The sequence below is a fragment of the Pseudomonas sp. TMW22090 genome (assembly GCF_022496665.1).
GTDB classification, from domain to species: Bacteria; Pseudomonadota; Gammaproteobacteria; order Pseudomonadales; family Pseudomonadaceae; genus Aquipseudomonas; species Aquipseudomonas gregormendelii.
On the sequence record NZ_SCFH01000005.1, the window covers coordinates 228,859 to 286,529 of the forward strand.

The following is a 57,671-nucleotide window of genomic DNA, read 5'->3' on the forward strand; positions in this document are numbered from 1 at the left end:
GACATCCTGCAATACGACATGGAAGCCCTGCGCGAATTTCGCCGGCACAAGATCAGCATGGTGTTCCAGAGCTTCGGCCTGCTGCCGCACAAGACCGTGGTGGAGAACGTCGCCTACGGCCTCAAAGTGCGTGGCGAGAGCAAGCAGATGTGCTCCGAGCGCGCGCTGCACTGGATCAACACCGTAGGCCTCAAGGGCTACGAAAACAAATACCCGCATCAGCTCTCGGGCGGCATGCGCCAACGGGTGGGCCTGGCCCGGGCCTTGGCCGCAGACACGGACATCATCCTGATGGACGAAGCGTTCAGCGCTCTCGACCCGCTGATCCGCGCGGAAATGCAGGACCAGTTGCTGGAGCTGCAGAAGACTTTGCACAAGACCATCGTGTTCATCACGCACGACCTGGATGAGGCGGTGCGCATTGGTAACCGCATTGCGATCCTCAAGGATGGGCGGTTGATCCAGGTGGGGACGCCGCGCGAGATCCTGCATTCGCCGGCGGATGAGTATGTCGACCGGTTCGTACAGCGGCGGGCAGCGGTGGTTTGAAGATATTTGCGGTGTAAGTGCTGGCCCCATCGCGGGCAAGCCTTGCTTCTACAGGGATGGGGTTTGTTCCACGGTTTGTGTGCACACCTCGGAATCTGTGGGAGCTGGCTTGCCAGCGATGGCGTCCGCGATGCTGCATCAATATTCAGGTATGAGGTAGAGATGTCCCAGGCTGAAACAATCGTTATCGCCGACGCCCCGATGCGTTGGCAGGATGTGGTCGCGGTCGCCCGTCACGGCGCACAGCTTGAGCTGTCGGCGCAGGTCTGGGCGCGGATCGAAAACGCCCAGGCCATCGTCCAGCGTATCGTCGCCAGCGGCGAGCGCGCCTACGGCGTCAATACTGGCTTGGGGGCGCTGTGCAACGTCTCGCTGAAAGACGAGCAACTCAGCCAGCTGTCGCGCAACACGTTGCTCAGCCACGCCTGTGGCGTCGGCGCTCCATTGGCCGACGAGCAGACCCGCGCAATCATGTGTGCGGCAATCCGTAATTTCAGTCAGGGCAAATCCGGCATTCACTGTCGAGTGATCGAAGCGCTGCTGGCGCTGCTCAATCGGGGCATTACCCCGCAAGTACCCTCCCAGGGTTCGGTCGGTTACCTGACCCACATGGCGCACATCGGCATCGTGCTGTTGGGTGTCGGCACTGTGAGCTATCGCGGGAAAATAATTTCTGCGCAGCAAGCCCTGGCCGAAGAAGGCCTGCAACCGGTCCAGCTCGGTGCCAAGGATGGCCTGTGCCTGGTCAACGGCACGCCGTGCATGACCGGCCTGAGCTGCCTGGCGATTGCTGATGCCACGCGCCTGCTGCAGTGGGCTGATGTGATCGGTGCGATGAGCTTTGAAGCCCAGCGTGGCCAGATCGCGGCGTTCGATGCCGAGATCATTGCGCTTAAACCGCATCCGGGCATGCAGCAGGTTGGTCTCAACCTGCGAGCGTTGCTGGAAGGCAGTGAAGTGATCGCGTTGAGCAAGGGCGTGCGCACGCAGGATGCGCTGAGCATCCGCTCGATCCCGCAGGTTCACGGCGCCGCCCGCGATCAGCTGGAGCACGCCAGCAAGCAGATTGAAACCGAGCTCAACTCGGTCACCGATAACCCGATGCTGCTGGGCACACCGGACGATTTCCGCATCATGTCCCAGGCCAACCCGCATGGTCAGTCCGTGGCCCTGGCCGCTGATTTGCTGGCCATTGCCATGGCGGAAATCGGCTCCATCGCCGAGCGGCGCCTGGACCGCTTGATCAATCCGCATGTCAGCGGCCTTCCGGCATTCCTGGTGGCCAATCCCGGGGTGAACTCCGGGATGATGATCGTCCAGTACGTTGCCGCTTCGCTGTGCGCGGAGAACCGTCAGTTGGCGCAACCGGCGGTGCTCGACAACTACGTCACCTCGGGTCTGCAGGAAGATCACCTGAGCATGGGCACCAATGCCGCGCTGAAGCTGCATCGCGCGCTGGAAAACTGCACGCAGATCCTGGCGATCGAGTACTTGCTGGCCGCCCAGGCGTTCGAATTCCTCAAGGCGCAACGTTTTGGCGTCGGCACCGATATCGCCTGGCGCCTGCTGCGCGAACAGGTTCCGGCCTACGATCAGGATCGTTGGCTGGCCCCGGACATTGCCGCCGCCGCCAGCGTGCTGAAAGATCCGCAGCGGCTGCACGACGCGTTACCGAATCTGCAATGACCAGTACCCACACCAGCGTGCCAAGGCGCGGATCGTCCAGAAGACGAGAGGCGACGGATAACGGAATGCTCCGGAGCGACTGGTAGTTAATAACAAACTCTCATAAGGAGCATTTGAATGACTGCGCTAAACCTGATTCCCGGCCAACTGAGCCTTGCCCAACTGCGCGATGTTTATCAGCAGCCGGTCAAAATCAGCCTTGACGACAGCGCCTCTGCGCAGATCGAGGCCAGCGTTGCCTGCGTTGAGCAGATACTCGCCGAGAACCGCACCGCCTACGGCATCAACACCGGTTTCGGCCTGCTGGCCTCGACTCGCATCGCCAGCGAAGACCTGGAAAACCTGCAGCGCTCACTGGTGCTGTCCCATGCCGCCGGTGTTGGCGAGCCGATCAGCGACGCCCTGGTGCGGCTGGTCATGGTGCTCAAGGTCAACAGCCTGAGTCGTGGTTTTTCCGGCATTCGCCGGGTGGTGATCGACGCGTTGATCGCGCTGATCAACGCCGAGGTTTACCCGCACATTCCGTTGAAAGGTTCGGTCGGTGCTTCCGGTGACCTGGCGCCGCTGGCGCATATGTCCCTGGTGCTGCTCGGCGAGGGCAAGGCACGCTACAAAGGCGAATGGCTGGAGGCGACCGAAGCGCTGAAAGTCGCCGGCCTGACCCCGCTGACCTTGGCGGCGAAGGAAGGCCTGGCGCTGCTCAACGGTACCCAGGTGTCCACCGCCTACGCCCTGCGCGGCCTGTTTGAAGGTGAGGACCTGTTCGCCGGCGCCGTGGCGCTGGGGGCCCTGACGGTCGAAGCGGTACTGGGCTCGCGCTCGCCATTTGACGCACGCATCCACGCCGCTCGCGGGCAAAAAGGCCAGATCGACGCCGCTGCTGCTTACCGCGATTTGCTCGGCGAGCGCAGTGAAGTGTCTGACTCGCACCAGAACTGCGATAAGGTCCAGGACCCATACTCCCTGCGCTGCCAGCCGCAAGTCATGGGCGCCTGCCTGACCCAATTGCGCCAGGCTGCCGAAGTGCTGGCCGTCGAAGCCAACGCGGTGTCGGATAACCCGCTGGTGTTCGCCGCCGAAGGCGACGTGATTTCCGGCGGCAACTTCCACGCCGAGCCGGTGGCCATGGCTGCGGACAACATGGCCCTGGCCATCGCTGAAATCGGTTCCCTGAGTGAACGCCGCATTTCGCTGATGATGGACAAGCACATGTCGCAACTGCCGCCATTCCTTGTGGCCAATGGCGGTGTCAACTCCGGGTTCATGATCGCCCAGGTGACGGCGGCGGCGCTGGCCAGCGAGAACAAGGCGCTGTCCCATCCGCATTCGGTCGACAGCCTGCCGACTTCGGCCAACCAGGAAGACCACGTCTCGATGGCGCCGGCTGCGGGCAAGCGTCTGTGGGAAATGGCCGAGAATACCCGTGGGGTGCTGGCGGTGGAGTGGCTGGCAGCGTGCCAGGGCCTGGATTTGCGTGAAGGATTGAAGACCTCGGCGAAGCTGGAAAAAGCTCGCGCCATTTTGCGTGCTGAAGTGGCGTTTTATGAGAAGGACCGGTTCTTTGCGCCGGACATCAACGCGGCGACTGAGTTGTTGGCGACGCGTTGTTTGAATGATCTGGTCTCGGTGAAGTTGCTGCCGAGCCTGTAAGGGCCTCATCGCTGGCAAGCCAGCTCCCACAGGGATTTGTGTGGTGTGCATGTCATGTATCCACCACCGTTGCTGTGGGGGCTGGCAAGCCAGCTCCCACAGGGATTAGGGTGGTGTGCATGTCATGTATCCACCACTGTTCCTGTGGGAGCTGGCTTGCCAGCGATTCGATTTTGAATTTGATGGAGATTCGCGATGAAAACGCTCTGGCAACACTGCCACGTCGCAACCATGGCGCAAGGCGTCTACTCGGTCATCGAGGACGCGGCCATCGTGACGTCCGGTGCGCTCATAGAGTGGATTGGCCCACGTGCCGACCTGCCGGCGGGCGACTACCCGGCGGTCAACGATTTGAATGGGGCCTGGGTTACTCCAGGCCTGATCGACTGCCACACCCATACGGTGTTCGGCGGTAACCGCAGCGGCGAGTTCGAACAGCGCCTGCAAGGCGTGAGCTATGCCGAAATCGCCAACCAGGGCGGGGGCATCGCCAGCACTGTGCGCGCCACCCGTGCCGCGAGTGAAGACGAACTGTTCGCCAGCGCGGCCAAGCGACTCAAAAGCCTGATGCGCGACGGCGTTACTACGGTAGAGATGAAATCCGGCTACGGCCTGGACCTGGCCAGCGAACGCAAGATCCTGCGGGTGATCCGCCGTCTGGGCGCCGAATTGCCGATCAGCGTGCGCAGCACCTGCCTGGCCGCTCACGCCTTGCCACCCGAGTATGCCGATCGCGCCGACGCCTACATCGAGCACATCTGCACTGAAATGCTTCCGGCCCTGGCCGCCGAAGGCCTGGTGGACGCAGTCGACGCGTTCTGCGAATACCTGGCGTTCTCGCCAGAGCAGGTCGAGCGTGTGTTCGTTACAGCTCAGGAGCTCGGCCTGCCAGTCAAGCTGCATGCCGAGCAATTGTCGTCCCTGCACGGCTCCAGCCTGGCCGCGCGTTACCACGCGCTGTCCGCCGACCACCTGGAGTTCATGGACGAAGAAGACGCCATCGCCATGGCGGCTTCCGGCACCGTCGCGGTGCTGCTGCCGGGCGCGTTCTACTTCCTGCGCGAAACCCAATTGCCGCCCATGGAAGCCCTGCGCAAGCACGGCGTGAAAATCGCCATCGCCAGCGACCTCAACCCGGGCACTTCGCCGGCGCTGTCGTTGCGCCTGATGCTGAACATGGCCTGCACCTGCTTGCGTATGACCCCCGAAGAAGCCCTGGCCGGCGCGACCATCCATGCCGCTACGGCATTGGGCATGGCCGACACCCATGGTTCGCTGGAAGCCGGCAAGGTCGCAGACTTTGTGGCCTGGCAAATCGATCGTCCTGCCGACCTGTCGTACTGGCTGGGCGGCGATCTGGAAAAACGCGTCGTGCGCCACGGCGTCGAAACGAGCGTATAGGAGAGCAGCTGTGGACAAGGTTCTGAATTTCCAACAAGGTCGTGTGCCGCTGCTGATCAGCATGCCTCATGCGGGCCTGCGCCTGACTCCCGCGGTCGAGGCCGGGTTGATTCCTGACGCGCGCAGCCTGCCGGATACCGACTGGCACATTCCCAGGCTCTATGAGTTTGCCGCTGAATTGGGCGCCAGCACGCTGGCGGCCGAGTACTCGCGCTTTGTCATCGACCTGAATCGACCGTCTGACGACAAGCCGTTGTACGCCGGGGCGACCACCGGACTGTTCCCGGCCACGCTGTTCGACGGCATCCCGTTGTTCAGCGAAGGCATGGAACCGTCAGCGGCAGAGCGGGCGACCTATCTGGAACAGATCTGGACGCCGTATCACCGCACCTTGCAGAACGAACTGGCGCGCCTGAAGGCCGAGTTCGGCTACGCGCTGCTGTTCGATGCGCACTCGATTCGCTCGATCATCCCGCACCTGTTCGACGGCAAGTTGCCGGACTTCAACCTGGGCACCTTCAACGGTGCCAGTTGTGACCCACAGCTGGCCACCGAACTGGAAGCGATCTGCGCTCGCCACACCGATTACAGCCATGTGCTCAATGGTCGCTTCAAGGGCGGCCACATCACCCGGCATTACGGCAACCCGGCGCAAAACATACATGCCGTGCAGCTGGAGCTGGGCCAGTGCACGTACATGGAAGAGTTTGAGCCGTTCCGCTATCGGCCGGACCTGGCAGCGCCGACGCAGGTGGTGCTCAAGGAACTGTTGCAAGGGTTGCTGGCGTGGGGCGCAAAGCACTACAACGCATAACCCGGTGCAAGGGCCTAACCCTGCAACGCCCATCGCGATCCCGCAGGCTCGGGCCCCGTTCGGACGATCTTTTGATCTGGTTTTTGAGATCAACAGATTGCAGCCTCGTTTCACTCGACAGCTCCTACAGAGTGATCAGGACCGCTGAAATGCCTCTTCTGGAAACAACCACTGTCGCCGGGACATGCTCAATCACGTAATTCGGGTTTATGATGCCAGACGGCAGAATAATAGAAGTCCCCACAGGGATGACCTCGACCCCTTACGGAGCGCGCAATGCAGACTTTGTACCCGCAGATCAAACCCTACGCCCGGCACGATCTGGCCGTCGATGGAACCCACACGCTGTATGTCGACGAAAGCGGTTCGCCGCAAGGGTTGCCTGTGGTGTTTATCCACGGTGGCCCGGGCGCCGGGTGTGATGCCCAGAGCCGTCGGTACTTCGACCCGAACCTGTATCGCATTGTCACCTTCGACCAGCGTGGCTGTGGTCGCTCCACGCCCCACGCCAGCCTGGAAAACAACACCACCTGGGATCTGGTCGCCGACCTGGAGCGAATTCGCAAGCACCTGGGCATCGACAAATGGGTGCTGTTCGGTGGCTCATGGGGCTCGACCCTGGCGCTGGCCTATGCGCAGACCCATCCGGAACGTGTTCACGGCCTGATCCTGCGCGGGATTTTTCTCTGCCGGCCGCAGGAAATCGAATGGTTCTATCAGGCGGGCGCCAGCCGGTTATTCCCTGACTATTGGCAGGATTACATTGCACCGATCCCGCTGGACGAACGCGAGGATCTGCTCGGCGCGTTCCACCGGCGCCTGACCGGCAATGACCAGATTGCCCAGATGCACGCGGCGAAGGCCTGGTCCACCTGGGAAGGCCGGACTGCGACCCTGCGCCCGAACCCACTGGTCGTCGACCGCTTCTCGGAGCCCCAGCGAGCCTTGTCGATCGCCCGGATCGAGTGCCATTATTTCACCAACAACGCTTTTCTCGAGCCTAACCAACTGATCCGCGACATGGGCAAGATCGCCCATCTGCCCGGCGTGATTGTTCATGGCCGCTACGACGTGATCTGCCCACTGGATAACGCCTGGGAACTGCACCAGAACTGGCCGAACAGTGAACTGCAGGTGATTCGTGACGCCGGCCATGCCGCCTCCGAGCCGGGCATTACCGATGCGCTGGTGCGCGCCGCCGATCTGATGGCGCGCCGCATGCTCGACTTGTCGCCTGAAGAAGCATGAAGGCTCTGCTGCAACGCGTGAGCAGCGCGCGAGTCGAGGTGGAGGGTGAAGTGGTCGGTGCAATCGACCAGGGTTTGCTGGTGCTGGTGGCGGTCGAACCCGACGATACGCGGGCCAGCGCCGACAAACTTCTGCATAAGCTGCTTAACTATCGGGTGTTCAGTGACGCCGAGGGCAAGATGAACTTGTCCTTGGTGGATGTGTGCGGTGGGTTGCTGCTGGTCTCTCAGTTCACCCTGGCCGCTGATACCAAGAGCGGGTTGCGCCCCAGCTTCTCGACTGCTGCCCCTCCGGCACTGGGCGAAGAGCTTTTTGACTATCTATTAGGCAAAGCGAAACAAATGCATGGCACAGTGACATCAGGTAGATTCGGCGCGGATATGCAGGTGTATCTGGTCAATGATGGCCCGGTCACCTTCCTGTTACAGGCCTGAAAGCGCTTGAAACATCTTTTTAGGCGCATTTCGAGCGGAAACAGGGGGTTTTCGCGATAAATACTTTGTTACCCCTGATGCGTTGTAACGCGGCCTACTAGATAATCGCGCGCTACGGGGATCAGCGTTCGTTGGTCCATTTTGACTTAGGTAGAGACTTGTCCTGGACCTGTTGGGGAATCATTTTGCCCCATGGGAGTCGGAACAATGCTCGCCAACCTGGCATATAGATAGCTGGCCGTTGGTTTTTTGATCTGTTTTCGGCGAGGGTTGCTCGTGATTGTTAGTCCCTGTATTGCACCAAAATTGTCTGCCAAACGGCTACGAAGCGCTCTGGTAGCGGGCTCTGCACTGCTTTGCCTGCTCAGCGCCGGCCAGCTTTGGGCATTCAGTCTGGATGATGTGTCGGTCAAGGCAAAAGAGCTGGCCGGGCAGAAATACGAAGCCCCGCGCAGTAATCTGCCGAACGAATTCCGCGAAATGAAGTTCGCGGACTATCAAAAAATTCGTTTCCTCACCGAAAAAGCCGAATGGGCCGATCAGAAAACCCCGTTCAAGCTGTCGTTCTATCACCAGGGCATGCACTTCGATACCCCGGTGAAAATCAACGAAATCACGGCCAATACGGTCGAGGAGATCAAATACGACCCAAGTCGTTTTGATTTTGGCGACGTCAAGTTTGATCCCAAGGCCACTGAGCAGCTGGGTTATGCCGGCTTCCGTGTGCTGTACCCGATCAACAAGGCCGACAAGCAGGACGAAATCATGACCATGCTGGGCGCGAGCTACTTCCGCGTCGTCGGCAAGGGTCACACCTATGGTTTGTCCGCGCGTGGCATGGCCATCGATACCGCTTTGCCTTCCGGCGAAGAATTCCCGCGTTTCACCGAGTTCTGGATTCAACAGCCAAAACCGGGTGACAAGCACCTGGTGATCTTTGCGCTGCTCGACTCCCCGCGTGCGACCGGTGCCTACCGCCTGACCCTGCGTCCGGGCAGCGATACCATCGTCGACGTCAAGGCGCAGATGTTCCTGCGCGACAAGGTCACCAAGCTGGGCATCGCCCCGCTGACCAGCATGTTCCTGTTCGGCGCCAACCAGCCATCCAAGGTGCTCAACTACCGTCGTGAACTGCACGACTCCAGCGGCCTGGCGATCCACGCCGGCAACGGCGAGTGGATCTGGCGCCCGCTGAACAACCCTAAGCACCTGTCCGTCAGCAACTTCGCCGTCGAGAACCCGCGCGGTTTTGGTCTGCTGCAACGTGGTCGCGACTTCAGCCACTATGAAGACCTGGACGACCGCTACGACAAGCGCCCAAGTGCCTGGATCGAGCCAAAAGGCGATTGGGGCAAGGGTTCTGTCGACCTGGTGGAAATCCCGACTGCCGATGAAACCAACGACAACATCGTGGCGTTCTGGAGTCCGGAAAAACTGCCTGAGCCAGGCCAGCCCCTGGATGTCGCCTATCGCCTGCACTGGACGATCGACGAAGCGGCGCTGCACGCACCCGATAGCGCCTGGGTCAGCCAGACCCTGCGTTCCACCGGTGACGTCAAGCAGTCCAACCTGATCCGTCAGCCGGACGGCAGCGTTGCCTACCTGGTGGACTTCGAAGGCCCGTCGCTGGCAGCCCTGCCGCCTGAGACTGACGTTCGCAGCCAGGTCAGCGTCGGTGACAACGCCGAACTGGTCGAGAACAGCGTGCGTTACAACCCTGTCACCAAGGGCTGGCGCCTGACCCTGCGGATGAAGATCAAGGATCCGGGTAAAGCCACCGAGATGCGTGCTGCACTGGTGCAGAACATCGTACCCGAGGACCTGGCAAAGACTTCGTTGCCTGTTTCCAGCTCCTCCGTGGCCAAGGCCGACAAGGTTGCCGCCAAGCAGCAGGAGAAGGCGGACAAGGAAACCAAGCTGGCAGAGGCCAAGCAGGCTGATGCCAAGCCAGTAGCGGATACCGCCAACAAGGACAACAAAGACGCCAAGCAGCCCGCAGCTGCCGACGCGGCCCCAGCCACACCGGAATCGGCGCCGACTGAAGAAGTCCTGACCGAGACCTGGAGCTACCAGTTGCCTGCCGATGAGTAATTCTCAAGTACAGCCAGAGACGCTTGCCGAGTATCTGGCGCATCTGCCGATGACCGACCAGCAGCGCGCGGAACTCGCGGGCTGCCAGTCTTTCAGCGAGCTGCACCAGCGGCTGTCGTCTTCGACGTTCGACGCGCCGAGCGAGGCCGCCCAGGCCTCGGTCGGCAAGCGCCTGACCCTGAGCACGGCCGAAGAACTGGAAGACGCAGAAATGCTGGCGCTCGACGCCAGCGGTCGGGTTTGCCTCAAGGCGACCCCGCCGATCCGTCGGACCAAGGTCGTGCCGGAGCCATGGCGTACCAATATCCTGGTGCGTGGCTGGCGCCGGCTGACCGGTCGCACCAATCCACCGGCCCCGCCGAAGGATGAACGCGTGTTGCCGGCGGCTCGCTGGCGCACCGTCGGTTCGATCCGTCGCTACATCCTGCTGGTGCTGATGCTCGGCCAGACCATCGTTGCCGGCTGGTACATGAAAGGCATCATGCCGTATCAGGGCTGGTCGTTCGTCGACCTCAACGAAGTCCTGCACCAGCCGCTGCTGCAGACGGCTACGCAAGTACTGCCGTATGCGCTGCAAACCAGCATCCTGATTCTGTTCGGGATTCTGTTCTGCTGGGTGTCTGCCGGGTTCTGGACGGCGCTGATGGGCTTCCTCGAGCTGCTCACCGGCCACGACAAGTACCGTATTTCCGGTAAAAGCGCGGGTAATGAGCCGATCGCCAAGGACGCGCGCACTGCGCTGGTGATGCCGATCTGCAACGAAGACGTGCCGCGGGTATTTGCCGGGTTGCGGGCGACCTTCGAATCGGTAGCGGCCACAGGTGACCTCGATCGCTTCGACTTCTTCGTGCTCAGCGACAGTAACGATGCCGACATCTGCGTCGCCGAACAACAGGCCTGGCTCGACGTCTGTCGCGAAGCCAAGGGCTTCGGCAAGATTTTCTATCGCCGCCGCCGTCGTCGCGTCAAGCGCAAGAGCGGTAACCTCGACGACTTCTGCCGTCGCTGGGGGGGTGACTACAAGTACATGGTGGTGCTCGACGCGGACTCCGTGATGAGCGGCGAATGCCTGACCAGCCTTGTACGCCTGATGGAAGCCACCCCGGACGCCGGGATCATCCAGACTGCGCCGCGCGCATCGGGCATGGACACGCTGTATGCACGCATGCAGCAGTTCGCCACGCGAGTCTATGGGCCGCTGTTCACCGCCGGCCTGCACTTCTGGCAGTTGGGCGAATCCCATTATTGGGGCCACAACGCGATCATTCGCATGAAGCCGTTCATCGAGCACTGCGCCCTGGCGCCGTTGCCGGGTAAAGGCGCGTTTGCAGGTGCGATTCTGTCCCACGACTTCGTCGAAGCTGCGCTGATGCGCCGTGCCGGCTGGGGCGTATGGATTGCCTACGACTTGCCAGGCAGCTACGAAGAACTGCCGCCGAACCTGCTGGACGAACTCAAGCGTGACCGTCGCTGGTGCCACGGTAACCTGATGAATTTCCGGCTGTTCCTGGTCAAGGGCATGCACCCGGTTCACCGCGCGGTATTCCTCACTGGCGTGATGTCTTACCTGTCGGCCCCGTTGTGGTTCTTCTTCCTCGTGCTGTCGACGGCGCTGCTGGCGGTCAACACGCTAATGGAACCGCAGTACTTCATGGAGCCGCGACAGCTGTATCCGTTGTGGCCACAGTGGCACCCGGACAAGGCCGTCGCGCTGTTCTCGACCACCATCGTGCTGCTGTTCCTGCCGAAGCTGCTGAGCATCATCCTGATCTGGGCCAAGGGCGCGAAAGAGTTCGGTGGCAAGTTCAAGGTGACCCTGTCGATGCTGCTGGAGATGCTGTTCTCCGTGCTGCTGGCGCCGGTGCGGATGATTTTCCACACACGTTTCGTGCTCGCCGCGTTCCTCGGCTGGGCCGCGACCTGGAACTCGCCCCAGCGTGACGATGACTCGACGCCATGGAGTGAAGCGGTCAAGCGCCACGGTCCGCAAACGCTGCTGGGCTTCCTGTGGGCGCTGCTGGTGATCTGGCTGAACCCGAGCTTCCTGTGGTGGCTGGTGCCGATCGTCGGTTCGTTGATGCTGTCGATTCCGGTGTCGGTGATTTCCAGCCGGGTTGGCCTGGGCCTCAAATCCCGTGACGAGAGCCTGTTCCTGATCCCTGAGGAATACAATCCGCCACAGGCGTTGCTGGCGACTGACCAGTACACCCACGAAAACCGCTACCACGCGCTGAACGACGGCTTTGTCCGGTCGGTGGTGGACCCGCAGCAGAACGCCCTGGCGTGTTCGCTGGCGACCTCCCGTCACGGTCATGCGGAGCCGATCGAATGGCTGCGTATCGAGCGAGTGCGGCACGCATTGAAAGTCGGGCCGGATGGCCTGAGCAACAATGAGCGCGTGCAACTGCTCAGTGATCCGGTGGCCTTGGCTCGCCTGCACGAGCAAATCTGGAACGAAGGTCATCCTGAGTGGCTGGGAGCGTGGCGCAAGTCGGTGAAAGCCGATCCACATGCTCCGTTGCTGCCGCTTAAACCGCTGAGTGCGCAGCCTCAGTTGGCCTGATGTAGTGCAAAGCGCCGCTTACTGAAGTAAGCGCCTGCTTTTACAAGATCGTCCGACCGCGGCCCGAGCCTGCGGCAACTCCTACTGGATAACCTTTAGGAACTGCCGCAGGCTCGGTCCGCGGTCGGACGATCTTTTGCTTTTGCGTCTAACAAATCCCTCAAGGCTGAGATAGCATCCGTCCCCGAATTGGTGCGCCCGGACAACTTTCTGTTCGTATCTGTCGGTTTCCCCAGGGAAATCTGCTGTTTGCGCGCCTCACACCGCAATGGTTTTGGGGACTTGATGATGAAGAAGTATCTTTCGATGCTGCTGGTCGGCGTCACGGCATTGGTTGCAGTCAGCACGGCGCAGGCCGGTGCCATCGATGACGCGGTCAAGCGCGGCACGCTGAAAGTCGGGATGGACCCGACCTACATGCCCTTCGAAATGACCAACAAGCGCGGCGAGATCATCGGTTTCGAAGTCGACATCCTCAAAGCCATGACCAAGGCCATGGGCGTCAAGCTGGAGCTGGTGTCCACCGGCTACGACGGCATCATCCCTGCGCTGATGACCGACAAATTCGACATGATCGGCAGCGGCATGACCCTGACCCAGGAGCGTAACCTGCGCCTGAACTTCAGCGACCCCTTCATCGTCGTCGGCCAGACGCTGCTGATCCGCAAGGAGCTGGAAGGCACCATCAAGTCCTACAAGGACCTGAACACCGCCGACTACCGCATCACCTCCAAGCTCGGCACCACGGGCGAGATGGTCGCGAAGAAGCTGATCTCCAAGGCCAAGTACCACGGCTACGACAACGAGCAGGAAGCTGTGCTGGACGTGGTCAACGGCAAGGCGGATGCCTTCATCTACGACGCGCCATACAACGTTGTTGCCGTGAACAAGGTCGGCGCCGGCAAGCTGGTATTCCTCGACAAGCCGTTCACCTACGAGCCGCTGGCCTTTGGCCTGAAGAAGGGTGATTACGACAGCCTCAACTTCATCAACAACTTCCTGCACCAGATCCACGAAGACGGCACCTACGATCGCATCCATGACAAGTGGTTCAAGGACACCGCCTGGCTCAAGGATATGGAATAAGGCTCGGTCAGTAAGACCGCGCCGCTCCCATCGCCAGCAGGCTGGCTCCCACAGGGGATTTGTGTGCGCCACAGATCCAGTGTGGGAGCCAGCCTGCTGGCGATGACGGCCTTCCTGGCCGGCCCCACAGGGGATTTGTGTGCGCCACAGATCCAGTGTGGGAGCCAGCCTGCTGGCGATGACGGCCTTCCTGGCGGGCCCCACAGGGGATTTGTGTACGCCACAGATCCAGTGTGGGAGCCAGCCTACTGGCGATGACGGCCTTCCTGGCGGGCTCCCACAGGGGATTTGTGTGCGCCACAGATCCAGTGTGGGAGCCAGCCTGCTGGCGATGACGGCCTTCCTGGCGGGCCCCACAGGGGATTTGTGTACGCCACAGATCCAGTGTGGGAGCCAGCCTGCTGGCGATGACGGCCTTCCTGGCGACACAACTTTCGGATTTTGCTAAACCCATGAAACAGAGAAAAGCCCAATGGCCCTGGCACGTTTTAACCGTGCTGGTGCTGATCGGCCTGGCCGGCGCCTTGTACTACGCCACCTCGCTGATGTCCTACGAATGGCGCTGGAACCGTGTGCCGCAGTACTTCGCCTACCACGCCGAAGAGTCCCAGCGTGCTGCCGACATTTCCACCGTCAGCGAACTGGTGCGCAAGGGTGACAAGGCTGAAGTCACCCTGCGCAACGACGCTGGCGATGAGCAGCACCTGATCGTCGATGACGATAGCCTGCAAGTCGCCCAGGGCGATGACGTGGCAGAAGGCGATGTCGTGGGCGTGACTCGCCATTGGGCGGCAGGGCCGCTGTTGTGGGGCTTGTGGACGACGTTGTGGCTGTCGGTGGTCTCGGGTGTGCTCGGCCTGCTGATTGGCCTGGCAACCGGCCTGTGCCGGCTCTCCAGCAACCCGACCCTGCGCGATCTCTCGACCATTTATGTCGAGTTGGTGCGCGGCACGCCGCTGCTGGTGCAGATCTTCATCTTCTACTTCTTCATCGGCACCGTGATGAACCTGTCCCGGGAATTCGCCGGGATCGCCGCGCTGTCGCTGTTCACCGGCGCCTATGTCGCGGAAATCATTCGCTCTGGCGTGCAGTCGATCGCCCGCGGCCAGAACGAAGCCGCGCGATCTCTGGGGCTGAGCGCTGGCCAGTCGATGCGTCATGTAGTCCTGCCGCAGGCATTCAAGCGCGTGCTGCCGCCACTGGCCGGGCAGTTCATCAGCCTGGTCAAGGACACTTCGCTGGTCTCGGTCATCGCAATTACCGAATTGCTAAAAAGCGGCCGGGAAGTCATCACTACCTCGTTCTCGCCGTTCGAAATCCTGTTCTGCGTCGCCGGCCTGTACCTGTTGATCAACCTGCCGCTGTCGAAAATCGCCAGCCGGCTAGAGCGGAGGCTCGCGCAAAGTGATTGAAGTCCGCGATCTGGTAAAAGTCTTCGATACCCGTGGCCAGGTGGTGCGCGCGGTGGATAACGTCACCACGCAAGTGGCCAGGGGTGAAGTGCTGGTGGTGATCGGCCCGTCCGGCTCCGGCAAGTCGACGTTCCTGCGCTGCCTCAACGGCCTGGAAGAATTCGATTCGGGCTCGGTGAGCATCGACGGCCTGGAGCTGGCCGACCCGAAAACCGACGTGAATGCCTACCGCCGTGAAGTCGGCATGGTGTTCCAGCATTTCAACCTGTTCCCGCACATGACCGTACTGGAGAACCTCTGCCTGGCGCAAAAAGTCGTGCGCAAGCGCGGCAAAAAGGAGCGCGAGGCCAAGGCCCTGGCGTTGCTGGAGAAGGTCGGTATCGCGCAGAAGGCTAACGAGTTTCCATCACGCCTGTCCGGCGGTCAGCAACAGCGCGTGGCGATTGCCCGGGCGCTGGCGATGGAACCGAAGGTGATGCTGTTCGATGAACCGACTTCGGCGCTTGATCCGGAAATGGTCGGTGAAGTGCTGGATGTGATGAAGACCCTGGCCATGGAAGGCATGACGATGGTCTGCGTTACCCATGAAATGGGCTTTGCCCGGGAAGTGGCGGACCGGGTGCTGTTCTTTGATCACGGCAAGCTGTTGGAAGATGCTTCGCCGGCCGAGTTTTTCGCTGCGCCGAAGGATCCTCGGGCACAGGCGTTCCTGCGCCAGGTTCTCTGATCGCGGCGGCCATCCGGCCGCCATCGCGGGCAAGCCCGCTCTCACAGTATGTTCAGTGTTCATGCAATCTGCGTAACACCGTTGAACCCTGTGGGAGCGGGCTTGCCCGCGATAGCATCACCTTGGTCCTGTGTGAACCGAGGCATTCGCATCAACTCAGACCCTGAACCGCCCCACCAGCGTCTGCAGATGAGTACCGAGCCGTGCCAGTTCGACACTCGACGCCGCCGTCTCTTCACTGGCGGCCGAGGTCTGCTCGGACACATCGCGCACATTCAGCACGCTGCGATTGATTTCTTCGGCCACCGCGCTTTGTTGCTCGGCTGCCGCGGCGATCTGCTGGTTCATCGACTGGATCGCTGACACTGTGCGAGTAATGCTTTCCAGCGAACCACCGGCGCGGCGGGTCAGTTCGACGCTGCTTTCGGTCAGGCTGCGGCTGTTGTCCATTATTGTCGCTACCTGCTGGGTGCCGGCTTGCAGGCCAACGATCAGCTCTTCGATTTCTTCGGTCGACTTCTGGGTGCGCTGGGCGAGGCTGCGGACTTCGTCGGCAACCACGGCAAAACCGCGGCCTGCTTCACCGGCACGGGCGGCTTCGATGGCGGCGTTGAGGGCCAGCAGGTTGGTTTGCTGGGCTACCGACTTGATCACGTCGAGCACGCTGCCGATCTTGTCGCTCTCGCGCTTGAGATGGCCCATGGCCTCGGTCGAGTGGCCCACTTCGAGCGCCAGGCGCTCGATCTGGGCGATGGCTTCACCCACCACCTTGTCCCCTTCACGGGCCTGCTGGTCGGCAGCCACAGCGGCCTCCGAGGCTTCTTCCGCATTGCGTGCGACTTCTTGCACGGTAGCGGTCATCTCGTTCATGGCGGTTGCCACCTGATCGGTCTCGACCTTCTGGCTGTTGACACCGGCGCTGGTCTGCTCAGTGACTGCCGATAACTCCTCGGCGGCGCTGGCGATTTGCGTGACGCCATCACTGATGCCGCCAATCAACTCGCGCAAGCCCTGGGTCATGCTCTGGATAGCACGCTGCAACTGGCCCAGCTCATCCTGGCGGCGAGACACCAGATTGTGGGTCAGGTCGCCGGCTGCAATGCGTTCGGCGACTTTGAGGGTCTGGCTCAGGGGTATGACTATCTGGCGGGTAATGGCCCAGGCCGCCAGCAGACCGAAGGCCAGGGCGAGCAGGGTGGCCAGCAGCAACAAGTTCTTGGCGTGCGCGGCATCGGTGTCGCGAACAATGGTCTGCGAGGCCGTCAGCTTCTTGCTGAGGTCGATCAGGATGTCGCCCTGAGCGGTCATGCGCGTGAGCGCCGTAGCGTTTGCCACCTGGGAGTCGCGGAACTGGCTGACTGCGGCGCGGTAGGCCTTCAGCGATTCGGTAGCCTGTTGCAGGTTGGCGAGGTGCTGCTCAGGCAGTTTCGCCGCGAGGCTGCCGAGGTTTTTCAGGGCGGTGTCGATGGCGTCCAGTGCCGGTTGCTGGGCTTCGGCCTTGCCGCTGTAGGTGTAGCCGCGAACCTGGTAGCGCGCTTGCTGGAGCAGCTTGCTCAGTTCGATCACCTGGCTGTAGTCGGCAACGCTTTCGCCCTGCAGCATGGATTTTTCGACCGTGCTGACTTGCGCCACGGCGTTGTCAGCGTTTACCCCCAGTTTGCTCCGGGCGTCTTCACGAGCAGCGGTTGCCTGGGTCATGTCGGCAAAGGCGCGCTTGTACTCAGCGACGGCGACCAGTTGCTGGTCGACCATGGCTGCATCGGCAGGCTGTTCGATCAGGGAGCGGGCGGTTTTCAGGCCGGTTTCCAGTTGCCCGAGCAAATCGTTGACTGTCCCGGGACCCTGTTCGCCGCGATGCATGTCGTAGTCTTGGCGGGCGATGCGCAGGTCTTTGCTCAGCTCGATCAGGCCGGAGATGAAACCGAGCTTGTCGCCCCGGCTCATGACGCCGCTGAGGCCCGTCCAGCCAGTGAAGGTGATCAGGCAGGTCAGCAGCAACACCAATCCGAAACCGACTCCCAGTTTGCGATTGACGCTGACGTTCCCCAGTTTATCGGCTAGCGATTGGTACATGCTGCAACTCCCTCGAACCACACGTAGGTTTTATGAGAGTTGTATCGGCAGCTTCTGCGGAACCTGTAGGAGCTGCCGAAGGCTGCGATCTTTTGATCTTGATCTTTTGGCGGCCTTACAAACGCCAGGATCAAAAGATCGCAGCCTGCGGCAGCTCCTACGGGGGATTCACGTTGTCTAGAAGAGTCGGGCCAGCAGGGCGGTGACGGCCGTTTCGACCCGCAGGATGCGCTCGCCCAGTTGTACCGGTTGCAGCCCGGCTTTGGCCAGCAGGTCGATCTCGTAGGGGATCCAGCCGCCTTCCGGACCGATGGCCAGGGTCACCGGCTCGTTCAGGCCGCGAGGGCAGGGTGGGTAGTTGCCCGGATGGCCGACCAGGCCCAGAGTCCCTTCGGTGATCGCGGGAAGCCGGTCTTCGACGAACGGCTTGAAGCGCTTCTCGATAATAATTTCCGGCAACACGCTGTCCCTGGCCTGTTCAAGGCCGAGGATCAATTGTTCGCGAATGGCGTCTGGTTCCAGGAACGGCGTTTGCCAGAAGCTCTTCTCGACGCGATAGCTGTTCACCAGGATGATTCGCGGCACGCCCATGGCCGCAACGGTCTGAAACACCCGGCGCAGCATTTTCGGGCGTGGCAGGGCCAACACCATGGTCAGCGGCAGCTTGCTCGGAGGGGGCTGATCAAGGGTGACGCGCAATTCGGCTTCTGTGGTGTCCAGGCGCAGCAGCTCGGCAGACCCCATCAGACCGCCAATCCTGCCGACCCGCAGGCTGTCACCGACTTGCGAACGGTGGACTTCCTGCATGTGGGTCAGGCGGCGATCACGCAGGATCACCCGATCGGCCGCAATGAAATCGGCCTCTTCGAGAAGCAGCAGGTTCACGGCTGGGTCGCTGGCGGCTGGTCGTTGGAGTCGTCAGCCGGCTGGTCGTCCGGGTGCTCGCCACGCTTGCTGATCAGGCTGCCGAACAGGATGCCGATTTCAAACAGCAGCCACATCGGTACGGCCAGCAGGGTCTGCGAGAAAATGTCCGGCGGGGTCAGGATCATGCCGACCACGAAGCAGCCAATGATCACGTACGGGCGGATTTTCTTCAGGTACTTGACGTCAACCACGCCGATCCACACCAGCAATACCACGGCCACCGGGATTTCGAACGCCACGCCGAAGGCGAAGAACAGCGTCATGACGAAATCGAGGTAGCTGGTGATGTCGGTCATCATTTCCACACCGGCCGGCGTAGCGGCAGCGAAGAATTTGAAGATCAACGGGAACACCAGGTAGTAGGCGAACGCCATGCCGGTATAGAACAGCAGGATGCTGGACATCAGCAGTGGCACGGCGATGCGCTTCTCGTGCTTGTACAGGCCTGGTGCGATGAAGCCCCAGATCTGATGCAGGATCACCGGAATCGCCAGGAACAGCGAAACCATCATCGTCAGCTTCAGTGGTGTCAGGAAGGGCGACGACACATCGGTGGCGATCATTGTCGCGCCTTCCGGCAAATACTGGCGCAGCGGTGTGGAGACGAAGGTATAGATTTGCTGGGTGAAGGCGAACAACCCGGCGAAGACGATGAAGATCGCCGCTACGCAGCGCAGCAGGCGGGTGCGCAACTCGGTGAGGTGCGAAACCAGCGGCATGTGCTGGTCATTTTCAGGAAGATCGCTCATGGGGCTCGCGGCGGCAGTGTTGGGTCATGAGGGGCAGGCGCAACAGGCGCAGCCGCAGGTGTTGCAGATTCGGCCAGAGGCTGCGCTGCAGGAGCAGCGACTGGCTCAGGTTCAGGACCGGCAGTCGGCTCGACGTTAGGCGCCGGGGCATGAAGGGTCGGCTCCGCGACAGGCTGCACCGGAGTCGGCTCCTGCTGGGTCGGCGTGAAGATCTTCCGCGCCTCCTGCTCCAGGGACAGGATATGCTCGTTGTGCAGCTGCCGGCGAATTTCGTCGGCACCGATTTCACGTTCAACTTCCTGTTTGATCGCGTTGAAGCTGCGCTTCAGACGACCGACCCACAGGCCGGCAGTGCGCGCAGCACCCGGCAGGCGTTCGGGGCCCAGCACCAGCAGGGCGACGAGGCCGACGAGCAGCAGTTCAGAGAAGCTGATACCAAACATTAGTCAGTGCTCACACGTCTTTGCGAATCGGCTCTTCGACTTTTTGTGCCTGCACGTCGATGGTGTGCGGCGGGTTGACCGGGGTGGCCTGTGGCTGCACAGGTGGTACCGGTTGCGCCGGGGTCACGCTTGGATCAGCGGGCTTTTCGTCATCGTTCATGGCTTTGCGGAAGCCCTTGATCGATTCGCCGACGTCGGTGCCGAGGTTTTTCAGTTTCTTGGTGCCGAATACCAGCACGACAACGACCAGGATGACGACCCAGTGTTTCCAGTCAAAAATGCCCATGTTGCTGCTCCTCTCTAATAGTTGTTCAGGCGGACGGGCGCGAGGCTTTCTCGGCGTGTCCGGACAGACCGAAGCGACGGTCGAGTTCATCGAGTACAGCCTGTGGATGCTGCCCCAGTTGGGCGAGCATGACCATGCTGTGGAACCACAAGTCAGCAGTTTCGTAGATCACATCGCTGCAGTCGCCGCTGATGGCAGCGTCCTTGGCGGCAATGATGGTTTCGACGGATTCTTCGCCAACTTTTTCCAGAATCTTGTTCAGGCCCTTGTGGTACAGGCTGGCAACATACGAGCTGTCGGCAGCGGCGCCTTTGCGCTCTTCCAGCACTTCGGCCAGGCGGGTCAGGGTGTCACTCATGGGTGTGTCCTGCGGAGTAAATGGCGTGCGGGTCTTTAAGTACCGGGTCGACGGTTTTCCAGTCGCCGTTCTCGAAGACTCGATAGAAGCAGCTCTGGCGGCCGGTATGGCAGGCGATGTCGCCGATCTGCTCGACCATCAGAATGATCACGTCGGCGTCACAGTCCAGGCGCATCTCATGCAGGGTCTGCACATGCCCGGACTCCTCACCCTTGCGCCACAGCTTGCCTCGGGAACGTGACCAGTAGATGGCACGATTCTCTGCGGCAGTCAGTTGCAGCGCTTCACGGTTCATCCAGGCCATCATCAGGACGCGCCCGGTCTTGTGATCCTGGGCAATCGCGGGCACCAGGCCGTCGGCGTCCCACTTGATTTCGTCCAGCCAGTTTTTCATCTTCGACTCCGACAGCGGGCTCCGCACTTCATTAGCGGAGTCCAACGTTGAAACAGTGTGCCAGCGGATCACACAACTGGCTATCGGCGAACGACCAGATACAAACCGACCGCCATCATGATTCCGGCTGGCCAATAGGCCAGGTCGTTCAGCGGGCCGCCGATCGCGAGTACCGCGCCGCCCGCCAGGTGAGCGGTGCCGAGCAGGCGCAGGAACCATTCGTCACGTCGCCGGTGCCAGGGTGGCGGCGGGTCGTAGGCGTGGGGCTGGGACATGCGTTCGAGCAGGTCGCGGGCCATGTTGGCCAGGTGAGGTAGCTGCTCGAACTGGCTCTGCACGTTGCCCAGCAAGGCTTTGGGGCTGACGCGCTCGCGCATCCAGCGTTCGAGGAACGGTTGCGCGGTGTTCCACAGATCGAGGTCCGGGTACAGCTGGCGGCCCAGGCCTTCGATGTTCAGCAGGGTTTTCTGCAACAGGACAAGCTGCGGCTGTACTTCCATGTTGAAGCGTCGAGCGGTCTGGAACAGGCGCATCAGCACCTGGCCGAATGAAATATCTTTTAACGGTTTTTCGAAGATCGGTTCGCATACAGTGCGGATCGCCGCTTCGAATTCGTTGAGTTTGGTTTCCGCCGGCACCCAGCCCGAATCGATATGCAGTTGGGCCACTCGCCGATAGTCGCGTTTGAAGAAAGCGAACAGGTTGCGGGCCAGATAGTCCTGGTCTTCCGGGGTCAGGCTGCCAACGATGCCGCAGTCGATCGCAATGTACTGCGGGCTCCACGGGTTGACGGTGCTGACGAAGATGTTGCCCGGGTGCATGTCGGCATGGAAAAAGCTGTCACGGAACACCTGGGTAAAGAAGATTTCGACGCCGCGTTCGGCGAGCATCTTCATGTCGGTGCGCTGGTCGGCCAGGGTCGCGAGGTCGGTCACCTGAACCCCGTAGATGCGCTCCATCACCAGCACTTTGGGCCGGCACCAATCCCAATAGACTTGCGGCACGTAGAGCAGTGGCGAGCCTTCGAAGTTGCGCTTGAGCTGGCTGGCGTTGGCGGCTTCGCGCAGCAGGTCGAGTTCGTCGTAGATGGTTTTCTCGTAGTCCAGGACTACGTCCACCGGGTGCAGCAGACGCGCATCGGCCGAGAGCTTTTCTGCCGCGCGAGCCAGGATGAACAGCCATGCCAGGTCCTGGGCGATGATCGGCTTGAGGCCCGGGCGGATCACCTTGACCACGACTTCTTCACCGGTCTTGAGCTGCGCGGCATGCACCTGCGCCACCGAAGCCGAAGCGAGCGGTTCGACGTCGAATCGGCTGAACACTTCGCTGATCTTCTTGCCCAGCTGCTCTTCGATGAGCTTGATCGACACCTGTGAATCGAACGGCGGGACACGGTCCTGCAGCAGCATCAATTCATCGGCGATGTCTTCCGGCAGCAGGTCGCGGCGGGTGGACAGGATCTGCCCGAACTTGATGAAGATTGGTCCCAGGTCCTGCAGCGCCAGGCGCAGTCGGGCGCCGCGGCTCAGCTCCAGCGTTTTGCGCGGGAACCAGCGCCACGGCAATGCATACCGCAGCGCCAGCAGGAACCATGGCAGTGGCAGGGCGAACAGCAGGTCATCGAGACGGTAGCGAATCACAACGCGCTGGATGCGCAACAAACGGCGGACGGCAAGCAGCTTCATGCGTTATCGCTTGGGTCGAGGGATCGGGAAAGGCGCTCGAAACGCGCCTCGAGACGTTCCAGATCAAGTTTGATCTGGTCCAGTTCACTGAAACGGGCTTCAGCTTCGCGCTGACCGACGAGGGTGCGCGATTCTTCGGCCAGGTATTCGCCCAGGTTTTGGCCGAGGCTGACAAATCCTTGCTGGTACCAGCGCGCGCGACTGCGCAAATGACCGCCGACCAGTTGTGTTGCCACAGGTCCCAGCCAGCGCGAGAGTTCGTACTCCCAGTCCAGCTCGAGGTCCTGGAGGATCGCCGCCAGTTCCAGCAGCACGCCGCTGTCGCCGTCGAGCTCGACTTCCGGGCCGTGCAGCACGGCCGTCTTGTCCTTGCTCATGGCCAGTTTCAGCAGGCTTGAGGCCGGGGCACGCAAGGTGCAGTCGGCGCCGGTCTCCCACTGGGAGGCGAGCATCAGGCCTTCGTCGCTGGGCAGGATGAACAGCTGGAATGCCGGGCTGCGGCAATCGACGGCGATCACTCTGCCACTCAAATGCGCCAGGCGCGGCAAGGCCGTGCTGTCGAGACGCAGCACCCGGTTAAGACCGAGCTCAACGCTGGCGAGCAGGCCGGCCAGCAACATCAGGGTTTGATGCCGCGGTGCAGGGCAACGATACCTGCGGTCATGTTGTGATAGGTCACGCGGTCGAAACCGGCCTCGACCATCATCGACTTCAGGGTTTCCTGGTTCGGGTGCATGCGGATCGATTCGGCCAGGTAGCGATAGCTTTCCGAGTCGTTGGTGATCAGCTTGCCCATCAACGGCATGAAGGCGAACGAGTAGGCGTCGTAGGCTTTGGACATCAGCGCGTTGGTCGGTTTGGAGAATTCCAGCACCAGCAGGCGGCCACCCGGCTTGAGTACGCGCAGCATCGAACGCAGGGCGTCTTCCTTGTGCGTCACGTTGCGCAGGCCGAAGGCGATGGTCACGCAATCAAAATGGTTGTCCGGGAAGGGCAGCTTTTCCGCATCGGCCTGGACGAATTCGACGTTGCCGGCAACACCGAGGTCCAGCAGGCGGTCACGACCGACCTTGAGCATGGATTCGTTGATGTCGGCCAGCACGACCTGGCCGGTAGGGCCTACCAGGTGCGAGAATTTTTTGGTCAGGTCGCCGGTGCCGCCAGCGATGTCCAGCACCCGGTTACCGGTGCGAACACCCGACAGTTCGATCGCAAAACGCTTCCACAAACGGTGCATGCCGCCCGACAGGAGGTCGTTCATCAGGTCGTACTTGGCGGCTACCGAGTGGAAAACCTCAGCGACTTTTTCCGCTTTTTGGCTTTCCGGAACGTTTTTGAAACCGAAGTGAGTGGTGGGTTCGGCATCGCTGCCTTTGCGCTGATCAGTCATATCGCTGTCACCAGAAGAGAATGCGGGACATTCTAATCCCGGTGGCCTGCTTTGTCTTGGAGTGGCTAAAGGTAAGATAGGCAATCACCGGGACGTTTTGCCGCAGCGGCGGTCAAGATGCTTCAGGAAGCATTCATAAAGCAGGAGTCATTTGATGGCCCGTATTAGTGTTGAACGTGCCCACGCGCTGGGCAAGGAAGCGGCTCGCGAGAAGGCCGACCAGCTGGCGCAGAAACTGTCCGATCAGTATGGCCTGGAGCCGCAGTGGGCGGGCGATACCCTGAATCTCAAGCGCTCGGGGGTGAAGGGCGCGGTGCATGTGGCCGAGGATTCGATCAAGGTCGACGTGGAGTTGGGCCTGATGATGTCGGCCATGAGCGGTATGATCAAAGCCGAGATTGAAAAGGCGCTGGACAAGGCCCTGGCCTGAAGCTCAAGAGATCGCAGCCTTCGGCAGCCCTACAGAGTCCACATTCCCCTGTAGGCGCTGCCGAGGGCTGCGATCTTTTCATTCAGGCACCACCGTTTCATGTCAGTTGTTAGGGTGCCGTTTCTAATTATTCTCACTACTTTGTGCCTGAGCCCGACTCTTTCGCGGGCAGTTCCTCAAACCTTCTGCGCGTGAGGTGCACCATGGCCAAAGTTATTTTGAAGAAAAAAATCGACGCTTCGACATCTGCTCTGGGCGACGTCAAATCTTATGCCCGCAAGATCTGGCTGGCAGGCCTGGGGGCCTACACCAAGGTCGGCCAAGAAGGCAGCGAATACTTTCAGGAGTTGATCAAGGAAGGTCAAACTGTTGAAAAGAAAGGTAAAAAGGTAGTTGCGGAAAAACTTGAAGCCGCCAACTCCGAGATCGATGAAGCAAAGAGTGAAGTCAGTAGTTTCAAAGGCAAAGTCGAACTGCAACTCGACAAGGTCGAGAAGGCTTTTGACTCGCGCGTTGCAAGTGCCTTGAATCGTATCGGCATTCCGTCTAAACATGACGTTGAGACACTCTCTGCTAAGCTCGATGAGCTGACGGCATTGCTCGAACGCGTCGCGCGTAAATCTTAAGGAGAACGGGATGGCTGGTAAAAAGAACACCGAAAAAGAAGGCAGCTCGTGGATCGGGAAAGTTGAAGACTACTCCCGCAAAATCTGGCTGGCCGGTTTAGGCGTGTACTCGAAGATCGACACTGACGGCAGCAAGCTCTTCGATACCTTGGTAAAAGACGGCGAGAAAGCCGAGAAGCTCGCCAAGAATGCAGTCGGCGATAAAGTCGATGCGGCAAAAGACTCCGCCACGTCGGCCAAGTCGCGCATCAGCGGCGTGAAAGATCGTGCACTGGGCAAGTGGGATGAGCTCGAAGGGGCTTTTGACAAGCGCCTGAACAGCGCCATTTCGCGTCTGGGCGTGCCGAGCCGTAATGAAGTCAAGGCACTGCATAGCAAGGTCGATACCCTGACCAAGCAGATCGAAAAACTCACCGGCGCCAAGGTCGCGCCAGTGGCGACTAAAACCGCAGCGGCCAAACCGGCTGCCAAGCCACTGGCCAAAGCTGTCGCCAAGCCGGTAGCCAAGACAGCAGCGAAAGCCGCGTCTGCCGCCAAGTCGGTGGCCAAGACTGCCGCAGCGAAACCCGCTGCAGCGAAGTCAGCCGTCAAATCTGCTGCTGCAAAAGCCACCGCCAAGCCGGCAGCCAAACCTGCGGCCAAGACGGCTGCAGCCAAACCTGCTGCAAAAAGCACAGCGGCCAAACCCGCTGCCAAGCCAGCGGCAAAACCTGCCGCAGCGAAGAAGCCTGCAGTGAAGAAGCCGGCGGCGCCGAAAGCCGCTGCAGCAAAACCAGCCGCAACGGCTGCCGCCAAGCCGACCCCGGCCCCGGCCAGCACGTCGAACTCGGCCGCCGCGCCGACCCCGGCTGCAACCCCGACTGCCGCGCCAGCACCATCGACGCCAACCAGTCAGTCCTGATTCCAGGACTCAATAAAAACGCCCGGCCTGCAAAGGTCGGGCGTTTTTTTATGCACAGCATCATCCCTGTAGGAGCTGCCGAAGGCTGCGATCTTTTGATCTTTAAAAATCAAAAGATCGCAGCCTCGTTGCACTCGGCAGCTCCTATGGTGGTGGACGGTGATCTTTTACCCGTGTTCTTCCAGGTATTGCATCGCCAGGTGCTCGGTCGCCACCTTGATCGGCGGCAACAAGTGCGGCGCCACCAGCATCATGATCTGGTAAACCACCAACCGGACCTCACCCTCGCGATCGAGGATCCGCTGGTAGTCCAGTGAAAACAGCAAGGTCATAGTGATCTGCTCTACCAATTGCCCAAGTGCCTGGGTATCGCTGACCAGCTGCCCCTGAGCCTTCAAGCGCGCCAACAGCGAGGCCAGCGTGCGCTTCAACGCGTTGAGCAGGTTGCGGATCCCCTTGGCCAGCTTGGGCAGGCGGCCTGCCAGATTGGACAGGTCCTGAAACAGGAAACGGTAATGCGCCAGCCGCTCGACAATCAGGTGCAGGAACAGCCAGTAATCTTCCGGTGCCAAATGCGCGTCCGGCGGCGGGTCGAGCAGCGGCGACAGTTCGTTTTGAAAGCGCTCGAACAAACCCAGTATCAGCGGCTCCTTGCCGTGAAAGTGGTAGTAGAGGTTGCCCGGGCTGATGCCCATTTCGTTGGCCACTTCCATGGTCGAAACGTTCGGTTCGCCCTTCTGGTTGAACAACTGCAAGGCACATTCGAGAATCCGATCGCGGGTCTTCATCCAGTCTTCTTAATGGTTCGTTGAACGTCAGCGCACTCGCACATAGGTGCCGGGTGCAGCCTCCATCGGTGGATAGTTCTGATTGCCGAGGGCCATGTGCGTTTCTTTCTGCGCCCCTGAGCGTGCCTGGACCCAACTCAGCCATTGGGTCCACCAGCTGCCATCGACCTGCTTGGCGTCATAAAACCAGGCCCGTGGGTCGAGGCTCAGTTTGGCGCCTTCGACAAAATTGGCTTTCGGGTTGCTCGGCGGGTTGAGGATGCTCTGCACGTGGCCGCTGTTGGACAGCACGAAACGCCTGTCGCCGCCAAGCAGCAAGGTGGAGCGGTACACCGCATCCCACGGCGTGATGTGATCGTTGATGCCGGCCACGCTGAAGCTGTCGACCGTGACCTTCTGCAGGTCGATTGGCGTGCCGCACACCTCCAGCCCGCCGGGGTGACTCAGCGGATTGTGTTTGAAGAAGTCCAGCAGATCGCCATGCAGCGCCGCTGGCAGACGGGTGTTGTCGTTGTTCCAATAGAGAATGTCGAAGGCCGGCGGTTCTTTGCCCAGCAGGTAATTGTTGACGAAGTAACTCCAGATCAGGTCGTTGGGACGCATCCAGGCGAACACCTTGGCCATGTCGCGGCCGTCCAGCACACCTTTCTGGTAAGAGCGACGCTTGGCCGCTTCCAGTGTCTGCTCATCGGCGAACAGGGTGGCGGGGGAGTCCATCTGACTGTCCAGCAGGCTGACCAGGTAGGTAGCGCTGGAGACCCGGCGCAACTGGCGCTTGGCCTGCAGGTGACCTTGCAGCGCGGCAATGGTCAGGCCCCCGGCGCAGGCGCCCATGAGGTTGACCTCCCGCGCGCCGGTGATCGCCCGGCAAACGTTCATCGCTTCCTCGACAGCTTCAACGTAGGTCGAAAGACCCCATTCACGGTGACGTACATCGGGGTTGCGCCAGCTGATCATGAAGGTCTGCAGGCCGTTTTTCAGGGCGAACTGGACGAAGCTGTTGGCGGGGCTCAGGTCAAAAATGTAGTACTTGTTAATCTGCGGCGGCACCACCAGCAAGGGTTTCGAATACTGTTTCTCGCTCATCGGCCGGTACTGGATCAACTCCAGTAATTCATTGCGAAACACCACGGAGCCTGTGGTTGTCGCGACGGTTTTACCGACTTCGAAGGCCTGTTTGGTGACTTGCCGGGGCAGGCCGTCGTTGTGCAGCAAGTCATCGACCAGATGGCTGATTCCGCGCACCAGGCTGTTGCCACCCGAGTTGAAGATTTCCTTGATTGCCAGCGGGTTGAACAACGAGTTGGAAGGTGCCACGGCGTCGTTGAGCAAGGCGAACGCGAAGTGCGCGCGGGCTCGATCGTCGGGGCTCATATTGCTCTCGTCGATCCAGCTTTTGACCTGCTTCTGCCAGCTGAGATAGGCCTGCAGGCTGCGGCGGTAAAATGGATTGAGACTCCACGCGGGGTCGGCAAACCGATTGTCCTGCGGGTTGGTCGGGTGCAGGGTTTCGCCCAACAGCACGCGACCCAACTGGCCGCCGAACTTCAACGCGTGCCGGGCACTGTGCAGCGGATTGCGCAAGCCGTGAGCGGCCACACTGCGCAAGGTCGACAGCATATCGCGGCCACGCAAGCCGGTAATCGCACTTTGTGCGTTGATGAACGCGGCGGGAGTGGGCAGGGAATCCCGCACTGGTTTTTCGCGCATGACTCAACACTCCTTCGTCTTCAGGCCAAAAACAAACTCACTGGACCAGAACACCATAGCCGCACTAACGGGTTGTTGCGCGGTACGGCGTCCTGCCGATTCCTTTTTGTGACCAAACGCCGCTGCCGGTTAACCGCCCAATGGCGCCGGATGCGGGTGCATCACTGCGCGCTGGCGTTCCTCTTCGAGGAATTTCATGATGATCGGCGCCACCGCTTCGGCCCTGGTGATCAGGAACAAATGACCGTCATCGATGATGTGCAACTGAGCGTTGGGAATCCGCCAGGCCAGCAGGCGCATGTTGACCAGGGGGATCAATGGGTCGTCATCACCGGCCAGAACCAGGGTCGGCTGGTGAATTTTGTGCAGCCAGTGAATGCTGGTCCAGCCAAGGCCGGCGAACAGCTGCCAGTAATAGCCAAGCTTGCCCGCTGAACGGACTTTCGCCGCATGGCTGGCCGCCAGGGTCGAGTCGCGGCGGAACGAGCCGCCGTAAATCATCGGTGCGATACGGATCACATGGGACGGCTGGATGTAGCGCCTGGGGCTGGCCATCATCCACAGTACTTTGGGTTTACCCGGGACCATCACCGCACCGGCCGCAGTCGCAGCCAGGACGAGTTTCTTGCAGCGTTCGGGGTAGTCGTAGGCAAACTGTTGGGCCAGGGCGCCGCCCCAGGACACGCCGATCACGTTGACCCGGCCGTAGTCGAGGTAGTCGAGCATGCGTGCCGTGAGTTTCGCCAGGCCCGGAAAGCGGTAGGGCCGACTTGGCGTCGACGAGCCACCCACTCCCGGAACATCGAAGGCGATGACTTCCAGGTCCGGGTCCAGCGCCGCGACAAACGGAAATACCAGCTCCAGGTTGGCGCCGATGCCGTTGAAAATCAGCAAGGGCGTCAAATGAGGCTTGCCGGGGCGTACGGCGGTCCGGAGGGTCTGGCCATCCAGGTCGACGGTACGAAAAATGAACGGTTGCGGCATGCTTCAGGCCCTGTGGGTGAATTCATCCCCGAACGCCGTAGGAGCTGCCCAGGATTGCGATCTTTGATCTTGATGTTGAAAAACCAGAATCAAAAGATCGCAGCCTGCGGCAGCTCCTGCAGACCGGGGTGTATCGGTTACCGCTCGTGTACGTATGTGCCCGGTGCAGCTTCGCCGGCGGCGAAGGTCTTGTTGCCCAGGCTGGTCGGCGATTTCTTCAGCTTGCCTGAACGCTCCGCCTGCCAGGCCTGCCAGTGCAGCCACCAGGAGTCCGTGTGCTTGGTGGAATTCTCCTGCCACTGCTCGGCGTTCACCGCCATTTCGCTGCCGGTCATATAACGTGACTTTGGATTGCCAGGCGGGTTCAGGATGCTTTGGATGTGGCCGCTGCTCGACAGCACGAACTCGACGTTACCGCCAAACAGTTGCGCCGACTTGTAGCAGGATTTCCACGGCGTGATGTGGTCGTTGGTGCCGGCAAGGGAAAAAATGTCGGCCGTGACCTGCTTCAGGTCGATGGCGGTGCCGCACACTTCCAGTGCATTCGGGCGGATCAGTGGGTTGTTTTTGAACATCTCGATCAGGTCGCCGTGGAAGGCGGCGGGCAATCTCGTGGTGTCGTTGTTCCAGAACAGGATGTCGAACACCGGCGGCTCGTTGCCCAGCAGGTAGTTATTGACCCAGTAGTTCCAGATCAGGTCGTTGGGGCGCATCCAGGCGAAGACTTTCGCCATGTCGCGGCCTTCCAGTACACCGGCCTGATAGGAGTGGCGCTTGGCGGCTTCGAGGGTTTGCTCGTCGACGAACAACGCTACGTCGCTGTCCAGCGTCGTGTCCAGGACGCTGACCAGGAGCGTCAGGGCATTGACCTTCTTCTCGCCGATCGCGGCATAGTGCCCCAGCAGCGCAGTGCAGGTGATCCCGCCGGAGCAGGCGCCGAGCATGTTCACGTCCTTGCTGCCGGTGATAGCGGTGACGACGTCGACTGCTTCCTTGAGTGCTTCGATATAAGTCGACAGGCCCCACTCGCGCTGCTCCTTGGTCGGGTTGCGCCAGCTGACGATGAAGGTCTGCACGTTGTTGCGCAGGCAGAACCGCGCCAGGCTCTTATCCGGACTGAGGTCGAATACATAGAACTTGTTGATTTGCGGTGGCACTACCAGCAGCGGGCGCTCGTGCACCTGCTCGGTGATCGGCCGGTACTGGATCAGCTCCAGTACGTCGTTGCGAAACACTACCGCGCCTTCGGTCACACCCAGGCTCTTGCCCACTTCGAACGCACCCATGTTGACCTGGCTGGGCATGCCGCCGTTGTGTACCAGGTCCTTGGCCAGATGCGAGAGGCCGTCGAGCAGGCTCTTGCCCCCGGTTTCGAAAAAGCGTTTGACCGCCGCCGGGTTGGCTGCACTGTTGGTCGGGGCCATTGCCTCGGTCATGAGGTTGATGACGAAGTGCCCGCGGGCGACATCCTTGGGCGAAAGACTGCTGTCGTCGATCCAGTCGTGGAGTTCCTTGCGCCACGCCAGGTAGGTTTGCAGATAACGTTTGTAGAGCGGGTTCTGGCTCCAGGCCGGGTCGGCGAAGCGGCGATCATCACCGGCAGGCTGGAGTTCGGATTTACCGAACAGGACATTCTTGAGTTCGAGGCCGAAATGGGCAACGTGCTTGACGCTGTGAATCGGTTGTTTGATGGCTTGGGTCAGCACCATTCGAGCTGAGCCCAGAAGATCCTTTCTACGCAGTCCAACGACAGGATTCAGCCCCAAGGTATTTTCCGAGGCCTGAGATTTCAGGTCATCGTTATTCTTGTTACTCATCTACGACGCTCCATTGTCCTGAGACGAGTACCTGAGTCCAGCTGTGTAGTCACACAGCAAATGCCAGGTACTACTACTCGGGTGACCGATAGTTCTGCACCACTGCTTTTATGCAGAGAGCACTGCAGGGAACTTGCCAGCTCCATTGGTTACCCGAGTTTAATTTTTTTCGCAAGCGGGCTAATCGTCGGCCCTGGAGCGGAGCATTCAAACAGATGAAATTAGAAAATGCCTTCTAATGAGCAAGAGGTGCGGACTAGAGCATCAGCCTGACGACGGATTGGTTCGGGTCGCGGGTTTTTCCGGCAGCCTTGAGCTCTGCAAGATAATCGTTCCAGAGGTCTTCCTGGCGCACGCCCAGCTGATACAGATATTCCCAGGTGAACAGGCCGCTGTCGTGGCCGTCATCGAAGGTCAATTTCAGTGCGTACTGACCGGCCGGTTCGACCTTGCTCAGGCCGACGGCGATCTTGCCAAATTGCAGGATGGGTTTGCCGTGGCCCTGGACCTCGGCGGAAGGGGAGTGCACGCGCAGGAATTCTGCGGGCAGGTGGTGTTCCTCGCCGGACGCGTATTTCAGCGACAGGGTTTTCGAGGCTTTGTGCAGCTTGATGTCGGTGGGGATCATGGCCGGATGTCCGTGTGGTGACGCACCCTGTAGGGGAGCTGCCGCAGGCTGCGATCTTTTGATTTTTGACCCTGAGAAAATCAAGATCAAAAGATCGCAGCCTTTGGCAGCGCCTACGGGGCCGCAGGTGACCTACAGGATATAACGGGACAGGTCTTCGTTCTGCGCCAATTCGCCCAGGTGGCTGTTAACGTATTCGGCGTCGATCATGATCACCTTGTCGTCGTGGGCGCTGGCGAGGTCGCCGGCACTGAACGACACTTCTTCCAGCAAGCGCTCCAGCAGCGTGTGCAAGCGACGGGCACCGATGTTCTCGGTCTTTTCGTTCACCTGCCAGGCGATCTCGGCGATGCGCTTGATCCCGTCCGGCTGGAACTCGATGCCCAGGCCTTCGGTTTTCAACAATGCGCAATATTGCTCGGTCAGGGACGCATGTGGCTCGCTGAGGATGCGCTCGAAGTCTTCTGGCGTCAGTGCCTTGAGCTCAACGCGGATCGGCAGGCGACCTTGCAGTTCCGGCACCAGATCGCTCGGCTTGCTCAGGTGGAACGCACCCGAGGCGATGAACAGGATGTGATCGGTCTTGACCATGCCCAGCTTGGTATTGACGGTGCAGCCTTCGATCAGCGGCAGCAAGTCGCGCTGCACGCCTTCGCGAGAGACATCGACGCCGCCGGAGTTGCCGCGCTTGGCGACCTTGTCGATTTCGTCGATGAACACGATACCGTGCTGCTCAACCGCTTCCAGGGCCTTGGCCTTGAGCTCTTCGTCGTTGACCAGGCGCCCGGCCTCTTCGTCGCGCACCAGTTTCAGCGCTTCCTTGACCTTGAGCTTGCGCGCTTTTTTCTTGCCCTTGCCCATGTTGGCAAACAGGCTCTGCAGCTGGTTGGTCATTTCTTCCATGCCCGGCGGCGCGGAGATATCGACGCCGGCCGTTTCGGCGACTTCGATTTCAATCTCCTTGTCATCCAGCTGGCCTTCACGCAGGCGCTTGCGGAACAGCTGGCGGGTATTGGAATCGGCAGACGGAGCCGCTTCGTCACTGTTGAAGCCCGCGCGTGCCGGTGGCAGCAGGGCGTCAAGAATGCGCTCTTCGGCGGCATCTTCGGCGCGGTGGCGAACCTTGGTCATTTCCTGTTCGCGCAGCAGTTTCATTGCGGCGTCAGCCAGGTCACGAATTATCGACTCGACATCGCGACCGACATAACCGACTTCGGTGAACTTGGTCGCTTCAACCTTGATGAACGGCGCGTTGGCGAGCTTGGCCAGGCGACGGGCGATTTCGGTCTTGCCGACACCGGTCGGGCCGATCATCAAAATGTTCTTGGGGGTTACTTCAACCCGCAGCTCTTCGGGCAGCTGCATCCGGCGCCAGCGATTACGCAGGGCGATGGCGACGGCGCGTTTGGCATCGTCCTGGCCGATGATATGGCGATTGAGTTCGTGGACGATTTCACGGGGAGTCATAGACATAATAATTGGCGGACCTCAAGCAAGAATGAGCCGTGGCACAAAGGCCGAAACAGGCTTATTCGGCGCAGTCCTGCTCCTCAATGGTCTGGGTGTGGTTGGTGAATACGCAGATGTCGCCAGCGATGCCGAGTGCGGTTTCGACGATTTCCCGGGCGGACAGGTCGGTCTTCTTCAGCAGCGCGCTTGCGGCGGCCTGGGCGTAACCGCCACCGGAACCCATGGCGATCAGGCCTTCTTCAGGCTCGACCACGTCGCCGTTGCCGGTAATGATCAGCGAAGCATCCTTGTTGGCCACTGCCAACATGGCTTCGAGACGACTCAGAGTACGGTCGGTACGCCATTCTTTGGCGAGTTCGACAGCAGCGCGAACCAGGTGACCCTGATGTTTCTCAAGCTGACCTTCAAACCGCTCGAAAAGGGTGAAGGCGTCAGCCGTGGCCCCGGCAAAACCGGCGATAACCTGGCCGTGGTACAGGCGTCGAACTTTCTTCGCGTTGCCTTTCATCACGGTATTGCCGAGAGAAACCTGGCCGTCGCCGCCCATGACGACTTTGCCGTGGCGGCGAACTGAAACGATGGTGGTCAAGGGAGAGTCTCCACGCAGCGGGGCGAAAATGCCTTATGGAAACTCATATGGGGGTGGTGACGGGTTTTTCAACTGCGGGGAGGGAGAGAGGACGAGCGGTGTGGCAGCTCCTACAGGGATTGTTGTCTCCTGAGGGAGCTGCGATGGCAAGAACTCAGCGGCTTTGGCGTTGTTGTAACAACAGGTTGCTGAAGCCGCTGCCCGCCAGTTGTTTCTGCGCGGTGGTCAGTTGTTCGCGATTGCTGAACGGCCCGACCAGCACCCGGTACCAGGTCTCGTCCTTCACGGTGCCGGACTCAACCGCCACGGCCTGGCCCAGCAGGATGATCTGCGCCCGAACCTTGTCTGCGTCAGCCTCCTTGCGGAACGAGCCGGCCTGCAGGAAGAACTTGGTCACCGGTGCGGCCTTGCTCACCGGCGGCGCTGGCGGTGGGGTAATCCCGGCCAGTGCTGCCTGCGCCCGCGCAGTGTCGATCTTGGCGGCCTGCTCCGGCGTCACCGGAGTGGTCGGAATCGCGGGCACCTGGGGTGTCGGCAAGGTTTTTTCCGGCACGGCATCGGCAGGCACGATGACTTCCGATTCCGGCAGCAACGTGTAGAAGTCGTACTTTGGCTTCACCGGTTGCGTCGGGCTCGGCGGGGTCTTGTTGGCCTCGGCGATCCGGGTGGCTTTCTGTTGCTCGATCTTCTCGCGCTTGACGCTCTCGCTGCCTTTTCCAGGCTCCAGCTTCATCAAAAATACAATGAACGCACCGACCGTCAGGCCGATGGCCATCCACAGCCATCCCGGGATCGGTTGCTTGGCAGGTGCCTGGTAACGGCTGGCGCCACGCTTGGGTGCAGGTTTTTTCTTGGCAGCCAACTTACATACGCTCCAGAGTTTCCAGACCCAAGAGTTCCAGGCCTTGCTTGAGAGTGCGACCGGTCAGCGCGGCGAGGCGCAGGCGGCTCTGCATTTGCGCCGGGGTTTCGGCGCTGAGAATCGGGCAGTTCTCGTAGAAGCTGGAGAACAGGCCCGCGACATCGTACAGGTAGGTGCACAGAATGTGCGGCGTGCCTTTGTCGCAAACGTTATTGAGCACTTCACCGAACTGCGCCAGCTTGGCCGCCAGTTCGTGCTCATGGACGGCTTCCAGGGTGATCTGGCCTTCGACTTCGCTGAAATCCTTGCCCAGCTTGCGGAACACGCCAGCCACGCGGGTGTAGGCGTACAGCAGGTACGGCGCGGTGTTGCCTTCGAAATTCAGCATCAGGTCGAAGTTGAAGCTGTAGTCGCTGGTTCGGTGCTTGGACAGGTCGGCGTATTTTACCGCGCCGATGCCCACCACCTTGGCGATGTTGCGCAGCTCGGTTTCGGCCAGCTCCGGGTTCTTGTCCTTGACCAGGGTGTAGGCGCGTTCCTGGGCCTCGGTCAACAGGTCGATCAGTTTCACGGTGCCGCCATCGCGCGTCTTGAATGGACGGCCGTCAGCGCCGTTCATGGTGCCGAAGCCCATGTGTTCCATTTCCATCGGATGGGTCACGAAGCCGGCCTTGCGGGCCACGGCGAACACTTGCTGGAAGTGCAGGGCCTGGCGCTGGTCGACGAAGTACAGGGCGCGATCAGCCTTGAGCTTGCCACTGCGATAGCGCACGGCCGCCAGGTCGGTGGTGGCGTACAGGTAGCCGCCATCGGCCTTGACGATGATCACCGGCAGCGGGTCGCCGTCGGCGTTTTTGAATTCGTCGAGGAACACGCACTGGGCGCCGTTGCTCTCCACCAGCATGCCGGCGGCCTTGAGGTCGTTGACCACATTGATCAGGTCGTCGTTGTAGGCGCTTTCGCCCATCACGTCGGCCATGGTCAGCTTGACGTTCAGCAGCTCGTAGATTTTCTGGCAGTGGGACAAGGAGATGTCTTTGAACTTGGTCCACAACGCCAGGCATTCCGGGTCGCCGGCTTGCAGCTTGACCACCAGGCCGCGGGCACGGTCGGCGAACTCTTCGGATTCGTCGAAACGGCCCTTGGCGGCGCGGTAGAAGTTTTCCAGGTCCGACAGTTCATCACTGGTGATCGGGTTTTCCTGCAGATAAGCCATCAGCATGCCGAACTGGGTGCCCCAGTCGCCAACATGGTTCTGCCGGATCACGTCGTCGCCGAGGAACTCCAGGACGCGAGCCACGCCATCGCCAATGATGGTCGAGCGCAAATGGCCGACGTGCATTTCCTTGGCGAGGTTGGGTGCGGACAGGTCGACCACGGTCCGTTGGGTCGGGCCTGCCTTGCGCACACCGATGTTTGCGTCTGCCAAGGCCGCGTCAAGTCGGGACGCCAGGGCCTGGGTGTTCTGGAAGAAGTTCAGGAAGCCCGGGCCGGCGATTTCGGTCTTGGTGATGTTTTCATCGGATGGCAGCGCGGCGATGATTTTTTCCGCCAGGTCGCGGGGCTTCATGCCTGCCGGTTTGGCCAGCATCATGGCGATGTTGCTGGCGAAGTCGCCGTTCTTCTTGTCGCGGGAGTTTTCCACCTGGATCGCCGGCGACAGGCCTTCAGGCAACACACCTTCGTTGACGAGTTGGGTGATGGCTTGTTGGATCAGCTGGCGAATGGTGTCTTTCATGATGCTCTCTTTCGACCGCAAGCGCGGCAGCGCCTGGATGCGCGGGTGGAAAAACTGGGCATTATCCGTGGCGGAGACGGGCTTGCCAACTATAGCGGGCAGGTTATGGATATGCGGTGACAAAAGCGGCAAAGATCGCAGCCTTCGGCAGCTCCTGCAGAGAAGCGCAATCGGGGTAGGAGCTGCCGAAGGCTCGGGCCGCGTTCGGACGATCTTTTGACCCTCAATACAAATCGACGGGATCGACATCCAGCGACCAACGCACCGCCCGCCCACTCGGCATCTGCTCCAGCACCAACAACCAACTGCTCAGCAGCCGATGCAGCGGCGCGCGGGCTGTCGCCTGCAACAATAGCTGCGCGCGATACCGTCCCGCGCGACGCTCCATGGGGGCGGGCACCGGCCCGAGCAGCTCAATGCCGGTCAAATTCTGCTCGGCCAGCAAACGCTCGGCCTCGCTGCATGCTTCGTCAAGAAAGCCTTCGGCCTGCCCCGGTTTGTGTGCCTCTGCGCGCAAAAGCGCCAGGTGGGCAAAGGGTGGCAGGCCCGCCGAGCGCCGCTCGCTCAATGCTTGCTCGGCAAAGGCGAAATAACCCTGCTCGGTCAGTTGCACCAGCAGCGGATGATCGGCCAGGTGAGTCTGGATGATCACCCTGCCTGGTTCCTCGGCACGCCCGGCACGCCCGGCGACCTGCACTATCAGCTGGGCCATGCGCTCGCTGGCGCGGAAGTCGCCGGAAAACAGGCCGCCGTCGGCATCCAGGATCGACACCAGGGTCACCCTGGGGAAGTGATGACCTTTGGCAAGCATCTGCGTGCCCACCAGAATGCACGGCTGGCCTTTCTGGATGGTCGCGAACAACTGGTTCATGGCGTCCTTGCGCGAAGTGCTGTCGCGGTCTACGCGCAGTACCGGCACCTCTGGAAACAGGATCGCCAGCCGCTCTTCGGCGCGCTCGGTGCCAGCCCCTACCGGGCGCAAATCCACTTTCGCGCATTTCGGGCAATGCCGAGGCACGCGTTCGACATAGCCGCAATGGTGGCAGCGCAGTTCGCCGGAGCGTTGGTGCACGGTCATTCGCGCATCACAGCGTTGGCATTCAGACATCCAGCCGCAGTCGTGGCACAGCAGAGTCGGGGCAAAACCCCGGCGGTTGAGAAATACCAATACCTGTTGCCCGGCAGCCAGGGTCTGGCCGATCGCCTGCTGCATGGGGCCGGAAATACCGCTATCCAGCGGACGGCTCTTTACGTCCAGGCGCAGGAAACGCGGTTGCTTGGCGCCACCGGCGCGCTCGTTCAAGCGCAGCAACCCGTAACGGCCGGTGTAGGCATTGTGCAGGCTCTCCAGCGAAGGCGTGGCCGAACCGAGGACGATCGGGATGTTTTCCTGGCGAGCGCGCACCAGCGCCAGGTCCCGAGCGTGATAACGCAGACCTTCTTGCTGTTTATAGGAGCCGTCGTGCTCTTCGTCGATGATGATCAGCCCGGGGTTTTTCATCGGAGTGAACAGTGCCGAGCGGGTGCCGATAATAATGTCGGCATCGCCATCCCGGGCGGCGAGCCAGGCTTCGAGGCGTTCGCGGTCGTTGATCCCCGAGTGAATCAGCGCGATGCGTGCATTGAAACGTTGCTCGAAGCGCGCGAGGGTTTGCGGTCCAAGGTTGATTTCCGGGATCAGCACCAATGCCTGCTTTCCGGCTTCAAGGGTTTCGCGGATGAGTTGTAGATAGACTTCGGTTTTGCCGCTGCCTGTAACGCCCGCCAGCAGGAACGCGTGATAACTGTCGAAGCCGGCGCGAATGGCTTCATAGGCCGCACGTTGCTCGGGGTTGAGCGGCAGCTCCGGCTGGGCCAGCCAGTGTTCGTGACGGGCACCCGGGGCATGCTTGCGGATTTCCACCTGCACCAGGTCCTTGGCCAGCAGCAGATCCAGGCTGTCCTTGCTCAGCATCAGCTTGCTCAGCAGCTGGTGGGCCACGCCGTGGGGATGCTGCGCCAGGGTAGCCAGGGCCTCGCGCTGTCGCGGGGCGCGAGCGATACGCGGGTCATCGAGGCTGGCCCCGGGTGCGGCCGACCAGAAGCGCTCATGCCGCGCTTCGGCCAGCTCACCCTGGCGCAGCAGCACGGGCAGCGCCCAGCTCAAGGTGTCGCCGAGGCTATGCTGGTAGTACTGGGAGGTCCACAGGCACAGCTTGAACAGTGCCGGCGGCAGAGGCGCGGTGACGTCGAGCAGGGCCAGGGCCGGCTTGAGCTTGTCGACAGGCACTTCGCTGGTATCGGTGACTTCTACCAGGATCCCGATCATCTCCCGCCTGCCGAACGGCACCCTCAGGCGCATGCCCGGTTGCAACTGGGCACGCAAGACCCCGGCGGGAGCACGGTAATCGAACAGGCGGCGCAGGGGCGAAGGCAGGGCTAGGCGCAAAATGGCGTCGGGCACGCGGGGGAGTCTCTGTGGGCGAGCAATAAATGCAGGCTGGGCATGAAACCTGTGTGGGCAGGCTTGCTCGCGAAAGCGTTGACTCAGACGCCATGGTGCTAACGGATACAGCGCTTTCGCGAGCAAGCCCGCTCCTGCAGGGAGGGTGCTTTAAGTCGCGAGCCTAGCAGACGGTCGGTAGAAGGGACAGCTTGCGTGATCGGGATTGTCTGGTAGAATCCGCGGCCTAATTACGTGCGGTATTCAACAATAGTGTTGAGTGGCGGCACGCTAGCCTGAGGAATACACCATGAAAGCCGATATCCATCCAGCATACGAAACCATCCAGGTAACTTGCAGCTGCGGTAACAAGTTCGAAACCCGTTCGAACCTGTGCAAGCCACTGGGCACTGACGTATGCAACGAGTGCCACCCGTTCTACACCGGTAAGCAGAAGACTCTGGATACTGGCGGCCGTGTACAGCGCTTCGCAGACCGTTTCGGCGCTTTCGGCAAGAAAGCTCCTGCTGCTGCAGAGTAAGGTTGAAACGCCCTTTGGGCCTTTCCTTGCTGTTGAAAAAGGCGTCCCTCGCGGGCGCCTTTTTTGTGTCCGCGATTTGGCTTTCCGGCGCCCAGGCCTTCTGCCCTGCACCCAGCAGCCTGGCACAGGCTCAGGTACAGCGAGTCGTCGACGGTGACACGTTGCGGCTGACCGATGGCCGCAATGTGCGGATGATCGGCCTGAACACTCCAGAGCTTGGCAAGAAAGGCCGCACTGACGAGCCCTTTGCTGTCGCGGCGCGCAAGCGTCTGGAGGCCCTGGTAGCGGCGAGCGCCGGGCGGGTCGGTCTGCTTCCCGGAAAAGAGCGTAAAGACCGCCATGGCCGAACCCTGGCCCATGTCTACGGTGCCGATGGTGCCAATCTTGAAGCGCAAATGCTTGCCGAGGGCCTGGGTTTCCAGGTGGCGGTGGCGCCTAATGTCGATCTGGCGGCCTGCCAGCAAGCCGCCGAGCAAAGTGCTCGTCAGGCCAGACTCGGGTTGTGGCGCCAGTCCCCTGTGATTGAAGCAGGGCAAATCAGAGGTTCCGGGTTTGCCGTTGTGGGTGGCGTTGTGAGCAAGGTACAGCGCAATGGCGGCGGAATCTGGATCGAGTTGCAGGATTCAGTTGTGCTGCGGGTTGCGCCCAATCTACTGAAGCGCTTCGACCTGTCGGCGCTGGAGCAACTGCAGGGCAGGCAGGTCGAGGCTCGAGGTTGGGTCGTTGACAGGTCAAGACGTGGCGAATTGAAAAACGGACAGGCGCGCTGGTTATTGCCATTGAGCGATCCGGTGATGCTTCAAATGGCGCCCTGAAAAAAATTGTAGACATTTTTTCAGTCGATTGTGAACAGTCTATCCCTTGTGTTCCGTGGCTCTTGGCCCAAAGTCGTAAGCCGCAGCGCTTGACAGGGGTGACTGGTCAGTCTTGTGGGGACTTTACGAGGCGCGTATCCTCGCTGACCAGTCTGTCCAACAGTAAAAGCGGAATGCCCCCATGTCTGATCTGAAAACTGCCGCTCTCGAATATCACGCCCATCCTCGTCCAGGTAAGCTGAGTGTCGAGCTCACCAAGGCCACCGCTACCGCCCGCGACCTGTCGCTGGCCTACAGCCCCGGCGTAGCCGAACCAGTGCGCGAAATCGCCCGCGATCCTGAACTGGCCTACAAATACACCGGCAAGGGCAACCTGGTTGCAGTGATTTCCGACGGCACCGCGATTCTGGGCCTGGGTAACCTCGGTCCATTGGCTTCCAAGCCAGTGATGGAAGGCAAGGGTGTACTGTTCAAGCGCTTCGCCGGCATCGACGTTTTCGACATCGAAGTCGACTCCGAAAGCCCGCAAGCCTTCATCGACACCGTCAAGCGCATCTCCATCACTTTCGGTGGCATCAACCTGGAAGACATCAAGGCACCTGAATGCTTTGAGATCGAGCGCGCGCTGATCGAACAGTGCGACATTCCAGTATTCCACGATGACCAGCACGGCACCGCGATCGTTACCGCGGCCGGCATGATCAACGCACTGGAAATCGCCGGCAAGACCCTGGCAGAAGCCAAGATCGTCTGCCTGGGCGCCGGTGCGGCCGCCATCTCCTGCATGAAATTGCTTGTGAGCATGGGCGCCAACATCGAAAACATTTATATGGTTGACCGTACCGGTGTAATCCACTCCGGCCGTGACGACCTGAACCAGTACAAGGCCGTGTTTGCCCACGCTACCGAAAAGCGCACCTTGGCTGACGCCCTGGCCGGTGCTGATGTGTTCGTGGGTCTGTCTGGTCCGAACCTGTTGAGCGCTGAAGGCCTGAAATCCATGGCGGCCAACCCGATCGTGTTCGCGTGCTCGAACCCTGATCCGGAAATCTCCCCGGAACTGGCGCACGCTACCCGTGACGACGTGATCATGGCCACCGGCCGTTCGGACTACCCGAACCAGGTCAACAACGTACTGGGCTTCCCGTTCATCTTCCGCGGTGCCCTGGACGTTCGCGCCAAGCGCATCAACGAAGAAATGAAAGTGGCGGCGGCCAATGCCCTGCGTGAACTGGCCAAATTGCCGGTGCCTCAGGAAGTGTGTGACGCCTATGGCGGCATCAAGCTGGAATTCGGTCGTGAGTACATTATCCCGAAACCAATGGATGCTCGCCTGATCACCGTCATCTCCGATGCCGTGGCCAAGGCCGCGATCGAGACCGGCGTAGCGACCCTGCCGTATCCGAAGAACTACCCGCTGAAAAGCGTGGATGATGTGTTCAACGGCTAAGCCGTAGCACTCAGGAAAACCCGGTCAGTGGCCGGGTTTTTTATTGCCCGGACAATCAAAGGATCACAGCCTTCGGCAGGTCCTGCGGGAGATCACGTTCCCCTCTAGGCGCTGCCGAAGGCTGCGATCTTTTGATCCTGGCTGTAAAAAAGCCCCGCGCTTCTCTCGAAGGCGGGGCTTTTGGTTTGCGCTAATAGATCAGAACAAATCGATCGGCGCACCTTCATCCGCAGGCAACGGGCTGCCTGGCGCAGAACCGCTTCCCAGCTCGCTGCCGGTCGGTGGCGTATCTTCGGCCTTGAACAGCTCGAAGTAGGCGCCAGGCGTGCCTGGGGAGGCTGCCCGGCCGCTGACCGGGTCAACCCGCAGGCTCAGGATGCCTTCCGGTTCAGGTTGGGTGTGCGGCGGCTTGTCCTTTAGCGCGGCGGCCATGTAGTTCATCCAGATCGGCAGTGCTACGGTGCCGCCGAATTCCTTGCGACCCAGGCTCTCAGGTTGGTCGAAGCCGGTCCAGACGGTGGTCACGTAGTCGGCGTTGTAGCCGGAGAACCAGGCGTCCTTGGATTCGTTGGTGGTACCGGTTTTGCCTGCAATGTCACTGCGGCCCAAAGCCAGTGCGCGGCGACCGGTGCCGCGTTTGATCACGTCTTCGAGCATGCTGTTGAGGATATAGGTGGTGCGGCCATCGACGATGCGTTCAGCCACTGCAGGTGACTGCGCAGGCTGGGTACTTGAGGCGTCCGCAGGCGTTGCATTGACCGCGAAAGCGCTGGCCGCTGGTGCCGCGATGCCATCGCTGACGACTTCGCCCTTGGGCACGCTTGGCGGGTTGGCAGCGAACAGCAGGTCACCGTTACGGCTCTCGACCTTTTCGATCAGGTAAGGGCTCACTTTATAGCCGCCGTTGGCAAAGGTGCTCCAGCCGGTGGCAATTTCCATTGGCGTCAGGGTCGCGGTGCCCAGGGCCAGGGACAGGTTGCGCGGCAAGTCTTCTTTCTTGAAGCCGAACCTGCTGATGTAGTCGATGGTACGGTCGATACCCAATGCCTGCACCAGGCGGATCGACACCAGGTTGCGCGACTTGTACAGGCCTTCACGCAGGCGAATCGGGCCGAGGAACGTGTTGGTGTCGTTCTTCGGGCGCCAGACCTTGTCCAGGTATTCGTCAACGAACACGATCGGTGCATCGTTCACCAGGCTGGCGGCGGTGTAGCCATTATCCAGCGCGGCGCTGTAGACGAACGGCTTGAAACTCGAGCCTGGCTGACGCTTGGCTTGCATGGCGCGGTTGTAATTGCTCTGTTCGAAAGCAAAACCACCTACCAGCGAGCGAATGGCGCCGTTTTGCGGGTCGAGGGACACCAGTGCGCCCTGGGCCTGGGGAATCTGGCTGAACTTCAGCGAGTTGTCAGGCTGGCGCTGCACGCGCACCAGGTCGCCGACCTGGGCTACATCAGCTGGCTGCTTGGGATTGGCGCCCATGCTGTTGGTATTGAGGAACGGTCGCGCCCATTTCATCGTGTCCCAGCTGACGTGCTCCTCGCCGGTGCGGGTCAGCACCTGCAGGCCGTTCTTGTCGACCTGGATGACGATGGCCGGTTCAAGGCTGCTGATGGTGCGTTGCTTGGTCAGTTCGGTTGCCCAGGCTTCGCGGGTTTTGCCTGGCAGGCGCGATTCAGGGCCGCGATAACCGTGGCGCTGATCGTAAGTGATCAGGCCTTCGTGAAGCGCCGTGTTGGCCATTTCCTGCAGGTTGCTTGGCACCGTGGTGGTCACGCGGAACCCTTCGGTATACGCGTCGCTGCCATAGCGGCCGACCATTTCGGCGCGGGCCATCTCGGCAATGTAGGGGGCGTTCACTTCCGGTGTCGGGACGTGATAACTGGCGTTGAGCGGCTCGTTGATCGCGGCGGTGTAGTCGGCTTCGGTGATCTTGCCCAGCTTGTACATGCGGCCCAGGATCCAGTCACGCCGCTCTTTGCTGCGCGCCGGGTTGGCCAGCGGATTGAAGCGCGAAGGGGCCTTGGGCAGGCCCGCAATCATCGCCATCTGCGCCAGGCTGACGTCACGGATCGACTTGCCGTAGTACACCTGCGCAGCGGCTTCGATGCCATAGGCGCGGTTACCCAGGTAGATTTTGTTAACGTACAGTTCGAGGATCTCGTCCTTGGTCAGCTGGCGTTCAATTTGCAGGGCCAGGAGAATTTCGGTGGTCTTGCGTGAGAAGCTGCGCTCGCTGGTCAGGAAGAAATTCTTTGCCACCTGCATGGTGATGGTGCTGCCGCCGGACTGGATATGGCCGCTTTTCACCAGCTGGGTGGCGGCACGCATCAGGCTGCTCGGATCGACGCCATAGTGGTTGGCGAAGTTATCGTCTTCAGCGCTTAGCAACGCATTAATGAAATTCGGCGGAATGTCGGCGAAACGGATCGGAGTCCGGCGCATTTCGCCGAATTCTGCAATCAACTTGTCGTCACTGCTGTATACCCGTAGCGGAATCTGCAACTGAATGCTTCTCAGTGCCTCCACAGACGGCAATCCGGGGCTAAGGTAAAGATAGGCGCCACTCAGACTCAGGAGCAGTCCGCAGAAAACGGCGACGACGGACCAACCGAAAAATTTCAGCAGACGAATCAAGGCGTTTGGATATCCAGGCAAAGAATGAATTTGACGCCAGGGACTGGTGAAAAGAGTAATGTCCCGAGCTTGGAGTAAAAACTGGTAAAAAATCGCTGGGCATTATAAGCATTTTTCCGTCGCGGGGCGTCATTTGCGCTGTTGTCAAGACGGGCGGGTTGAACGCAATGGACATTACAGAGTCCGTAACTCACGGATAGTCATAGGGAATGGGTAGTGCTAGGACTCTTCAATAAAAAGGCCAACACGCTTCTGGGGATCGACATCAGCTCCACGTCGGTGAAGCTTCTGGAGTTAAGTCGTCAAGGCGAGCGCTACCGGGTTGAGGCCTATGCAGTCGAGCCGCTGCCCGCCAATGCAGTCATCGAAAAGAATATCGCTGAACTCGAAGGTGTCGGGCAGGCATTGTCGCGCGTGCTGATCAAGGCCAGGACCAATCTCAGGAATGTGGCGGTGGCGGTGGCCGGTTCGGCGGTGATCACCAAGACAATCGAGATGGATGCCGGCCTCTCCGACGACGAGCTGGAAAACCAGCTGAAGATCGAGGCCGATCAATACATTCCCTATCCCCTGGACGAAGTCGCCATCGACTTCGAAGTCCAGGGGCCTTCGGTGCGAAACCCGGCACGAGTCAATGTGCTGCTGGCCGCCTGCCGCAAGGAAAATGTCGAAGTCCGTGAGGCTGCCCTGGCACTGGCCGGCCTTACCGCGCGGGTGGTCGATGTCGAGGCCTATGCGCTGGAGCGCTCGTTCGGCCTGCTGACTGGCCATCTGGCCAGCCCCCAGGGGCAGTTGACCGTGGCCGTGGTCGACATCGGTGCAACCATGACCACCCTCAGTGTTTTGCACAAGGGGCGAATTATCTACACCCGCGAGCAGTTGTTCGGGGGGCGTCAGTTGACCGAAGAAATCCAGCGTCGCTACGGCCTGACCCTTGAGCAGGCAGGGCTGGCGAAAAAACAGGGTGGCCTGCCGGACGATTACGTCAGTGAGGTGTTGCAACCGTTTCGCGAGGCGCTGGTGCAACAGGTCTCCCGTTCGTTGCAGTTTTTCTTCGCGTCTGGCCAATACAATGCGGTCGACCACATTCTGCTGGCCGGCGGCACGGCGTCAGTTCCGGGGCTGGACCGCTTGATCGAGCAGCGCCTGAATACGCCGACCCAGGTGGCCAATCCATTTTCCGACATGACCCTGAGCAGCAAGGTCAACGCCGGTGCCCTGGCCAGTGATGCGCCGGCACTGATGATCGCTTGCGGGCTGGCACTCAGGAGTTTTGACTGATGGCGCGGATCAATCTTCTACCCTGGCGCGAGGAACTGCGCGAGGAACGCCGCAAACGCTTCCTGGTGACCCTCGTTGGGGTCCTGGTAGGCTCCGTGGGGGCGGTGCTGATTGCGGACCAGGTCATCACAGCGGCCGTTGACCGTCAGCTCGCGCGCAACGATTACATCGGCAAGCAGATTGCCGTTGTCGATGAGCGGATCAAGCAGATCAGCGACTTGAAGGCACGCCGCCAGCAGCTCATCGAGCGCATGCGCATCATCCAGGACCTGCAGGGCAATCGGCCAATCAGCGGGCGGATATTCGACCAGCTGGCGCGCACGTTGCCGGACGGGGTGTATTTCACCGAAGTCAAAATGGTCGGCACTACCTTGTCCATTACCGGTGCTGCCGAGTCCAATAATCGCGTGTCTGACCTGATGCGCAATCTTGACGGCTCCGACTGGTTCGATGCCCCCAGCCTGACCGAGGTCAAGGCCACTACGGCGGGTCAGCTCGACCAGGCGAACATCTTCCAGTTGACGGTTCGACAGACCCAGCCCGCCGCTGTGGAGGACGGTCAATGAGTCCATCGGAATGGTTTGCCGGACTGCGCAACGTTGATATCAACGACCTGGACACCAACAACATCGGCTCATGGCCGCCGGCGATCAAGGCGATCGCGGGTGGGCTGCTGATGGTGCTGGTACTGGCCCTGGGGTATCACTTTTACCTCAGCGACCTGGAAACCCAGCTGGACAGCAAGCGTGAGGAGGAGCTGACACTCAAGGAGCAATTCACCTCCAAGGCCCGCATGGCCGCCAATCTCGAGCTGTACACCCAGCAGATGAAAGAGATGGAAAACTCCTTTGGCGTGTTGCTGCGCCAACTGCCCAGCGACACCGAGGTGCCGGGCCTGCTGGAGGACATCACTCGCACCGGGCTCGGGAGTGGGCTGGAGTTCGAAGAGATCAAGTTGCTGCCGGAAGTTACCCAGCAGTTCTACATCGAACTACCGATCCAGATCACCGTGACCGGGGCCTATCACGACCTGGCGACCTTCGTCAGCGGTGTGGCCGGCCTGCCCCGGATCGTCACGCTGCATGACTTCGACATTGCTGCGGCCGACCCGGATGGCGGGACGAAGTTACGCATGAGTATCCTCGCCAAGACCTACCGCTATAACGACAAGGGGGCGCCGAAATGAGCCCGATCCGTTGTTTGGCCATGGTGCTCGTCGTGCTCGGGTTGGCCGGCTGTGGCAAGGGCGACGACGTCAGCGACCTCGATGCCTACATGAACGAAGTTCGCCTGCGCCCACCGGGGAAGATAGAGCCAACGCCGATTTTCCGCTCCTACCCGACGTTCACCTACAGCGCCGCCAACCTGCGAAGCCCGTTTTCCCGGCAGGTCAGGGTGGACCTGGCTGGCCAGAAGCACGGTTCGCGCAACGTCAAGCCTGATCCTGCCCGGGCCAAGCAGTACCTGGAAGGTTTCAACATCGAGCAGTTTGAAATGGTCGGCACGATTTCCAATGCAACCGGCTCCTTTGCGCTGCTGCGCGGGGCTGGCGGCGTGCATCGATTGAAAGTCGGTGACTACCTTGGGCGCAACGATGGGCGCATTGTCGCCATCAGCGGCTCGCAGGTCGACGTGATCGAAATCGTCCCCGACGGCCAGGGAGCCTGGCTGGAACGGCCGCGAACCATACCTTTGAAAGAGCATTCATAGTGGGACTCGAATCATGAACAGGATTTTCTCAGCCCTCGGTATTTCGCTATGGATAGCGCTGCTTTCGCCGATGGCACAAGCGGCCAATCTGAAGACGCTGGACGTTGCCGCACTGCCTGGGGACCGCATCGAGTTGAAGCTGTCGTTCGATGGCACGCCTCCCACGCCCAAGGGCTACACCACCGAGTCACCGGCGCGGATCGCACTCGACCTGCCCGGGGTGGTCAGCCAGCTGTCCAGCAAGACCCGCGACCTGGGTGGCGGCAATGCCCGCAGTGCCACGGTGGTGGAAGCCAAGGACCGGACGCGGCTGATCATCAACCTGACGCAGTTGTCCCCCTACACCTCGCGGGTCGAAGGCAACACCCTGTTTGTGGTTGTCGGCCAGGGCGCGAGCAAGGCTGCATCCCGACCGGTCGCCAGCGCGCCGCGTGCCGTCACGTCGCCGGCCCCGGCGAAAGCCTACGCGCCGGTAGCCAAGGCTATTCGCAGCGTTGACTTCCAGCGTGGCACCCAGGGCGAGGGCAATGTGGTCATCGACCTGTCCGATCCATCCATCGCCCCGGACATTCAAGAGCGCGAGGGCAAGATCATCCTTGGCTTCGCCCGAACCCAGCTGCCAGAGTCCCTGCGAGTCCGCCTGGACGTGAAGGATTTCGCCACGCCGGTGCAATTCGTCAATGCCAGTGCCACCGGGGACCGTGCGACCATCAGCATCGAACCCAGTGGCGCGTTCGACTACTCGACCTATCAGACCGACAACAAGCTCACCGTCAGCATTCGGGCGATGACCGTCGACGACCTGCAAAAACGCAATGCCGAGCGCTTCGCCTACAGTGGCGAGAAACTTTCGCTGAATTTCCAGGACATCGATGTGCGCTCGGTGCTGCAGTTGATTGCCGACTTCACCAACCTCAATCTGGTGGCCAGTGACACGGTCCAGGGCGGCATTACCCTGCGCCTGCAAAATGTGCCGTGGGACCAGGCGCTGGACCTGGTGCTGAAGACCAAGGGCCTGGACAAGCGCATGGTCGGCAACGTCTTGCTGGTTGCGCCGGCGGAGGAAATTGCCGCTCGCGAGCGCCAGGAGCTGGAGTCGCAAAAGCAGATCGCCGAACTGGCCCCCCTGCGTCGCGAGCTGCTGCAGGTCAACTACGCCAAGGCTGCCGATATCGCCAAGCTGTTCCAGTCGGTCACCAGTGCCGAAGCGAAAGTCGACGAGCGTGGTTCGATCACCGTCGATGAGCGCACCAACAACATCATTGCCTACCAGACCCAGAATCGTCTCGACGAACTTCGTCGCATCGTGGCGCAGCTGGATATTCCGGTGCGTCAGGTGATGATCGAGGCGCGAATTGTCGAGGCCAACGTCGATTACGACAAGAGTCTCGGCGTGCGCTGGGGTGGTTCGGTGCAGAAGGGCAACTGGAACTCCTCGGGGGTCAACGGCTCGTCCACCACTATTGGTACACCGGGCAGCACGGGCACCAATTCGCCTTTCGTCGACCTGGGCACCTCGGCTAATACCTCGGGAATCGGCATCGCGTTCATTACCGATAACGTGTTGCTCGACCTGGAACTGACGGCGATGGAAAAAACCGGCAACGGCGAAATCGTCTCGCAACCCAAGGTCGTCACCTCCGACAAGGAAACCGCGAAGATCCTCAAGGGCACCGAGATTCCGTATCAGGAAGCCAGTTCCAGCGGTGCCACATCCGTGTCCTTCAAGGAGGCATCGCTGTCGCTGGAAGTGACCCCGCAGATCACCCCGGACAACCGCATCATCATGGAGGTCAAGGTCACCAAGGATGAGCCGGATTACCTGAACAAGGTGCAGGACGTACCGCCGATCAAGAAAAACGAGGTCAATGCCAAGGTGTTGGTCAACGATGGCGAGACCATCGTCATCGGTGGCGTTTTCTCAAATACTCAAAGCAAGGTTGTAGATAAGGTGCCATTTCTCGGCGATGTGCCGTATCTTGGCCGCCTTTTCCGGCGTGACGTGGTTTCGGAGAAAAAATCCGAGCTGTTGGTGTTTCTCACACCGCGTATCATGAATAACCAGGCGATTGCTGTGAGTCGTTGATTCTGTGCGAAATTTGATTCTTGTAGGACCGATGGGGGCTGGAAAAAGCACCATCGGCCGGTTACTGGCCAAAGAGCTGCGCCTGCCGTTCAAAGATTCCGACAAGGAAATTGAATTGCGCACGGGCGCCAATATCCCATGGATTTTCGATAAGGAAGGCGAGCCAGGCTTCCGTGATCGCGAGCAGGCGATGATTGCCGAGCTGTGCGCGTGCGATGGCGTGGTGTTGGCGACCGGCGGCGGTGCAGTCATGCGCGAAGCCAATCGTCGGGCGCTGCATGCCGGTGGTCGGGTCGTGTACCTGCATGCTTCCGTCGAGCAGCAGGTGGGGCGAACGTCCCGCGACCGCAATCGGCCGCTATTGCGCACGGCAGATCCGGCCAAGACACTTCGGGATCTGCTGGCGATTCGCGATCCGCTCTATCGGGAAATCGCCGATCTGGTGGTGGAAACCGATGAGCGGCCGCCGCGAATGGTGGTGCTGGATATTCTCGAACGCTTGCAGCAACTGCCTCCCCGTTAAAGCGCGGCGCGAAATGCGCTATCCTCGGCCTCCAGTCGCCGCCGCTCTGGAGTGTGGCGGATGGCTACCGAACGGCGTCACACCAACAGAGGCCGCGGACATCGATAATTCAAGGCACGATGCCTGATTCCATCTTCACTGTGGGGACACATGCAGACACTCAAGGTCGATCTAGGCGAGCGCAGCTACCCGATTCATATTGGCGAAGGTTTGTTGGATCAGCCTGAGCTGCTGGCCCCGCATATTCGCGGACGGCAAGTGGCGATCATTTCCAACGAGACCGTCGCGCCGCTCTATCTCGAACGTCTGACCCGCAGCCTGGGGCAATTCTCGGTCATTTCCGTGGTGCTGCCCGACGGCGAAGCCTTCAAGACCTGGGAAACCCTGCAACTGATCTTCGACGGGCTGCTGACGGCACGTCACGATCGCCGCACCACCGTGATCGCCTTGGGCGGCGGGGTGATTGGTGACATGGCCGGTTTTGCCGCCGCCTGTTATCAGCGTGGTGTCGATTTCATTCAGGTCCCGACCACGCTGCTGTCGCAAGTCGACTCCTCGGTGGGCGGCAAGACCGGTATCAACCATCCGTTGGGCAAGAACATGGTCGGCGCCTTCTATCAGCCGAACGTGGTGCTGATCGACACGACCTCCCTGAACACTTTGCCGGCCCGCGAACTCTCTGCCGGGCTGGCTGAAGTGATCAAATACGGGCTGATCTGCGACGAGCCATTCCTCACCTGGCTCGAAGAGAACGTCGATCGCCTGCGCGCCCTGGACCAGACTGCCCTGACTTACGCGATTCAGCGCTCCTGCGCAGCCAAGGCTGCCGTGGTAGGCGCCGACGAGAAGGAAACGGGCGTACGCGCCACGTTGAACCTGGGGCATACCTTCGGCCACGCCATCGAAACGCATATGGGCTATGGTGTGTGGCTGCATGGTGAGGCGGTGGCTGCTGGCACTGTAATGGCGCTGGAAATGTCCGCACGCCTGGGCTGGATCAGCGAGCAGGAGCGTGATCGTGGCATCCGTCTGTTCCAGCGCGCCGGCCTGCCGGTTATCCCGCCTGAAGAGATGACTGAAGCCGATTTTCTCGAACACATGGCAATTGACAAGAAAGTGATCGACGGTCGTTTGCGCCTGGTGCTGCTGCGCCACATGGGCGAAGCGGTGGTGACCGACGATTATCCGAAAGAGGTTCTACAGGCCACGCTGGGAGCGGATTACCGCGCCCTGGCTCAGCTTAAAGGTTAATAAGATCCCGATGACTAGTTTGCACGCCGACGAGGCTTTCCTCGGCCATTACCAGTTGAGTCACGACCCTTTCGCTCCGCGGGTACCTGGCTTCAAATTTTTCCCTGCCCAGCGCAAGCCGGTGCTGGGACAACTGCATCATCTGGCGCGCTATAGCCAGTTGCTGCTGGTGGTCACCGGCCCGCAAGGCAGCGGCAAGACCCTGTTGCGCCAGGCCCTGGTGGCCAGTACCAACAAGCAATCGGTGCAGAGTGTGGTGGTTTCCGCCCGCGGTGCCGGTGATGCCGCCGGCGTGCTGCGCCAGGTGGCCCAGGCGCTGAATGTCGCCCAGCCGGAAATCGGCTCGATCCTGTCGCAGGTCGTACAGCTGGCCTTGACCGGGCAGGAAGTCTATCTGCTGGTGGATGACGCCGAGCAGCTTGACGAGTCAGCGCTGGAAGCCTTGCTGGCACTGGCCGCGGGTGCTCCCGAAGGCCGTCCGCATGTGTTCCTGTTCGGCGAGTCGTCGTTGATTGCCCAACTCGATGCGTTGAGCCTTGAAGAAGAGCGCTTTCACGTCATCGAATTGCAGCCTTACACCGAAGAGGAAACCCGCGAGTATCTGGATCAGCGGCTCGAAGGCGCTGGCCGGGGTATCGAACTTTTCACCGCTAATCAGATCTCTGATATTCATGAAAGCTCCGACGGTTGGCCTGGCAATATCAACCAGGTCGCCCGCGATGCGATGATCGAAGCCATGATTGCCAGCCGCTCAGCGGTCAAGCGTCCAAGTATGGGGTTCAACATGCCGAAGAAACACGTATTGGCGATTTCCGCCGTAGTCGTGGTCGCGGTAGCCGCCGCCTGGTTGATGCCAGGTCGCAGCAAAGCACCGACCACTGGCGCTCCTGCCAACGAGCAGGCGCAATTGCCGCTCGGCGAGGGTGCACCGCAACCTAACAGCAACGGTGCTCCAGCCGTGGAGTTCGCCGGTAATTCGCAGCCGATGCCGTTGCCGCTTGTCGGCAACTCGCAACCGGTCATGCGTGGCCCGCTGGCCGAAGCGGCGGGTGGCATCACTGAAGGTGACGATGGCGTGCCGGTTGAAGGCTCCAGCGCCACACCGCCGACCGTGACCACTTCTGCGCCGCCGGCCGGAATCCAGCCTGGCCCAGCGCCGACGCCGGCCGCCAAGCCTGCGCCAGCACCGACCCAGGTGGCCACTGCCAAGCCGGCTCCCGCACCTGTCGCCAAACCCGCGCCTGTGCCGGCCAAACCTGCCGCCGTGGCGACCGCCAAGCCTGCCGAGAAACCGGCAGCTGCCGCTGCCAAAGGCGCCGGTGGTACCTGGTACGCCGGGCAACCGACCAGCAACTACGTGGTGCAGATCCTTGGCACCAGCTCCGAAGCGTCTGCGCAAAACTTCGTGAAAGAGCAGGGCGGCGAGTACCGTTATTTCAAGAAAGTGCTCAACGGCAAGCCGCTGTACGTCATCACCTACGGTAACTTCGCCAACCGTGATGCAGCCCTTAGCGCCATCAAGGCCTTGCCAGCGAAGGTTCAGGCTGGTAAACCTTGGCCTCGCACTGTCGCCAGCGTCCAACAGGAACTGGCAACAACTCGCTGAAGATTCGGCGGCCTTACCCAGGCCGCCTCTCCCGGCACCTCAATATTTCCGCCTGTGCGCGCCTTCTCTACAGATCGCGTGCCTTGTGGTGTCTGCGTCACAGTAGTCTTTGAGTGGTTGCGGTCAAAAATCAAAAAAGTTTTGACTAGCACAGCATATCGCTTTAAACCTTTCACAAATGCGACATAGATTTGCGACAGTTCGTCGTCAAATTTGTGAGCCTCTGTGTCGGTGTGTACAATGACCTCCCTTTTGCTCCCGCAAAGCTGGCGTACGTTCGGCGCGGGTCGCAAGTGGTTGAATTGAAAAGAAATTTGCCTCGATAAGAGGCAGCCTGGTGAGAAAGTGTCTATGAAAGCAGGTCTGTACCAACCAGATGAATTCAAGGATAACTGCGGTTTCGGCCTGATAGCCCATATGCAGGGCGAGCCCAGTCATACCCTTTTGCAAACGGCCATCGAGGCCCTGACCTGCATGACCCACCGCGGTGGGATCAACGCCGACGGCAAGACCGGTGACGGTTGCGGTCTGCTGATTCAAAAGCCGGACGTGTTCCTGCGAGCGATCGCCCAGGAAACATTCGGCGTCGAACTGCCCAAGCAATATGCGGTGGGCATGGTCTTCTTCAATCAGGACCCGGTCAAAGCCGAAGCCGCACGCGAGAACATGAACCGCGAGATCCTGGCGGCGGGCCTGCAACTCGTCGGCTGGCGCAAAGTGCCGATCGACACCAGCGTCCTCGGCCGCCTGGCCCTTGAGCGCCTGCCGCAGATCGAGCAAGTGTTCATCGGCGGTGAAGGCCTGAGCGATCAGGACATGGCGATCAAGCTGTTCAGTTCCCGTCGTCGTTCGTCCGTGGCCAACGCTGCCGACACCGATCACTACATCTGCAGCTTTTCCCACAAGACCATTATCTACAAAGGCCTGATGATGCCGGCGGACCTCACCGCCTTCTATCCAGACCTGAGCGACCAGCGCCTGCAAACCGCGATTTGCGTGTTTCACCAGCGCTTCTCCACCAACACCCTGCCGAAATGGCCGCTGGCGCAACCGTTCCGCTTCCTGGCGCACAACGGTGAAATCAACACCATCACCGGCAACCGCAACTGGGCCGTGGCACGTCGTACAAAGTTTGCCAACGACCTGATGCCCGATCTGGAAGAACTCGGCCCGCTGGTCAACCGCGTCGGTTCCGATTCTTCCAGCATGGATAACATGCTCGAACTGATGGTGACCGGTGGCATCGACCTGTTCCGTGGTGTGCGGATGATCATTCCGCCTGCGTGGCAGAACGTCGAGACCATGGACCCGGATCTGCGTGCGTTCTACGAATACAACTCGATGCACATGGAACCGTGGGACGGCCCGGCCGGCGTGGTAATGACCGACGGTCGTTACGCGGTGTGCCTGCTCGACCGTAACGGTCTGCGTCCGGCGCGTTGGGTGACCACCAAGAACGGTTTCATCACCCTGGCCTCGGAAATCGGCGTCTGGAACTACCAGCCTGAAGATGTCATCGCCAAGGGCCGCGTTGGTCCGGGCCAGATCTTTGCCGTGGACACCGAAACCGGGCAGATCCTCGACACCGACGCCATCGACAACCGCTTGAAGTCGCGTCATCCGTACAAGCAATGGCTGCGCAAGAATGCCCTGCGCATCCAGGCAACCATGGAAGATAACGACCACGGCTCGGCGTTCTACGACGTTGACCAGCTCAAGCAATACATGAAGATGTATCAGGTCACGTTCGAAGAGCGCGACCAGGTGCTGCGACCGCTTGGCGAGCAAGGTTATGAAGCCGTCGGCTCGATGGGCGACGACACGCCGATGGCTGTGCTGTCCCAGCGCGTGCGCACGCCGTACGACTATTTCCGCCAGCAATTCGCACAGGTCACCAACCCGCCGATCGATCCGCTGCGTGAAGCCATCGTCATGTCGCTGGAAATCTGCCTCGGTGCCGAGCGCAACATTTTCCAGGAGTCGCCGGAACACGCTTCGCGCGTGATCCTCAGCTCGCCGGTCATTTCCCCGGCCAAGTGGCGTTCGCTGATGAACCTCGATCGTCCGGGCTTCGAACGCCAGATCATCGACCTTAACTACGACGAAAGCGTCGGCCTCGAAGCGGCGATCCGCAACGTTGCCGACCAGGCTGAAGAAGCTGTGCGCGCCGGTCGTACCCAGGTTGTGCTGAGTGACCGGCACATTGCCCCTGGCAAGTTGCCGATCCACGCTTCGCTCGCCACCGGCGCGGTACACCACCGCCTGACCGAGAAAGGCCTGCGTTGCGACTCCAACATCCTGGTGGAGACCGCGACTGCGCGCGATCCGCACCACTTCGCAGTGTTGATCGGTTTCGGCGCCTCGGCGGTCTATCCGTTCCTGGCCTACGAAGTGCTGGGCGACCTGATCCGTACCGGTGAAGTGCTGGGCGACCTCTATGAGGTGTTCAAGAACTACCGCAAAGGCATCACCAAAGGTCTGTTGAAGATCCTGTCGAAGATGGGTATCTCCACCATTACCTCGTACCGCGGTGCGCAGCTGTTCGAAGCCATCGGCCTGTCCGAAGAAGTGTGCGAGCTGAGCTTCCGTGGCGTGCCAAGCCGCATCAAGGGTGCGCGTTTCGTCGACATCGAAGCCGAGCAGAAAGCCCTGGCTGCCGAAGCCTGGAGCCCGCGCAAGCCAATCCAGCAGGGCGGTTTGCTGAAGTTCGTCCACGGTGGCGAATATCACGCGTACAACCCGGACGTGGTCAACACCCTGCAAGCCGCTGTGCAGCAGGGCGACTACAGCAAGTTCAAGGAATACACGGCGCTGGTGGACAACCGTCCGGTGTCGATGATTCGCGACATGTTCAAGGTCAAGACCCTGGACACGCCGCTGGACATCAGCGAGATCGAACCGCTGGAATCGGTGCTCAAGCGCTTCGATTCCGCGGGCATCTCCCTCGGTGCATTGTCGCCGGAAGCTCACGAAGCCCTGGCTGAAGCGATGAACCGCCTTGGTGCGCGTTCCAACTCCGGCGAAGGCGGCGAAGACCCGGCGCGCTACGGCACCATCAAGAGCTCGAAAATCAAGCAGGTGGCGACTGGCCGTTTTGGTGTGACCCCGGAATACCTGGTCAACGCTGAAGTGCTGCAGATCAAGGTCGCCCAAGGCGCCAAGCCCGGCGAAGGCGGTCAACTGCCCGGTGGCAAGGTCAACGGCCTGATCGCCAAGCTGCGTTACGCAGTGCCGGGCGTGACCCTGATCTCGCCGCCGCCGCACCACGACATCTATTCGATCGAAGATTTGTCGCAGCTGATTTTCGACCTCAAGCAAGTCAATCCGAAGGCGCTGGTCTCGGTGAAGCTGGTAGCAGAAGCCGGCGTCGGCACCATTGCTGCCGGTGTGGCCAAGGCCTATGCGGACTTGATCACTATCTCCGGCTACGACGGCGGCACCGGCGCATCGCCGCTGACCTCGATCAAATACGCGGGCGCACCGTGGGAACTCGGCCTGGCCGAAACCCACCAGACCCTGCGTGGCAACGACCTGCGCGGAAAAGTGCGGGTACAAACCGACGGCGGCCTGAAAACCGGGCTCGACGTGATCAAGGCCGCAATCCTCGGCGCTGAAAGCTTTGGCTTCGGTACCGCGCCAATGATCGCCCTGGGCTGCAAATACCTGCGCATCTGCCACTTGAACAACTGCGCCACCGGCGTCGCGACCCAAAACGAGAAGCTGCGCAAGGATCACTACATCGGCACCGTCGACATGGTGGTGAACTTCTTCACCTACGTCGCCGAAGAAACCCGTGAGTGGCTGGCCAAGCTGGGCGTGCGCTCCCTCGAAGAGCTGATCGGTCGTACCGATCTGCTGGACATCCTCGAAGGCCAGACCGCCAAGCAGCAACACCTGGACCTGACCCCGTTGCTCGGCAGCGATCACATCCCGGCGGACAAGCCTCAGTTCTGCCAGGTTGAGCGCAACCCGCCGTTCGACAAAGGTTTGCTGGCCGAGAAAATGGTCGACATGGCCACCTCTGCCATCAACGACAAGAGCGGCGCCGATTTTGCCCTGGACATCTGCAACTGCGACCGTTCGATCGGCGCACGGATCTCCGGCGAAATCGCGCGCAAGCATGGCAACCAGGGCATGGCGAACGCGCCGATCACCTTCCGCTTCAAAGGAACGGCCGGTCAGAGCTTCGGTGTGTGGAACGCTGGCGGCTTGAACATGTACCTGGAAGGCGATGCCAACGACTACGTCGGCAAGGGCATGACCGGTGGCAAACTGGTCATCGTGCCGCCCAAGGGCAGCATCTACAAGACTCAGGACAGTGCCATCATCGGCAACACCTGCCTGTATGGCGCTACCGGTGGCAAACTGTTCGCCGCCGGTACTGCGGGCGAGCGTTTTGCCGTGCGTAACTCCGGTGCTCATACCGTAGTCGAAGGCACGGGCGATCACTGCTGCGAGTACATGACCGGCGGTTTCGTCTGCGTCCTGGGCAAGACCGGCTACAACTTCGGTTCAGGCATGACCGGCGGTTTCGCCTACGTGCTCGACCAGGACAACAGCTTCGTTGACCGGGTCAACCACGAACTGGTGGAAATCCAGCGCATCAGCGGCGAAGCGATGGAAGCCTATCGCAGCCACCTGCAGCGCGTGCTCGACGAATACGTCGCGGAAACCGACAGCGAATGGGGTCGTAACCTCGCTGAAAACCTCGATGACTATCTGCGTCGTTTCTGGCTGGTCAAGCCCAAGGCTGCCAACTTGAAATCGTTGCTTTCCAGCACCCGTGCCAACCCGCAGTGATATGCGCCTGAAGAGTTTGATGAGGTTTTAACAATGGCTG

The 57,671-nt window shown here is 60.7% G+C and carries 49 protein-coding genes (2 of these 49 only partly in view); 28 read left to right on the forward strand and 21 right to left on the reverse strand.

Translation table 11 applies throughout. From position 1 onward, the window contains the following. The 12 genes from EQV97_RS16165 to EQV97_RS16220 all read left to right on the forward strand — a co-directional run. Positions 1-549, forward strand: the 3' portion of a protein-coding gene (locus EQV97_RS16165; RefSeq protein ID WP_122841460.1) for a glycine betaine/L-proline ABC transporter ATP-binding protein. It extends 282 nt beyond the left edge of the window; 549 of the gene's 831 nt are visible here — the last part of the coding sequence; its start codon lies off the left edge, out of view; it ends in the stop codon at positions 547-549. A 162-nt stretch (positions 550-711) separates the two neighbouring features. Beyond that, entirely contained in the window at positions 712-2,235 is a 1,524-nt protein-coding gene (hutH, locus tag EQV97_RS16170; RefSeq protein ID WP_240889258.1) for a histidine ammonia-lyase, read from the forward strand. A gap of 117 nt (positions 2,236-2,352) precedes the next feature. Continuing rightward, on the forward strand, positions 2,353-3,885 hold the full coding sequence (gene hutH / locus EQV97_RS16175; protein WP_122841462.1) for a histidine ammonia-lyase: 1,533 nt from the start codon (positions 2,353-2,355) through the stop codon (positions 3,883-3,885). 195 nt (positions 3,886-4,080) lie between these two features. Beyond that, positions 4,081-5,286: an imidazolonepropionase gene (gene hutI / locus EQV97_RS16180; protein ID WP_122841463.1), complete on the forward strand. Its 1,206-nt coding sequence runs from the start codon at positions 4,081-4,083 to the stop codon at positions 5,284-5,286. A 10-nt stretch (positions 5,287-5,296) separates the two neighbouring features. After that, positions 5,297-6,100: an N-formylglutamate deformylase gene (hutG, locus tag EQV97_RS16185; RefSeq protein ID WP_240889259.1), complete on the forward strand. Its 804-nt coding sequence runs from the start codon at positions 5,297-5,299 to the stop codon at positions 6,098-6,100. 276 nt (positions 6,101-6,376) lie between these two features. After that, positions 6,377-7,348, forward strand: a complete 972-nt coding sequence (gene pip / locus EQV97_RS16190; RefSeq protein ID WP_045061970.1) for a prolyl aminopeptidase — start codon at positions 6,377-6,379, stop codon at positions 7,346-7,348. After that, positions 7,345-7,782 (forward strand): D-aminoacyl-tRNA deacylase, encoded by a 438-nt coding sequence (gene dtd / locus EQV97_RS16195; protein ID WP_122841465.1) that lies wholly within the window; start codon positions 7,345-7,347, stop codon positions 7,780-7,782. The genes pip and dtd overlap by 4 nt, the downstream gene beginning before the upstream one ends. A 276-nt stretch (positions 7,783-8,058) precedes the next feature. Continuing rightward, the gene (locus tag EQV97_RS16200) at positions 8,059-9,873 is read left to right on the forward strand and encodes a glucan biosynthesis protein G (protein ID WP_122841466.1); all 1,815 of its coding nucleotides are present in this window, start codon (positions 8,059-8,061) and stop codon (positions 9,871-9,873) included. Next, complete coding sequence (gene mdoH, locus EQV97_RS16205; protein WP_122841467.1) at positions 9,866-12,436, forward strand: glucans biosynthesis glucosyltransferase MdoH; 2,571 nt, start codon at positions 9,866-9,868, stop codon at positions 12,434-12,436. The genes EQV97_RS16200 and mdoH overlap by 8 nt, the downstream gene beginning before the upstream one ends. Before the next feature lie 288 nt (positions 12,437-12,724). Next, positions 12,725-13,522: a transporter substrate-binding domain-containing protein gene (locus EQV97_RS16210; protein ID WP_045062031.1), complete on the forward strand. Its 798-nt coding sequence runs from the start codon at positions 12,725-12,727 to the stop codon at positions 13,520-13,522. 452 nt (positions 13,523-13,974) lie between these two features. Then, entirely contained in the window at positions 13,975-14,934 is a 960-nt protein-coding gene (locus EQV97_RS16215) for an amino acid ABC transporter permease (RefSeq protein WP_240889260.1), read from the forward strand. Further along, positions 14,927-15,661, forward strand: coding sequence for an amino acid ABC transporter ATP-binding protein (locus EQV97_RS16220; RefSeq protein WP_122841468.1), 735 nt, complete (start codon positions 14,927-14,929; stop codon positions 15,659-15,661). The genes EQV97_RS16215 and EQV97_RS16220 overlap by 8 nt, the downstream gene beginning before the upstream one ends. 156 nt (positions 15,662-15,817) lie before the next feature. Here the strand turns inward: EQV97_RS16220 and EQV97_RS16225 are convergent, their stop codons facing one another. The 10 genes from EQV97_RS16225 to ubiE form a co-directional block, all read right to left on the reverse strand. After that, positions 15,818-17,734 carry a methyl-accepting chemotaxis protein gene (locus tag EQV97_RS16225; RefSeq protein ID WP_240889261.1) on the reverse strand — a complete coding sequence of 639 codons (1,917 nt, stop codon included), beginning with the start codon at positions 17,732-17,734 and terminating at the stop codon, positions 15,818-15,820. 177 nt (positions 17,735-17,911) lie between these two features. Next, positions 17,912-18,619 (reverse strand): 16S rRNA (uracil(1498)-N(3))-methyltransferase, encoded by a 708-nt coding sequence (locus tag EQV97_RS16230; RefSeq protein WP_045061964.1) that lies wholly within the window; start codon positions 18,617-18,619, stop codon positions 17,912-17,914. Further along, positions 18,616-19,410, reverse strand: a complete 795-nt coding sequence (gene tatC / locus EQV97_RS16235; RefSeq protein WP_122841470.1) for a twin-arginine translocase subunit TatC — start codon at positions 19,408-19,410, stop codon at positions 18,616-18,618. Before tatC ends, EQV97_RS16230 begins: the two co-directional genes overlap by 4 nt. After that, a complete protein-coding gene (gene tatB / locus EQV97_RS16240; protein WP_122841471.1) occupies positions 19,407-19,853 on the reverse strand; it encodes a Sec-independent protein translocase protein TatB in 447 nt (148 codons plus the stop codon). The genes tatC and tatB overlap by 4 nt, the downstream gene beginning before the upstream one ends. 10 nt (positions 19,854-19,863) lie before the next feature. Next, positions 19,864-20,139: a twin-arginine translocase TatA/TatE family subunit gene (locus EQV97_RS16245; protein ID WP_045061961.1), complete on the reverse strand. Its 276-nt coding sequence runs from the start codon at positions 20,137-20,139 to the stop codon at positions 19,864-19,866. Between the two features lie 25 nt (positions 20,140-20,164). Then, positions 20,165-20,497, reverse strand: a complete 333-nt coding sequence (locus EQV97_RS16250) for a phosphoribosyl-ATP diphosphatase (protein WP_008047820.1) — start codon at positions 20,495-20,497, stop codon at positions 20,165-20,167. Then, entirely contained in the window at positions 20,490-20,891 is a 402-nt protein-coding gene (gene hisI, locus EQV97_RS16255) for a phosphoribosyl-AMP cyclohydrolase (protein WP_007936797.1), read from the reverse strand. The genes EQV97_RS16250 and hisI overlap by 8 nt, the downstream gene beginning before the upstream one ends. Before the next feature lie 80 nt (positions 20,892-20,971). Further along, positions 20,972-22,576: a ubiquinone biosynthesis regulatory protein kinase UbiB gene (ubiB, locus tag EQV97_RS16260; RefSeq protein ID WP_240889262.1), complete on the reverse strand. Its 1,605-nt coding sequence runs from the start codon at positions 22,574-22,576 to the stop codon at positions 20,972-20,974. Beyond that, a complete protein-coding gene (locus tag EQV97_RS16265) occupies positions 22,573-23,196 on the reverse strand; it encodes an SCP2 domain-containing protein (protein WP_122841474.1) in 624 nt (207 codons plus the stop codon). Before EQV97_RS16265 ends, ubiB begins: the two co-directional genes overlap by 4 nt. Beyond that, positions 23,196-23,966 carry a bifunctional demethylmenaquinone methyltransferase/2-methoxy-6-polyprenyl-1,4-benzoquinol methylase UbiE gene (gene ubiE, locus EQV97_RS16270; RefSeq protein ID WP_007948968.1) on the reverse strand — a complete coding sequence of 257 codons (771 nt, stop codon included), beginning with the start codon at positions 23,964-23,966 and terminating at the stop codon, positions 23,196-23,198. Before ubiE ends, EQV97_RS16265 begins: the two co-directional genes overlap by 1 nt. Before the next feature lie 154 nt (positions 23,967-24,120). On the opposite strand from ubiE, the gene EQV97_RS16275 reads away from it, so the two are divergent. From EQV97_RS16275 to EQV97_RS16285, 3 genes are all read left to right on the forward strand, one after another. Further along, positions 24,121-24,396: a polyhydroxyalkanoic acid system family protein gene (locus EQV97_RS16275; protein WP_045061957.1), complete on the forward strand. Its 276-nt coding sequence runs from the start codon at positions 24,121-24,123 to the stop codon at positions 24,394-24,396. A gap of 203 nt (positions 24,397-24,599) precedes the next feature. Beyond that, positions 24,600-25,022, forward strand: a complete 423-nt coding sequence (locus EQV97_RS16280; protein WP_045061956.1) for a phasin family protein — start codon at positions 24,600-24,602, stop codon at positions 25,020-25,022. A gap of 10 nt (positions 25,023-25,032) precedes the next feature. Then, a complete protein-coding gene (locus tag EQV97_RS16285) occupies positions 25,033-25,923 on the forward strand; it encodes a phasin family protein (protein WP_122841475.1) in 891 nt (296 codons plus the stop codon). 167 nt (positions 25,924-26,090) lie between these two features. Here the strand turns inward: EQV97_RS16285 and EQV97_RS16290 are convergent, their stop codons facing one another. The 10 genes from EQV97_RS16290 to EQV97_RS16335 form a co-directional block, all read right to left on the reverse strand. Next, the gene (locus EQV97_RS16290; protein ID WP_122841476.1) at positions 26,091-26,711 is read right to left on the reverse strand and encodes a TetR/AcrR family transcriptional regulator; all 621 of its coding nucleotides are present in this window, start codon (positions 26,709-26,711) and stop codon (positions 26,091-26,093) included. A 27-nt stretch (positions 26,712-26,738) separates the two neighbouring features. Then, the gene (phaC, locus tag EQV97_RS16295; RefSeq protein ID WP_240889263.1) at positions 26,739-28,421 is read right to left on the reverse strand and encodes a class II poly(R)-hydroxyalkanoic acid synthase; all 1,683 of its coding nucleotides are present in this window, start codon (positions 28,419-28,421) and stop codon (positions 26,739-26,741) included. A gap of 129 nt (positions 28,422-28,550) precedes the next feature. Then, entirely contained in the window at positions 28,551-29,405 is an 855-nt protein-coding gene (gene phaZ, locus EQV97_RS16300) for a poly(3-hydroxyalkanoate) depolymerase (RefSeq protein WP_045061952.1), read from the reverse strand. Between the two features lie 137 nt (positions 29,406-29,542). Then, positions 29,543-31,222 (reverse strand): class II poly(R)-hydroxyalkanoic acid synthase, encoded by a 1,680-nt coding sequence (phaC, locus tag EQV97_RS16305; protein WP_225569300.1) that lies wholly within the window; start codon positions 31,220-31,222, stop codon positions 29,543-29,545. A gap of 256 nt (positions 31,223-31,478) precedes the next feature. Then, a complete protein-coding gene (locus tag EQV97_RS16310; RefSeq protein WP_122841479.1) occupies positions 31,479-31,850 on the reverse strand; it encodes a DUF971 domain-containing protein in 372 nt (123 codons plus the stop codon). A gap of 132 nt (positions 31,851-31,982) precedes the next feature. Further along, positions 31,983-33,323 (reverse strand): ATP-dependent protease ATPase subunit HslU, encoded by a 1,341-nt coding sequence (gene hslU, locus EQV97_RS16315; protein ID WP_122841480.1) that lies wholly within the window; start codon positions 33,321-33,323, stop codon positions 31,983-31,985. Between the two features lie 55 nt (positions 33,324-33,378). Continuing rightward, positions 33,379-33,909 carry an ATP-dependent protease subunit HslV gene (gene hslV / locus EQV97_RS16320; RefSeq protein WP_007948954.1) on the reverse strand — a complete coding sequence of 177 codons (531 nt, stop codon included), beginning with the start codon at positions 33,907-33,909 and terminating at the stop codon, positions 33,379-33,381. 154 nt (positions 33,910-34,063) lie between these two features. Beyond that, the gene (locus tag EQV97_RS16325) at positions 34,064-34,771 is read right to left on the reverse strand and encodes an SPOR domain-containing protein (protein ID WP_045061948.1); all 708 of its coding nucleotides are present in this window, start codon (positions 34,769-34,771) and stop codon (positions 34,064-34,066) included. A 1-nt stretch (position 34,772) separates the two neighbouring features. After that, a complete protein-coding gene (gene argS, locus EQV97_RS16330) occupies positions 34,773-36,509 on the reverse strand; it encodes an arginine--tRNA ligase (protein WP_045061947.1) in 1,737 nt (578 codons plus the stop codon). 223 nt (positions 36,510-36,732) lie between these two features. After that, positions 36,733-38,952, reverse strand: coding sequence for a primosomal protein N' (locus EQV97_RS16335; RefSeq protein WP_240889264.1), 2,220 nt, complete (start codon positions 38,950-38,952; stop codon positions 36,733-36,735). A gap of 289 nt (positions 38,953-39,241) precedes the next feature. On the opposite strand from EQV97_RS16335, the gene rpmE reads away from it, so the two are divergent. The 3 genes from rpmE to EQV97_RS16350 all read left to right on the forward strand — a co-directional run bounded on the left by rpmE (position 39,242) and on the right by EQV97_RS16350 (position 41,737). After that, positions 39,242-39,472 carry a 50S ribosomal protein L31 gene (rpmE, locus tag EQV97_RS16340; RefSeq protein WP_029296053.1) on the forward strand — a complete coding sequence of 77 codons (231 nt, stop codon included), beginning with the start codon at positions 39,242-39,244 and terminating at the stop codon, positions 39,470-39,472. A gap of 26 nt (positions 39,473-39,498) precedes the next feature. After that, the gene (locus EQV97_RS16345; protein ID WP_240889341.1) at positions 39,499-40,287 is read left to right on the forward strand and encodes a thermonuclease family protein; all 789 of its coding nucleotides are present in this window, start codon (positions 39,499-39,501) and stop codon (positions 40,285-40,287) included. Positions 40,288-40,468: 181 nt separating this feature from the next. Continuing rightward, the gene (locus tag EQV97_RS16350) at positions 40,469-41,737 is read left to right on the forward strand and encodes a malic enzyme-like NAD(P)-binding protein (RefSeq protein ID WP_045061943.1); all 1,269 of its coding nucleotides are present in this window, start codon (positions 40,469-40,471) and stop codon (positions 41,735-41,737) included. A 198-nt stretch (positions 41,738-41,935) separates the two neighbouring features. On the opposite strand, the gene EQV97_RS16355 is transcribed toward EQV97_RS16350, so the two are convergent. Further along, a complete protein-coding gene (locus tag EQV97_RS16355; protein WP_240889265.1) occupies positions 41,936-44,374 on the reverse strand; it encodes a penicillin-binding protein 1A in 2,439 nt (812 codons plus the stop codon). Positions 44,375-44,590: 216 nt separating this feature from the next. Here EQV97_RS16355 and EQV97_RS16360 point away from each other — a divergent pair, with 216 nt between their 5' ends. From EQV97_RS16360 to EQV97_RS16405, 10 genes are all read left to right on the forward strand, one after another. Further along, the gene (locus EQV97_RS16360) at positions 44,591-45,655 is read left to right on the forward strand and encodes a pilus assembly protein PilM (protein ID WP_045061941.1); all 1,065 of its coding nucleotides are present in this window, start codon (positions 44,591-44,593) and stop codon (positions 45,653-45,655) included. Then, positions 45,655-46,221 (forward strand): PilN domain-containing protein, encoded by a 567-nt coding sequence (locus EQV97_RS16365; protein ID WP_201147806.1) that lies wholly within the window; start codon positions 45,655-45,657, stop codon positions 46,219-46,221. Before EQV97_RS16360 ends, EQV97_RS16365 begins: the two co-directional genes overlap by 1 nt. Then, entirely contained in the window at positions 46,218-46,841 is a 624-nt protein-coding gene (gene pilO, locus EQV97_RS16370) for a type 4a pilus biogenesis protein PilO (RefSeq protein WP_201147807.1), read from the forward strand. Before EQV97_RS16365 ends, pilO begins: the two co-directional genes overlap by 4 nt. Beyond that, the gene (locus EQV97_RS16375; RefSeq protein WP_122841486.1) at positions 46,838-47,365 is read left to right on the forward strand and encodes a pilus assembly protein PilP; all 528 of its coding nucleotides are present in this window, start codon (positions 46,838-46,840) and stop codon (positions 47,363-47,365) included. The genes pilO and EQV97_RS16375 overlap by 4 nt, the downstream gene beginning before the upstream one ends. Before the next feature lie 13 nt (positions 47,366-47,378). Then, positions 47,379-49,451 carry a type IV pilus secretin PilQ gene (gene pilQ / locus EQV97_RS16380; RefSeq protein WP_122841487.1) on the forward strand — a complete coding sequence of 691 codons (2,073 nt, stop codon included), beginning with the start codon at positions 47,379-47,381 and terminating at the stop codon, positions 49,449-49,451. Between the two features lie 4 nt (positions 49,452-49,455). After that, the gene (aroK, locus tag EQV97_RS16385) at positions 49,456-49,974 is read left to right on the forward strand and encodes a shikimate kinase AroK (protein WP_045061936.1); all 519 of its coding nucleotides are present in this window, start codon (positions 49,456-49,458) and stop codon (positions 49,972-49,974) included. A gap of 150 nt (positions 49,975-50,124) precedes the next feature. Next, the gene (gene aroB / locus EQV97_RS16390) at positions 50,125-51,225 is read left to right on the forward strand and encodes a 3-dehydroquinate synthase (RefSeq protein ID WP_122841488.1); all 1,101 of its coding nucleotides are present in this window, start codon (positions 50,125-50,127) and stop codon (positions 51,223-51,225) included. Between the two features lie 10 nt (positions 51,226-51,235). Further along, positions 51,236-52,831 (forward strand): AAA family ATPase, encoded by a 1,596-nt coding sequence (locus tag EQV97_RS16395; RefSeq protein ID WP_045061934.1) that lies wholly within the window; start codon positions 51,236-51,238, stop codon positions 52,829-52,831. Between the two features lie 351 nt (positions 52,832-53,182). Next, positions 53,183-57,631 (forward strand): glutamate synthase large subunit, encoded by a 4,449-nt coding sequence (gene gltB / locus EQV97_RS16400; protein ID WP_122841489.1) that lies wholly within the window; start codon positions 53,183-53,185, stop codon positions 57,629-57,631. A gap of 33 nt (positions 57,632-57,664) precedes the next feature. Next, positions 57,665-57,671, forward strand: partial view of an FAD-dependent oxidoreductase gene (locus EQV97_RS16405; protein WP_045061932.1) — the 5' portion only. The gene runs 1,412 nt beyond the window's last position; only the first 7 of its 1,419 coding nucleotides appear in the window; it begins with the start codon at positions 57,665-57,667; the stop codon falls past the right edge of the window.

What these genes read in the sequence shown, in the direction of transcription:
- EQV97_RS16215 (WP_240889260.1), top strand. Translation starts at nt 13,975, where the DNA reads ATGAAACAGAGAAAAGCCCAATGGCCCTGGCACGTTTTAACCGTGCTG.
- phaC (WP_225569300.1), bottom strand. Translation starts at nt 31,222, where the DNA reads ATGAGTAACAAGAATAACGATGACCTGAAATCTCAGGCCTCGGAAAAT.
- EQV97_RS16265 (WP_122841474.1), bottom strand. Translation starts at nt 23,196, where the DNA reads ATGTTGCTGGCCGGCCTGCTCGCCAGCGTTGAGCTCGGTCTTAACCGG.
- hslU (WP_122841480.1), bottom strand. Translation starts at nt 33,323, where the DNA reads ATGTCTATGACTCCCCGTGAAATCGTCCACGAACTCAATCGCCATATC.
- tatC (WP_122841470.1), bottom strand. Translation starts at nt 19,410, where the DNA reads ATGAGCGATCTTCCTGAAAATGACCAGCACATGCCGCTGGTTTCGCAC.
- EQV97_RS16210 (WP_045062031.1), top strand. Translation starts at nt 12,725, where the DNA reads ATGAAGAAGTATCTTTCGATGCTGCTGGTCGGCGTCACGGCATTGGTT.
- mdoH (WP_122841467.1), top strand. Translation starts at nt 9,866, where the DNA reads ATGAGTAATTCTCAAGTACAGCCAGAGACGCTTGCCGAGTATCTGGCG.
- pilQ (WP_122841487.1), top strand. Translation starts at nt 47,379, where the DNA reads ATGAACAGGATTTTCTCAGCCCTCGGTATTTCGCTATGGATAGCGCTG.
- EQV97_RS16285 (WP_122841475.1), top strand. Translation starts at nt 25,033, where the DNA reads ATGGCTGGTAAAAAGAACACCGAAAAAGAAGGCAGCTCGTGGATCGGG.
- phaZ (WP_045061952.1), bottom strand. Translation starts at nt 29,405, where the DNA reads ATGCCGCAACCGTTCATTTTTCGTACCGTCGACCTGGATGGCCAGACC.
- EQV97_RS16395 (WP_045061934.1), top strand. Translation starts at nt 51,236, where the DNA reads ATGACTAGTTTGCACGCCGACGAGGCTTTCCTCGGCCATTACCAGTTG.
- pip (WP_045061970.1), top strand. Translation starts at nt 6,377, where the DNA reads ATGCAGACTTTGTACCCGCAGATCAAACCCTACGCCCGGCACGATCTG.
- tatB (WP_122841471.1), bottom strand. Translation starts at nt 19,853, where the DNA reads ATGTTTGGTATCAGCTTCTCTGAACTGCTGCTCGTCGGCCTCGTCGCC.
- EQV97_RS16245 (WP_045061961.1), bottom strand. Translation starts at nt 20,139, where the DNA reads ATGGGCATTTTTGACTGGAAACACTGGGTCGTCATCCTGGTCGTTGTC.
- ubiB (WP_240889262.1), bottom strand. Translation starts at nt 22,576, where the DNA reads ATGAAGCTGCTTGCCGTCCGCCGTTTGTTGCGCATCCAGCGCGTTGTG.
- ubiE (WP_007948968.1), bottom strand. Translation starts at nt 23,966, where the DNA reads ATGACTGATCAGCGCAAAGGCAGCGATGCCGAACCCACCACTCACTTC.
- hisI (WP_007936797.1), bottom strand. Translation starts at nt 20,891, where the DNA reads ATGAAAAACTGGCTGGACGAAATCAAGTGGGACGCCGACGGCCTGGTG.
- pilO (WP_201147807.1), top strand. Translation starts at nt 46,218, where the DNA reads ATGAGTCCATCGGAATGGTTTGCCGGACTGCGCAACGTTGATATCAAC.
- phaC (WP_240889263.1), bottom strand. Translation starts at nt 28,421, where the DNA reads ATGCGCGAAAAACCAGTGCGGGATTCCCTGCCCACTCCCGCCGCGTTC.
- EQV97_RS16350 (WP_045061943.1), top strand. Translation starts at nt 40,469, where the DNA reads ATGTCTGATCTGAAAACTGCCGCTCTCGAATATCACGCCCATCCTCGT.
- EQV97_RS16275 (WP_045061957.1), top strand. Translation starts at nt 24,121, where the DNA reads ATGGCCCGTATTAGTGTTGAACGTGCCCACGCGCTGGGCAAGGAAGCG.
- rpmE (WP_029296053.1), top strand. Translation starts at nt 39,242, where the DNA reads ATGAAAGCCGATATCCATCCAGCATACGAAACCATCCAGGTAACTTGC.
- hutH (WP_122841462.1), top strand. Translation starts at nt 2,353, where the DNA reads ATGACTGCGCTAAACCTGATTCCCGGCCAACTGAGCCTTGCCCAACTG.
- EQV97_RS16375 (WP_122841486.1), top strand. Translation starts at nt 46,838, where the DNA reads ATGAGCCCGATCCGTTGTTTGGCCATGGTGCTCGTCGTGCTCGGGTTG.
- gltB (WP_122841489.1), top strand. Translation starts at nt 53,183, where the DNA reads ATGAAAGCAGGTCTGTACCAACCAGATGAATTCAAGGATAACTGCGGT.
- EQV97_RS16225 (WP_240889261.1), bottom strand. Translation starts at nt 17,734, where the DNA reads ATGTACCAATCGCTAGCCGATAAACTGGGGAACGTCAGCGTCAATCGC.
- hutH (WP_240889258.1), top strand. Translation starts at nt 712, where the DNA reads ATGTCCCAGGCTGAAACAATCGTTATCGCCGACGCCCCGATGCGTTGG.
- dtd (WP_122841465.1), top strand. Translation starts at nt 7,345, where the DNA reads ATGAAGGCTCTGCTGCAACGCGTGAGCAGCGCGCGAGTCGAGGTGGAG.
- argS (WP_045061947.1), bottom strand. Translation starts at nt 36,509, where the DNA reads ATGAAAGACACCATTCGCCAGCTGATCCAACAAGCCATCACCCAACTC.
- EQV97_RS16250 (WP_008047820.1), bottom strand. Translation starts at nt 20,497, where the DNA reads ATGAGTGACACCCTGACCCGCCTGGCCGAAGTGCTGGAAGAGCGCAAA.
- EQV97_RS16280 (WP_045061956.1), top strand. Translation starts at nt 24,600, where the DNA reads ATGGCCAAAGTTATTTTGAAGAAAAAAATCGACGCTTCGACATCTGCT.
- EQV97_RS16310 (WP_122841479.1), bottom strand. Translation starts at nt 31,850, where the DNA reads ATGATCCCCACCGACATCAAGCTGCACAAAGCCTCGAAAACCCTGTCG.
- EQV97_RS16290 (WP_122841476.1), bottom strand. Translation starts at nt 26,711, where the DNA reads ATGAAGACCCGCGATCGGATTCTCGAATGTGCCTTGCAGTTGTTCAAC.
- hutI (WP_122841463.1), top strand. Translation starts at nt 4,081, where the DNA reads ATGAAAACGCTCTGGCAACACTGCCACGTCGCAACCATGGCGCAAGGC.
- aroB (WP_122841488.1), top strand. Translation starts at nt 50,125, where the DNA reads ATGCAGACACTCAAGGTCGATCTAGGCGAGCGCAGCTACCCGATTCAT.
- EQV97_RS16365 (WP_201147806.1), top strand. Translation starts at nt 45,655, where the DNA reads ATGGCGCGGATCAATCTTCTACCCTGGCGCGAGGAACTGCGCGAGGAA.